57 protein-coding genes and 1 pseudogene (1 of these 58 only partly in view) are annotated in these 54,978 nt (G+C 67.1%); 30 read left to right on the plus strand and 28 right to left on the minus strand.

The annotated features are described in order from the left end of the window. Positions 1-384 precede the first annotated feature (384 nt). Both PUN71_RS07615 and PUN71_RS07620 read left to right on the plus strand, forming a co-directional pair. A complete protein-coding gene (locus tag PUN71_RS07615; protein WP_277797935.1) occupies positions 385-1,347 on the plus strand; it encodes a metallophosphoesterase family protein in 963 nt (320 codons plus the stop codon). A 133-nt stretch (positions 1,348-1,480) separates the two neighbouring features. Next, positions 1,481-1,807 carry a hypothetical protein gene (locus PUN71_RS07620; RefSeq protein WP_043452158.1) on the plus strand — a complete coding sequence of 109 codons (327 nt, stop codon included), beginning with the start codon at positions 1,481-1,483 and terminating at the stop codon, positions 1,805-1,807. 118 nt (positions 1,808-1,925) lie between these two features. On the opposite strand, the gene PUN71_RS07625 is transcribed toward PUN71_RS07620, so the two are convergent. Further along, positions 1,926-3,515: an alkaline phosphatase D family protein gene (locus PUN71_RS07625; protein WP_277797936.1), complete on the minus strand. Its 1,590-nt coding sequence runs from the start codon at positions 3,513-3,515 to the stop codon at positions 1,926-1,928. Between the two features lie 204 nt (positions 3,516-3,719). Between PUN71_RS07625 and PUN71_RS07630 the strand changes: the two genes are divergently transcribed. The 6 genes from PUN71_RS07630 to PUN71_RS07655 all read left to right on the plus strand — a co-directional run bounded on the left by PUN71_RS07630 (position 3,720) and on the right by PUN71_RS07655 (position 11,335). Then, positions 3,720-4,502, plus strand: coding sequence for an SDR family oxidoreductase (locus tag PUN71_RS07630; RefSeq protein WP_277797937.1), 783 nt, complete (start codon positions 3,720-3,722; stop codon positions 4,500-4,502). Between the two features lie 105 nt (positions 4,503-4,607). After that, positions 4,608-5,318, plus strand: a complete 711-nt coding sequence (locus tag PUN71_RS07635; protein ID WP_277797938.1) for a hypothetical protein — start codon at positions 4,608-4,610, stop codon at positions 5,316-5,318. 8 nt (positions 5,319-5,326) lie between these two features. Beyond that, positions 5,327-6,076: a CPBP family intramembrane glutamic endopeptidase gene (locus PUN71_RS07640; RefSeq protein WP_277797939.1), complete on the plus strand. Its 750-nt coding sequence runs from the start codon at positions 5,327-5,329 to the stop codon at positions 6,074-6,076. Positions 6,077-6,109: 33 nt separating this feature from the next. Further along, positions 6,110-6,787: a class I SAM-dependent methyltransferase gene (locus PUN71_RS07645; protein WP_349361807.1), complete on the plus strand. Its 678-nt coding sequence runs from the start codon at positions 6,110-6,112 to the stop codon at positions 6,785-6,787. Continuing rightward, positions 6,784-9,513 carry a magnesium-translocating P-type ATPase gene (gene mgtA / locus PUN71_RS07650; RefSeq protein WP_277797940.1) on the plus strand — a complete coding sequence of 910 codons (2,730 nt, stop codon included), beginning with the start codon at positions 6,784-6,786 and terminating at the stop codon, positions 9,511-9,513. Before PUN71_RS07645 ends, mgtA begins: the two co-directional genes overlap by 4 nt. Positions 9,514-9,643: 130 nt before the next feature. After that, on the plus strand, positions 9,644-11,335 hold the full coding sequence (locus PUN71_RS07655) for a GAF domain-containing sensor histidine kinase (protein ID WP_277797941.1): 1,692 nt from the start codon (positions 9,644-9,646) through the stop codon (positions 11,333-11,335). Here the strand turns inward: PUN71_RS07655 and PUN71_RS07660 are convergent. The 3 genes from PUN71_RS07660 to PUN71_RS07670 all read right to left on the minus strand — a co-directional run bounded on the left by PUN71_RS07660 (position 11,332) and on the right by PUN71_RS07670 (position 13,009). Beyond that, the gene (locus PUN71_RS07660) at positions 11,332-12,018 is read right to left on the minus strand and encodes a response regulator (protein ID WP_277797942.1); all 687 of its coding nucleotides are present in this window, start codon (positions 12,016-12,018) and stop codon (positions 11,332-11,334) included. The two genes, PUN71_RS07655 and PUN71_RS07660, sit on opposite strands and share 4 nt — an antisense overlap. A 104-nt stretch (positions 12,019-12,122) precedes the next feature. Next, positions 12,123-12,434, minus strand: coding sequence for a hypothetical protein (locus PUN71_RS07665; protein WP_043452249.1), 312 nt, complete (start codon positions 12,432-12,434; stop codon positions 12,123-12,125). Between the two features lie 23 nt (positions 12,435-12,457). Further along, a complete protein-coding gene (locus tag PUN71_RS07670) occupies positions 12,458-13,009 on the minus strand; it encodes a hypothetical protein (protein ID WP_277797943.1) in 552 nt (183 codons plus the stop codon). Between the two features lie 347 nt (positions 13,010-13,356). Here PUN71_RS07670 and PUN71_RS07675 point away from each other — a divergent pair, with 347 nt between their 5' ends. Continuing rightward, positions 13,357-14,061 carry a hypothetical protein gene (locus PUN71_RS07675; protein ID WP_043452251.1) on the plus strand — a complete coding sequence of 235 codons (705 nt, stop codon included), beginning with the start codon at positions 13,357-13,359 and terminating at the stop codon, positions 14,059-14,061. Positions 14,062-14,075: 14 nt separating this feature from the next. Here PUN71_RS07675 and PUN71_RS07680 read toward each other — a convergent pair whose 3' ends face one another. Together PUN71_RS07680 and PUN71_RS07685 are read right to left on the minus strand one after the other, a co-directional pair. Continuing rightward, the gene (locus PUN71_RS07680; RefSeq protein WP_043452178.1) at positions 14,076-14,846 is read right to left on the minus strand and encodes an alpha/beta fold hydrolase; all 771 of its coding nucleotides are present in this window, start codon (positions 14,844-14,846) and stop codon (positions 14,076-14,078) included. Next, on the minus strand, positions 14,843-15,232 hold the full coding sequence (locus tag PUN71_RS07685) for a TfoX/Sxy family protein (RefSeq protein WP_043452180.1): 390 nt from the start codon (positions 15,230-15,232) through the stop codon (positions 14,843-14,845). Before PUN71_RS07685 ends, PUN71_RS07680 begins: the two co-directional genes overlap by 4 nt. Before the next feature lie 225 nt (positions 15,233-15,457). Between PUN71_RS07685 and PUN71_RS07690 the strand changes: the two genes are divergently transcribed. The 6 genes from PUN71_RS07690 to PUN71_RS07715 all read left to right on the plus strand — a co-directional run bounded on the left by PUN71_RS07690 (position 15,458) and on the right by PUN71_RS07715 (position 19,667). Then, complete coding sequence (locus tag PUN71_RS07690; protein ID WP_277797944.1) at positions 15,458-15,940, plus strand: hypothetical protein; 483 nt, start codon at positions 15,458-15,460, stop codon at positions 15,938-15,940. Then, positions 15,937-17,163: an Nramp family divalent metal transporter gene (locus PUN71_RS07695; RefSeq protein ID WP_277797945.1), complete on the plus strand. Its 1,227-nt coding sequence runs from the start codon at positions 15,937-15,939 to the stop codon at positions 17,161-17,163. Before PUN71_RS07690 ends, PUN71_RS07695 begins: the two co-directional genes overlap by 4 nt. Beyond that, a complete protein-coding gene (locus tag PUN71_RS07700; RefSeq protein WP_277797946.1) occupies positions 17,160-17,570 on the plus strand; it encodes a hypothetical protein in 411 nt (136 codons plus the stop codon). Before PUN71_RS07695 ends, PUN71_RS07700 begins: the two co-directional genes overlap by 4 nt. Next, positions 17,557-17,904 (plus strand): PRC-barrel domain containing protein, encoded by a 348-nt coding sequence (locus PUN71_RS07705; RefSeq protein WP_043452189.1) that lies wholly within the window; start codon positions 17,557-17,559, stop codon positions 17,902-17,904. Before PUN71_RS07700 ends, PUN71_RS07705 begins: the two co-directional genes overlap by 14 nt. Before the next feature lie 192 nt (positions 17,905-18,096). Continuing rightward, complete coding sequence (locus PUN71_RS07710; RefSeq protein ID WP_015936345.1) at positions 18,097-18,300, plus strand: cold-shock protein; 204 nt, start codon at positions 18,097-18,099, stop codon at positions 18,298-18,300. Between the two features lie 155 nt (positions 18,301-18,455). Beyond that, positions 18,456-19,667 (plus strand): plastocyanin/azurin family copper-binding protein, encoded by a 1,212-nt coding sequence (locus PUN71_RS07715; RefSeq protein ID WP_277798075.1) that lies wholly within the window; start codon positions 18,456-18,458, stop codon positions 19,665-19,667. 78 nt (positions 19,668-19,745) lie between these two features. On the opposite strand, the gene PUN71_RS07720 is transcribed toward PUN71_RS07715, so the two are convergent. Next, positions 19,746-20,357, minus strand: coding sequence for a gluconokinase (locus tag PUN71_RS07720; protein ID WP_277797947.1), 612 nt, complete (start codon positions 20,355-20,357; stop codon positions 19,746-19,748). Beyond that, positions 20,357-21,763, minus strand: coding sequence for a GntT/GntP/DsdX family permease (locus PUN71_RS07725; protein WP_043452193.1), 1,407 nt, complete (start codon positions 21,761-21,763; stop codon positions 20,357-20,359). Before PUN71_RS07725 ends, PUN71_RS07720 begins: the two co-directional genes overlap by 1 nt. Before the next feature lie 268 nt (positions 21,764-22,031). Here PUN71_RS07725 and PUN71_RS07730 point away from each other — a divergent pair. Next, positions 22,032-22,354, plus strand: a pseudogene (locus PUN71_RS07730) (SDR family NAD(P)-dependent oxidoreductase); the annotation flags it as partial. Between the two features lie 456 nt (positions 22,355-22,810). On the opposite strand, the gene PUN71_RS07735 reads toward PUN71_RS07730, so the two are convergent. Both PUN71_RS07735 and PUN71_RS07740 read right to left on the minus strand, forming a co-directional pair. After that, positions 22,811-23,356 (minus strand): hypothetical protein, encoded by a 546-nt coding sequence (locus PUN71_RS07735; RefSeq protein ID WP_277797948.1) that lies wholly within the window; start codon positions 23,354-23,356, stop codon positions 22,811-22,813. Between the two features lie 139 nt (positions 23,357-23,495). Next, positions 23,496-23,675, minus strand: a complete 180-nt coding sequence (locus PUN71_RS07740) for a hypothetical protein (RefSeq protein WP_277797949.1) — start codon at positions 23,673-23,675, stop codon at positions 23,496-23,498. Between the two features lie 214 nt (positions 23,676-23,889). Here PUN71_RS07740 and PUN71_RS07745 point away from each other — a divergent pair, with 214 nt between their 5' ends. Next, a complete protein-coding gene (locus PUN71_RS07745) occupies positions 23,890-24,714 on the plus strand; it encodes an SDR family NAD(P)-dependent oxidoreductase (protein ID WP_277797950.1) in 825 nt (274 codons plus the stop codon). 3 nt (positions 24,715-24,717) lie between these two features. Here PUN71_RS07745 and PUN71_RS07750 read toward each other — a convergent pair whose 3' ends face one another. Further along, on the minus strand, positions 24,718-25,497 hold the full coding sequence (locus PUN71_RS07750) for a hypothetical protein (protein ID WP_277797951.1): 780 nt from the start codon (positions 25,495-25,497) through the stop codon (positions 24,718-24,720). Positions 25,498-25,652: 155 nt separating this feature from the next. After that, positions 25,653-27,086, minus strand: coding sequence for an aminotransferase-like domain-containing protein (locus tag PUN71_RS07755; protein ID WP_277797952.1), 1,434 nt, complete (start codon positions 27,084-27,086; stop codon positions 25,653-25,655). Here PUN71_RS07755 and PUN71_RS07760 point away from each other — a divergent pair. After that, positions 27,085-28,011, plus strand: a complete 927-nt coding sequence (locus tag PUN71_RS07760; protein ID WP_277797953.1) for a DMT family transporter — start codon at positions 27,085-27,087, stop codon at positions 28,009-28,011. The two genes, PUN71_RS07755 and PUN71_RS07760, sit on opposite strands and share 2 nt — an antisense overlap. A gap of 84 nt (positions 28,012-28,095) precedes the next feature. Continuing rightward, on the plus strand, positions 28,096-28,716 hold the full coding sequence (locus PUN71_RS07765; RefSeq protein ID WP_277798076.1) for an FMN-binding negative transcriptional regulator: 621 nt from the start codon (positions 28,096-28,098) through the stop codon (positions 28,714-28,716). Positions 28,717-28,728: 12 nt separating this feature from the next. Here the strand turns inward: PUN71_RS07765 and rlmC are convergent, their stop codons facing one another. Both rlmC and PUN71_RS07775 read right to left on the minus strand, forming a co-directional pair. After that, entirely contained in the window at positions 28,729-29,856 is a 1,128-nt protein-coding gene (gene rlmC / locus PUN71_RS07770) for a 23S rRNA (uracil(747)-C(5))-methyltransferase RlmC (protein WP_277797954.1), read from the minus strand. Positions 29,857-29,942: 86 nt separating this feature from the next. Beyond that, complete coding sequence (locus PUN71_RS07775) at positions 29,943-30,593, minus strand: HAD hydrolase-like protein (protein ID WP_502860258.1); 651 nt, start codon at positions 30,591-30,593, stop codon at positions 29,943-29,945. A gap of 127 nt (positions 30,594-30,720) precedes the next feature. Between PUN71_RS07775 and PUN71_RS07780 the strand changes: the two genes are divergently transcribed. Continuing rightward, positions 30,721-31,236: an Lrp/AsnC family transcriptional regulator gene (locus tag PUN71_RS07780; RefSeq protein WP_277797956.1), complete on the plus strand. Its 516-nt coding sequence runs from the start codon at positions 30,721-30,723 to the stop codon at positions 31,234-31,236. Here the strand turns inward: PUN71_RS07780 and PUN71_RS07785 are convergent. Together PUN71_RS07785 and PUN71_RS07790 are read right to left on the minus strand one after the other, a co-directional pair. Continuing rightward, the gene (locus PUN71_RS07785; protein ID WP_277797957.1) at positions 31,220-32,638 is read right to left on the minus strand and encodes an aldehyde dehydrogenase family protein; all 1,419 of its coding nucleotides are present in this window, start codon (positions 32,636-32,638) and stop codon (positions 31,220-31,222) included. The two genes, PUN71_RS07780 and PUN71_RS07785, sit on opposite strands and share 17 nt — an antisense overlap. Continuing rightward, positions 32,631-33,683 (minus strand): homoserine dehydrogenase, encoded by a 1,053-nt coding sequence (locus PUN71_RS07790; protein ID WP_277797958.1) that lies wholly within the window; start codon positions 33,681-33,683, stop codon positions 32,631-32,633. The genes PUN71_RS07785 and PUN71_RS07790 overlap by 8 nt, the downstream gene beginning before the upstream one ends. 285 nt (positions 33,684-33,968) lie before the next feature. On the opposite strand from PUN71_RS07790, the gene PUN71_RS07795 reads away from it, so the two are divergent. Next, positions 33,969-35,414 carry an amino acid permease gene (locus PUN71_RS07795; RefSeq protein ID WP_277797959.1) on the plus strand — a complete coding sequence of 482 codons (1,446 nt, stop codon included), beginning with the start codon at positions 33,969-33,971 and terminating at the stop codon, positions 35,412-35,414. Between the two features lie 153 nt (positions 35,415-35,567). Beyond that, the gene (locus PUN71_RS07800) at positions 35,568-36,341 is read left to right on the plus strand and encodes an IclR family transcriptional regulator (protein ID WP_277797960.1); all 774 of its coding nucleotides are present in this window, start codon (positions 35,568-35,570) and stop codon (positions 36,339-36,341) included. 7 nt (positions 36,342-36,348) lie between these two features. Here PUN71_RS07800 and PUN71_RS07805 read toward each other — a convergent pair whose 3' ends face one another. Genes PUN71_RS07805 through PUN71_RS07815 form a run of 3 tightly spaced genes read right to left on the minus strand, consistent with a single transcriptional unit; the run spans position 36,349 to position 38,348 of the window. Next, entirely contained in the window at positions 36,349-37,125 is a 777-nt protein-coding gene (locus PUN71_RS07805; protein ID WP_277797961.1) for an IclR family transcriptional regulator, read from the minus strand. Positions 37,126-37,155: 30 nt separating this feature from the next. Then, positions 37,156-37,905, minus strand: a complete 750-nt coding sequence (locus PUN71_RS07810; RefSeq protein WP_277797962.1) for a cyclase family protein — start codon at positions 37,903-37,905, stop codon at positions 37,156-37,158. Then, positions 37,902-38,348 carry a hypothetical protein gene (locus PUN71_RS07815; protein WP_277797963.1) on the minus strand — a complete coding sequence of 149 codons (447 nt, stop codon included), beginning with the start codon at positions 38,346-38,348 and terminating at the stop codon, positions 37,902-37,904. The genes PUN71_RS07810 and PUN71_RS07815 overlap by 4 nt, the downstream gene beginning before the upstream one ends. A gap of 117 nt (positions 38,349-38,465) precedes the next feature. Between PUN71_RS07815 and mmuM the strand changes: the two genes are divergently transcribed. Then, positions 38,466-39,419, plus strand: coding sequence for a homocysteine S-methyltransferase (gene mmuM / locus PUN71_RS07820; RefSeq protein WP_277797964.1), 954 nt, complete (start codon positions 38,466-38,468; stop codon positions 39,417-39,419). 54 nt (positions 39,420-39,473) lie between these two features. After that, positions 39,474-39,824, plus strand: coding sequence for a DUF3846 domain-containing protein (locus PUN71_RS07825; RefSeq protein WP_043452223.1), 351 nt, complete (start codon positions 39,474-39,476; stop codon positions 39,822-39,824). A gap of 2 nt (positions 39,825-39,826) precedes the next feature. On the opposite strand, the gene PUN71_RS07830 is transcribed toward PUN71_RS07825, so the two are convergent. Then, positions 39,827-40,378 (minus strand): dihydrofolate reductase family protein, encoded by a 552-nt coding sequence (locus tag PUN71_RS07830; protein WP_277797965.1) that lies wholly within the window; start codon positions 40,376-40,378, stop codon positions 39,827-39,829. 223 nt (positions 40,379-40,601) lie between these two features. Between PUN71_RS07830 and PUN71_RS07835 the strand changes: the two genes are divergently transcribed. Beyond that, positions 40,602-41,042, plus strand: coding sequence for a hypothetical protein (locus PUN71_RS07835; RefSeq protein WP_277797966.1), 441 nt, complete (start codon positions 40,602-40,604; stop codon positions 41,040-41,042). A gap of 13 nt (positions 41,043-41,055) precedes the next feature. On the opposite strand, the gene PUN71_RS07840 is transcribed toward PUN71_RS07835, so the two are convergent. Then, a complete protein-coding gene (locus PUN71_RS07840) occupies positions 41,056-43,161 on the minus strand; it encodes a putative bifunctional diguanylate cyclase/phosphodiesterase (protein ID WP_277798077.1) in 2,106 nt (701 codons plus the stop codon). 211 nt (positions 43,162-43,372) lie between these two features. Continuing rightward, entirely contained in the window at positions 43,373-43,642 is a 270-nt protein-coding gene (locus PUN71_RS07845) for a GlsB/YeaQ/YmgE family stress response membrane protein (protein WP_043452229.1), read from the minus strand. Positions 43,643-43,930: 288 nt separating this feature from the next. Here PUN71_RS07845 and PUN71_RS07850 point away from each other — a divergent pair, with 288 nt between their 5' ends. After that, complete coding sequence (locus tag PUN71_RS07850; protein ID WP_043452232.1) at positions 43,931-44,794, plus strand: HAD hydrolase family protein; 864 nt, start codon at positions 43,931-43,933, stop codon at positions 44,792-44,794. A 16-nt stretch (positions 44,795-44,810) separates the two neighbouring features. On the opposite strand, the gene PUN71_RS07855 is transcribed toward PUN71_RS07850, so the two are convergent. Together PUN71_RS07855 and PUN71_RS07860 are read right to left on the minus strand one after the other, a co-directional pair. Continuing rightward, positions 44,811-46,178, minus strand: a complete 1,368-nt coding sequence (locus PUN71_RS07855; RefSeq protein ID WP_277797967.1) for a UDP-glucose dehydrogenase family protein — start codon at positions 46,176-46,178, stop codon at positions 44,811-44,813. Beyond that, positions 46,175-47,332 carry a glycosyltransferase family 4 protein gene (locus PUN71_RS07860; protein WP_277797968.1) on the minus strand — a complete coding sequence of 386 codons (1,158 nt, stop codon included), beginning with the start codon at positions 47,330-47,332 and terminating at the stop codon, positions 46,175-46,177. Before PUN71_RS07860 ends, PUN71_RS07855 begins: the two co-directional genes overlap by 4 nt. 259 nt (positions 47,333-47,591) lie before the next feature. Between PUN71_RS07860 and PUN71_RS07865 the strand changes: the two genes are divergently transcribed. Further along, positions 47,592-48,449 carry a PRC and DUF2382 domain-containing protein gene (locus PUN71_RS07865; RefSeq protein ID WP_277797969.1) on the plus strand — a complete coding sequence of 286 codons (858 nt, stop codon included), beginning with the start codon at positions 47,592-47,594 and terminating at the stop codon, positions 48,447-48,449. Between the two features lie 433 nt (positions 48,450-48,882). Continuing rightward, entirely contained in the window at positions 48,883-50,199 is a 1,317-nt protein-coding gene (locus PUN71_RS07870) for a cell division protein PerM (protein ID WP_277797970.1), read from the plus strand. A gap of 42 nt (positions 50,200-50,241) precedes the next feature. Here PUN71_RS07870 and PUN71_RS07875 read toward each other — a convergent pair whose 3' ends face one another. Beyond that, entirely contained in the window at positions 50,242-50,673 is a 432-nt protein-coding gene (locus PUN71_RS07875; protein ID WP_043452241.1) for a hypothetical protein, read from the minus strand. A 39-nt stretch (positions 50,674-50,712) separates the two neighbouring features. Between PUN71_RS07875 and purN the strand changes: the two genes are divergently transcribed. Then, the gene (purN, locus tag PUN71_RS07880) at positions 50,713-51,294 is read left to right on the plus strand and encodes a phosphoribosylglycinamide formyltransferase (RefSeq protein WP_043452242.1); all 582 of its coding nucleotides are present in this window, start codon (positions 50,713-50,715) and stop codon (positions 51,292-51,294) included. A gap of 119 nt (positions 51,295-51,413) precedes the next feature. On the opposite strand, the gene PUN71_RS07885 is transcribed toward purN, so the two are convergent. Beyond that, positions 51,414-52,766 carry an MFS transporter gene (locus PUN71_RS07885; protein ID WP_277797971.1) on the minus strand — a complete coding sequence of 451 codons (1,353 nt, stop codon included), beginning with the start codon at positions 52,764-52,766 and terminating at the stop codon, positions 51,414-51,416. 141 nt (positions 52,767-52,907) lie between these two features. Here PUN71_RS07885 and purH point away from each other — a divergent pair, with 141 nt between their 5' ends. Beyond that, positions 52,908-54,593 carry a bifunctional phosphoribosylaminoimidazolecarboxamide formyltransferase/IMP cyclohydrolase gene (gene purH, locus PUN71_RS07890; protein ID WP_277797972.1) on the plus strand — a complete coding sequence of 562 codons (1,686 nt, stop codon included), beginning with the start codon at positions 52,908-52,910 and terminating at the stop codon, positions 54,591-54,593. A gap of 148 nt (positions 54,594-54,741) precedes the next feature. Here the strand turns inward: purH and PUN71_RS07895 are convergent, their stop codons facing one another. Then, entirely contained in the window at positions 54,742-54,927 is a 186-nt protein-coding gene (locus PUN71_RS07895; RefSeq protein WP_043452245.1) for a hypothetical protein, read from the minus strand. Next, positions 54,911-54,978, minus strand: partial view of a trypsin-like serine peptidase gene (locus PUN71_RS07900; protein WP_277797973.1) — the final stretch only. It continues 898 nt past the right edge of the window; the window shows 68 of its 966 coding nt (coding positions 899-966); the start codon falls outside the window, past its right edge; it ends in the stop codon at positions 54,911-54,913. The genes PUN71_RS07895 and PUN71_RS07900 overlap by 17 nt, the downstream gene beginning before the upstream one ends.

A 54,978-nucleotide genomic window follows, 5' to 3' on the forward strand; every position in this document is an offset into this window, starting at 1 on the left:
CCTATGACTCGTCCGGGGGCGGAGGAATGGGTAAAAAAAGAAAGAAACACGACAAGACCCCAAAGGACCGGGGGGGCCACAAATGGGGGGCGAACCCCGGGGGACAGGCCCGGGGCCCCGGGGACCCCGCCTCCCACCCCGGCTGCCAAAAGCGGCCCCCGGGGAGGCCCGAGGGGGGGGGGCGGGCTTCCCAGGCCGGCCTCCCGCCGTCGTTCCCTGCTCGGTTGCATTTCAGCCACACACCCTTGACAGCCGGTCCAGCCCTCAGGAGTATCAAGGTGCCGGCGCAGCGCGCTGCCTGCCGCCAACCGGCGTCCTGTTCTGCTTCTCGAAGGGGGATTTGGGATGCGGCCACCACTCCCTCGTTCCAGACCCTTCCGGCGTGTGGCAGCAGCATCCATACTCCTGCTGGCCCTCGTCGCCACGGGCTGCACGGATACTCCAAAGCCCCCGGACAAACGGTCACCCGCTCCCGACGTGCACATCGCTGCCGTGGGCGACATGAACCCCGAGCAGAACACGGACCCCGACAGCCCGTCCGGCCGGAACGGCGCGGCCATCACCCGGCTGGTCCAGGACAACGCGATCGACGCGTTCATGGGCCTTGGAGACTTCCAGTACAGCACTGCGCACTGCGCCGACTACGTGCACTACTGGACGCCGCTGTGGGGTGGCACCAAGCCCAAGCTGTACTGGGTGTCCGCCCCCAACCACGACTGGGAACCCGGCCGCAACGAAGACCTGGCCAAGTACATGAACGGCCAATGCGAGGGAGATGCGCAGAAGGCCGCGATCAACCGGGAACGCGGCTTCGTTCCCAATGGTCAGCCCTACTCAAAGGACTTCGGAAACTGGCATTTCGCCTTCCTGTCGTCCGCCCTCTGGCGTTACGACAAAGGTGACGCGGCAGCCGCAACGGACTGGCTGGACAAGGACCTTGGAGCCGCCAAGGCAGCCGGGAAGACCCTGGCGGTTGTGTACCACGAGCCCTATTTCACCTCCGACACGGAGGAACACGGGCGGGCCGGGGACCAGAAGCCGTGGATTGACCTGATGTGGAAGTACCGCGTCCGGCTGACCCTGTCCGCGTCGCAGCACAACTACGAACGGACCTGCCCGGTGAACAACGCGGACAAGTGCGTTGATGACGGAATGACGGCATTCCAGGTCTCCACCGGAGGCATCGATACCCGCCCGTTCACCAGCAGGCCGAAGTACATCGCCAAGCGGTTCAGCGATACCCGCGGCTTCCTCCGCCTGACGCTGCACGACGACGGCTCTTTCGACTGGACCTTCGTTCCGACCACCGGCGCAAGCACGGACTCGGGCACGCGCGCCGCTCCCTGACCCGTGCCCGCGGGGGCCCATCCCCGTCACTCCAACCCGCCGCGCAGCATCCCGGTGACCTTCGCCTCTACAAGCGTCGGCAGCTCCCGGGAAGGCTGGTGGCAGGAGCAATCGGATCACGGAGGTGACGGACATGCCTGGGTGGGATCTGGGAATCGCCGGTGCGGGAGTGCTTGCGGCGATGTCGCTGGTCTTCGGGCTGGTGGTCCAGCTGATCGTGGGCAAACCCGGAGGCCGCCGGCTGTGGTTCTACGCCGCGCTGGGCTACTTCCTCGCCGGAATCCTGGTCAGCGAAGTCTGGTTCGGCTGGGCCACGGAGGCGGAACTCCAGCCCAATATCGACGGGCTTTCCTTCGACGAGGTGCAGCTGGTGACGCTCGCCGGGCTCATCGGAGCCGTTATCGCCAGGTTCATGCTTCGGCGAAAAGGGCATCCCGGCCGGCTGCGGGGCAGTCTGTGAAGTAACCGGACGCGTTTGCGTAACTTATGGCAGCCGGAGGCGCAGGAACCCGCGCCCCGGCACGGGGCGCCCCCAGCTGATCCTTCATAAGTCACACAAACGCGTCCCGCGCTGTGGCTCAGGCGCGCGCCTGCAGGCCCGGCACCCCGTCACGGATCTCGAAGGAGGCCTTGGTGGAGACGGGTGCGCCCGGCGTGGTGACGTGGTCCAGCACCCGGAAGTCGGCGGTCATGGCGTCCCTGCTGATGCGGGTGTTCACGTAGCCCCGGTTGTCGTTGTAGAACTTCAGGTGCGGGTTCCAGGCCATGGTGGCGTCCGTGGTGGAGCCGGTTCCGTCGCCGGTGGATGTGATGGAGGTGCACACCAGCTCCGAGCCCACCACGGGGGAGGCCGGGTCCTTGTAGTCCACCTTGACGTCGTTGGCCCAGTGCCGGTGCACGTCGCCGGTGAGGACGACGGCGTTGCGCACCTTGGCGTCGATCCAGCCCTGGGTGATGCGGCGGCGGGAAGCGGCGTACCCGTCCCAGCCGTCCATGGAGACGTCGTCGATCTCCGGGGCCTGGGCGCGGTCGCGCTCGGCGAAGAAGACCTGCTGGCCCAGGATGTCCCAGCGTTGCGTGGAGTTGCGGAAGCCGTCCAGCAGCCACTGTTCCTGCTCGGCGCCGGTGATGGTCCGGTTCTCCGCCAGCCGCTCGGTGACGTTCTTCTTCCAGCCGTCCCCTGCCAGCTGGTCGTCGCGGTACTGGCGCGTATCCATCATGTGGAAGTTGGCCAGTTGGCCCCACTGGATCTTCCGGTAGATTTTCATGTCCGGGCCGGCCGGCAGGGATGACGGACGCAGCGGCATGTTCTCGTAGTACGCCTGGAAGGCGGCGGCGCGGCGCCGGCGGAAGTGCTCCACGCTGTCGTTCAGCTGGCCTGGATCCTGGTTCTCCGGAACGTCGTCCGCCCAGTTGTTGTCCACCTCGTGGTCGTCCCAGACCACTGCCCACGGTGCGATGGCGTGCGCGGCCTGCAGGTCGGCGTCGGCCTTGTACTGGGCGTGCCGCTGCCGGTAGGTCTCCAGCGTGACGGTCTCCGGGCCCTCGTGGTCGCGCGGGTTTCCGCCGCCGATCACATAGCTGCCCTTCTTGTACTCGTACAGGTAGTCGCCCAGGTGCAGCACCAGGTCCGGGTGGTCCTCCGCCAGGCGCCGGTAGGCGGTGAAGTAGCCGTGCTCGTACTGGGCGCAGCTGGCGAACGCCATGGCGAGGGCGGCAGGGGTCTCGTGCGGCGCCGGGCTGGTGAGCGTGCGGCCCACCGGGCTGAGGTGCCTGCCGGCGCGGAAGCGGTAGAAGTATTCGCGGCCGGCCTTCAGGCCGCGCAGCTCCACGTGCACCGAGTGGGCGGACTCGGGACGGGCCTGCTCCACGCCCCGGGCCACCACATTGCGCATGCCCTGGTCCTCGGCCACCTCCCACTGCACGGCGACGGGCCGCGACGGCATGCCGCCCAGCCCGTCCTCGGCCACCGGGTTCAAGGCCAGGCGGGTCCAGAGGACGAAGCCGTCCGGCCACGGCTCGCCCGATGCGATGCCGAGCAGGAAGGGATCGGTGCGGAGGCCGGCGTCGTCGGCAGTGGAAACAGCGACGGCGGCACCCGGCAGGGCGGCGACCAGGCCTGCTCCGATGCCGGCGGAAATGAGGGTTCTGCGGGAGATGTTGTCCATGGCTCCCACGCTATTTACAGCTGTTGGACAGGTTTTGAGGAGGATATGAATGGCTGGTTAACGGCGCGACAAAAGCAGTCATTCACGGCCCGGCTGGGAAAGGGCTTTGGACTCTGGCGGCGACCGATGACGCGCGGCAAAGTGGAATCCGGCCCAGGCCCGTGGAGGCCGCCCGACCCATCCAGCCCAAGGGAGACAGACGCCATGCCCCGTACCTCCGTCATTACCGGCGCCGCATCCGGCATCGGCAAGGCAACCCTGGACCTGCTCGAGCGGCGCGGCGAACGCGTGATCGGCGTGGACCTCCACGACGCCGAGGTGGTGGCCGACCTCTCCACGGCAGAAGGACGCGGCGCCCTGGTGGACGCGGTGCGGAAGATCAGCGGCGGCCGGATCGACGCGATCTACGCCGTGGCCGGCCTCGCCGTTCCGGCCCCCGCCACGGTGGCCGTGAACTTCTTCGGCACGGTGGCCACGGTGGACGGTCTTCGGCCCCTGCTGGCGGATTCGGACGCGCCCCGGGCCGTGGTGGTCTCGTCGATGGCTGCGCTCATGTCAAGCGACGAGGAACTTGTTTCGCTGCTGGCGTCGGGAGATGAACCGGGTGCCATGGCCCGCGCCAAGGTCCTGGCCAAGGAACCCGCCACCACCGGCGGCCTGATCTACGCCTCCACCAAGCTGGCCCTCTCGCGCTGGGTCCGCCGGCACGCCGCCACAGCCGAATGGGCCGGGGCCCGCATCCCGCTCAACGCCGTGTCGCCCGGCATCATTGCCACACCCATGACCGCCGACCTCATCGACACCGAAGAGGAGCGCAAAGCCCTGCTGAACATGGTCCCGATGCCCCTGAACGGCATCGCCGAACCCATCGTGGTGGCCCGCCTGCTCGCCTGGCTCAACAGCGAGGAAAACACCCACCTGTGCGGACAGATCGTCTATGTGGACGGCGGCAGCGACGCCGTCCTGCGCGGCGATTCAGTATGGTGAGCCCGGACCGGCGGCCTCGGACTTAAGTCCCTGTTCCCCGGTAACCCTCAGGCGTAGCTTGAAAGTGGCACCCGCATCCGCGGTGTCCATCTTTTAGGGGGCATTATGGCCAGGCCCAGGTTCTCGGCACTCACCGTCTTCGGGCTCGGCAGCCTGATCGTCCTCACCGGCTGCTTCGGCCCGCCGGCCCCGGCCCCCTCCAGCAGTTCCGCAGCACCCGCTCCTACCGCCAGCAGCGCAAGCCCAAGTACGACGGCGAGCCCCACCGCCACGGCCACCCCCACCAGCCCGGCCAGCACCTCAGCCGCGCCCACCACGCCACCCGCCGCGCCGCCGTCGTCCGCGCCCGCCGGTCCGCCGGCCACCCAGGAACCAACGCAGGAGCCGGCGCCGCCGGGCCTGCCGGAGCAGGTGGCCCCGCTGACCATCTACTACGTGGCGGTGGGCGACAACGGCGTCTCGGGACCGAAGATCGGGTGCGGCGACAGCCTGGTGGCCACCACCACGGCCCCGGTCAGGTTCACCGACCAGGTGGGCCCCAGCGTCGGGACCCTGCTGGCCAATAAGAGCCGGGATGTGGGCCTGTCCGGGCTGATCAACGTCCTGTACCAGTCGAACCTGACCTACCTCGGCGGCGAGCTGAACGGCAGCACCATCACCATCTGGCTCTCCGGCCAGTTCATGCTGGGGGGTGTGTGCGACATTCCCCGGGCCAAGGCACAGCTGGAGTACACGGCCATGGCCGCCTCCGGCGCAACCAGCGCCCAGGTCTTCGTCAACGGCCGCCCCATCGACGAAGTGCTCAGCCTCAAGTAGGAGCCGCGATGAGCCAACCGGCCGGCTGGCGTGAAACCGCGGCCACCATCATGCCGGCGGCGGTGCCTGCGGTGATGCTGCCGGTCTTCCGGTACGCCGTCCGCCGCTTCGGCGGGCGGCGCGGCTACCAGGCCGGATTCGCCGCCTACTGGGCGCTCTGCTGGACATTCGCCCTGACCGTGGCAGGGCGCCGCCGGCTGGTGGAACTCTGGCAGGTCCCCGGTACTGCGGAGCCGGGACACCGGCCCCTGTACCGGGGCGTCCTGCTCCTGCCGCCGGCAGGTGCCATCGCCACCGAGCTGATTCCCAATGCCAGGAAGGCGGGGACGGCGGCGGCCCTCGCCGCCGTCGGCATCGGTGTCACCAACGCCCTGGCTGAGGAAGCATTGTGGCGGGGAGTGCCGCTGGCCGTCTTCCCCGACCGGAAACTCCGGGGCTGGCTCTGGCCGTCGCTCGGGTTCATCGCCTGGCATCTGGTCCCGCTGTCCGTCCGGCCCCACCCGCGCGGGCGCTGGCCCGTGCTGCTGGGGGCGGGCCTGATCGGGCTCGGCTACGGGTGGGCGGCACAGGAGACCGGCTCGCTCCTGGCCGTGTCCATTGCCCACGCGGCCACCGACTCCTGCGGTGTCCGGGCCGCCCGGACCACCTGGCTGGCCACGGATTCGGGCCAAAAGCCCCGTCCCTTCCCGGCAGGGCGGGGGAATAATCGGGCAGGAGACCGAGGAGCCGCCACGCGGCACGACAACGGCGGGGGATGAGGCAGCGATGAGCACTGTGGACTCGGGGCAGGGGTGACGGGCAAGGAAGGGGTGGACTGCCCGCAGCACCCGTTCTTCGCCCGTGCGTTCGCCCGCGCCGTCGGCGGGATGGACCGGCGCGGGGCCGCGGAGCACCGCCGCACCATCCTGGCCGGCCTGCACGGGTCGGTGGTCGAAATCGGAGCTGGCACCGGGTCCTCCTTTCCCCTGTACCCGCCTGCCGTCACCCACGTGCTGGCGCTGGAACCGGATGACTACCTCCGTGGCGTGGCGCAGGACCAGGCCGCATCCGCCTCCGTCCCGGTGACGGTGGCCGCCGGCACCGCCGAGGACATCCCGGCCGCAACCGGCAGCGCCGATGCCGTGGTGGCCAGCCTTGTCTTATGCAGCGTCCGGGACCAGGCCGCCGTCCTTGCCGAGATCCGCCGCGTCCTGCGGCCCGGCGGGACCCTGGCCTATTACGAACACGTCCGGTCCCGCCACCCACTGCTGGCCAGGGCGGAAGACCTCCTGACCCCTGCCTGGGGCCGGCTCATGGGCGGCTGCCACCTCAACCGCGACACCCTTGGAGCCATCACTGCAGCGGGGTTCGGGATCGCCAGCAACCGCCGCTTCACCTTTTCCGTGCAGCGGCTGAACCCTCCCATGGCCCACATCCTGGGAACTGCCACCAGTCCCGGGCCGCCGGCAGCAGGACCGGAGCCCGCATGACAGACCTGACCGTCCGGGAACACAGTTCCCTGCAGCTGCCCATCACCGACGCCGCGGCACTGACGGCGGAGCAGGTCCTGGCCCGCCTGGGCTCCGGGCCAGGAGGCCTGGCGGAGGAGGAAGCAACCGCCCGGCTGCAGCAGCTTGGTCCCAACGCCGTCCGCACCCACCGTGCCAACGCCTGGGCCGTGCTGGGCCGGCAGTTCGCCAGCCCCATCCTCATCCTGCTCATCATCACCGCCGGACTGTCCCTGTTCCTGGGCGACGCCACCAACTCCATCGTCATCGGCGTGATCCTGCTGGCCAGTGTGGGCCTCGGCTTCACCAACGAGTACCGCGCGGAGCGCGCGTCCGAGGCCCTGCATTCGCGCGTGACCCACCAGGCCGCCGTCCAGCGCAGCGGAACCACCAGGGAGGTGGACGTCACCGCCCTGGTGCCGGGCGACGTCGTCCACCTCTCCCTGGGCGCCATCGTCCCGGCCGACATCCGGCTCCTGACCACCACCAACCTCCTCTGCGACGAAAGCATCCTCACCGGTGAGTCCCAGCCTGCCGCCAAGGACCCCGCCCCCGTACCCGCCGGCTCAGCGCTCGCGGACCTCTCCTCCTGCGTTTTCATGGGCACGGTGGTGCAGTCCGGCGGCTGCAGCGGCGTGGTGGTGGCCACCGGCGGCAACGCGGAGTTTGGCCGGATCGCCCTGGGCCTGGGCGAACGGCAGCCGCAGACCGAGTTCCAGCTGGGCCTGAAACGCTTCTCGTTCCTGCTGCTGCAGGTGGCAGTGGTGCTCACCTCGCTGATCTTCGTGGCCAACCTGCTGCTGCAGCGCCCGCTCATCGAGTCCCTGCTGTTCTCGTTGGCCATCGCCGTGGGCATCACCCCGCAGCTGCTGCCCGCCGTCGTCAGCACCAGCCTGGCCACCGGCACGCGCCAACTGGCCAAGCGGAAAGTCCTGGTCAAGCGGCTGGTGTGCATCGAGGACCTGGGGGACATGGACATCCTGGTCACGGACAAGACCGGCACGCTTACCGAAGGAAAAATCAGCTTCACCCGCGCGCTCCCGGCCACCGAGGGGATGTCCGACGCCGGCCTCCTCACCCTGGGCCTGCTGGCCACCGAGGCAAACTATGCGGGAGCGAAGGTGTCCTCCGCCGGCCAGAACCCGCTGGACGCGGCCCTGTGGGACAGTCCCGGCGCTTCCGTTTTCGATCCGGGGCGCTTCGAGCGGGTGGACTTGATCGGCTTTGACCACGAACGCCGCCGCACCAGCGTGCTGGTCCGCGAAGCCGGCGGTCCCGCGCAGCTGGTTACCAAGGGCGCACCCGAAGACGTCCTGGCCCTGTGCGGGCCAACCCCGGCTGCCGTGCAGGCACTGCTGGAGGAACAGTTCGACGCCGGGTCCCGGGTCGTGGCCGTAGCCTTCCGCCCCGCCGCCGGGCTGGAAAAGCTGGTTCCGGCGGACGAGCGGGACCTCACCCTGGCCGGCTTCCTGGTGTTCCTTGACCGGCCCAAGGCCAACGCGCGGCAGTCCCTGGACCTGCTGGAGGCGCTGGGGATCTCGGTGAAGATCGCCACGGGGGACAACGCCAAAGTGGCTGAAAAAGTCTGTGCGGACCTGGACGTGATCTCCGGCGGCACCCTCACCGGCGCCCAGGTTGAGGCCATGTCCGACGCCGACCTCGCTGCCGCCGCCCGGACGGCCACCATCTTCGCGCGCGTGTCACCGGAACAAAAGGCGCGCATCATCGCCCTGCTGCGCCTCAGCGGCGGATCGGTGGGCTTCATGGGCGACGGCGTCAACGACGCCCTGGCACTGCATAAGGCGGACATCGGCATTTCCGTCGATACTGCAACGGACGTTGCCAAAGACGCGGCCGACGTCGTCCTCCTGGACAAGGACCTCGGCGTCCTGGCCGACGGCGTGATGGAAGGCCGGCGGATCTTCGCCAACACCATCAAGTACGTCCTGATGGGGACGTCGAGCAACTTCGGCAACATGTTCAGCGCAGCCGTGGCCTCCGTAGTGCTGAGCTTCCTGCCCATGCTGCCCGGCCAGATCCTGCTGAACAACCTGCTCTATGACTCCGGGCAGCTGGCCATCCCCGGGGACCGCGTGGACAAAGAACAGCTGCGGGCGCCGTCGCACTGGGACATCGCCTTCATCCGGCGGTTCATGCTGCTCTTCGGTCCCATCAGTTCGCTGTTCGACTTCGCCACGTTCGCCCTGATGCTGTTCGTCTTTAGCGCGGCACCGGGGGAGTTCCGGGCCGGCTGGTTCATCGAATCCATCGCCACCCAGACGCTGATCATTTTTGCCATCCGCACCCGCCGTGTGCCCTTCCTGCGAAGCCGGCCTTCCGCGGGCCTGATTGCGGCGTCCCTGGGCGTGGTGGCCCTGGGTATTTTCCTGCCGCTGTCACCGCTGGCCGGCGTGCTGGGCTTCGACCCCCTGCCGGTGCCGTTCTTCCTGGCCCTGCTGGGCATGGTGGTGGTGTACCTGGTGCTGGTGGAGGCCGCCAAGCAATGGTTCTTTGCCCGTGACGCCCAGCAGCTGCCGGCCCCGCCGCCGCCCGTCCGGCGCCGCCAGGCCACCCACCACATCTCCCGCCGGGCGTTCCGGTTCAGTATCCCCGTCAAGGTCCCCCCGCTCCGGGTGCCGGCACCCGGAGTACCTGCCCGCAAGGGGCGCCGCCACGGACGCCGGCATGAGGGTACAGCCAGGCCGTAACTTTAGGGGTCCCAACGAAGCGCGTTGGTAGCATGATGGTGGGAGACACTGGGGGCTGTCATAAAGATGGTGAATACAGGGTGATGCAGGCCGCCTTGGATCATCCTGGTCGATAGTTGGGGTGTTTCTCATGTGGCGTGAACCGATCAGGCGGCGGACCCGCGAACTTTTGCGGGAATTTGTGGACCGGGCAGACGAACTTGTCCGCACCCAAGAACATGTCGAGGGCCTGCTGGGTGCGGTGGTGTCCCTTTCCGCGGACTTGAGCCTGGAAGCGGTGCTGGACCGCGTGGTCCAGTCGGCGTGCGAACTTGTGGGCGCGCGGTACGGGGCGCTGGGCGTCATTGGTGACGACCAGCAGCTCAGCCATTTCATTACGGTGGGTGTGGACGAGGAAGGTGCCCGCCTCATCGGCGACCTGCCCACCGGACATGGGGTCCTGGGCGACCTGATCCGCGAACCCAGACCCGTACGGCTGCACGATCTGGGCGAACATCCCATCGCTGTCGGCTTTCCCGCCAACCATCCGCCGATGAAGACCTTCCTGGGCGTCCCCGTCAGGGTCCGGGACGAGGTCTTCGGCAACCTGTACCTGACGGAGAAAATCGACGGCCACGACTTCACCGCCGAGGACGAGGACCTCGCGGTGGCGCTTGCCTCAGCCGCCGGCGTCGCCATCCAGAACGCGCGCCTGTACGAGGACAGCAACAGCCGGCAGCGGTGGCTCGAAGCGGGCATGGAGGTCAGCGACAGGCTCAAGGCCCATCCGCGGTCCGATACCGACAACCTGGACATGATCGCCGACCGCGCCCTGCATGCCTCAGCCTCGGCGTTGTCCGTCATCGCCTCGGTGGCTGACGACCAGACCCTGCGCTGCCGGACCTCCGTGGGTGTCCAGTCGCTTCCGGCCGGGCAGGAACTGGCCGCTGGTCCCGTCCTGGCCCAGGTCATCGCCACCGGTGAATCCAGGGCACTGGCGGAGCCGCACCAGGTTTTCGACCCTGCGTCGGCCGAAAAGCTGGGGCCGGTCCTGGTCGCCGCCCTGGGAAGCAACAGCGACGGCCACCGGAACAGCGTGCTGATCCTTGCCCGTTCTTCAGGAGGAGCCCGCTACACGGACGTGGATGTTGAGCAAAGCGCGGTCTTCGCCTCGAGGATTGGCCTGACGCTGGACCTGCTCAAGGCAAACCAGCTGCGGGAAGAGCACGCCCTGTTTATCGACCGGGAACGCATCGCCGCGGACCTGCATGACCTGGTGATCCAGCGGCTGTTCGCCGCGGGACTGAGTATCCAGGGCCTTCGCCGCTACACGGCCGACCCGCTCGCGCATGAGCGGCGCGTTGCGGCCATCACCACCGAACTCGACGACTGCATCCACCAGCTCCGGGACACCATCTACTCCCTCCAGGCCAGGCAGCCGGACCAGGAACTCCTGAGCGGCCGGGTCCTGCGCGCTGTCCAGGAAGCCGCCAACGCTGCCGGCTTCCTGCCGAGGGTCCAGCTCTCCGGACCGGTTGACGACGCCGTCGGGGACGAGGTTGCCGAACAACTGCTGCGGGTCCTGTACGAAAGCGTCAGCAACGCCGTCAGGCATTCCGGATCGGCGGAGATCTACGTCCATCTCGCTGTCCAGGATGGCGAGGTGGTCCTTACCGTCCGGGATAACGGCTGTGGCTTCGAGGACCCCGAGCGGATCAGCGGGCTGGAGAACATGAAGAACCGGGCGGAGCACCTGGGCGGCACCTGCCTGGTGGAAAGCGCGCCCGGCAAGGGAACCAGTGTGACCTGGACGGTGCCGCTCAGCTCGGTGCCGCTCAGCTAACCGCCCAGCAACTCCCACGCGCGGGGGATCGGAACCGGAATCTGGGGGGTCCGGCGCCGGAAGCCGAGCTTCAGGAGCACCGAGGACACATACCCGGCAACGGCGTCCTCCGCCAACGCCATTTCCCCGCCGATCTGCCGGTTGGTCAGGCCCTTTGCCATCAGGGCCAGCACCGCGCGCTCGCTCTGGGTCATGGCGTCCAGCCAGGACGCGGAGGCCGTCGCATGCAGGTTCGCGGCTACCCGGTCCCTGACCGTGGAACCGATCAGCGGATATCCTGCAGCGGCGCTACGGATGTTGTTGACCAGCTCCCGGGTATCGCCCACCTGCTTCAGCAGGTAGCCTGACGCTCCGGCCAGGACCGCTGCCCGCACGGCGTGCTGTTGATCCCAGCTGGTGAGGATCAAGCTTTCAACCCCTGGAGTCGTGGAACGCAGTCCACGGCAGACTTCGATGCCTGTACCGTCCGGCAGCCGGTCATCCAGCAGCGCGAGGTCCGGGTGCAGGACGGGGATCAGGCAGGTGGCCTCCGTGGCTGATCCGCTTTCCCCCACCACTTCGAACCCATGGTGTTCCAGAAGATCCTTCAGTCCCTGCCGGACCATGCTGTGGTCACTCAGAATGAAGACCCGCATGGGACGGGGAGGAAGGATGGCCTCATCCGGGGCTGCTGTTGTGTCCATAAGGCGCTCTCGTCGGCTCGATTGCCCTCCCCAGCCGCCTGGTCAATGCGGCCGCCCCGTTGGAAGGAACCTCAGTAGTAAATCATCCCGTACCCACGGCCGGCCTACATATCCAGCCTGGAGGTAAGGGCACCGGGAGGACGACGGATGAGGTTGCACGCTGTGCATGTGCTGCTCGAATCCTTGCCGTCGACCCAGGTGTGCGATTCTTCCAGCCGGTACTCAAATCCGCTCCCGAGTTTCTGGAGCCGGTTGAGTGCCCGGCTTGCCATTTCCCACGAACTCCACCGTCCAATCACGCCTCCCGTGTCCTTCCGGATGATGTTGCAGCCGCCGTCACCGAGGCCGTCGCCCCCGTCCGGCACCAAGGGTTCGCGGCCGCCATACACGGCTTTGTACTCGTCAAGGCTGACCATGGTTTCCACTTCGCGCTCCCGGTTCAGGCCGCTGTCCGTTGCCGGTTGTTGAGGAAGGCCTCCAGCGACTGCAAAGTGGCCACTGCTTCCTGGAAGGCAGGGTTGCGGTGCGGGTGCAGCCGGTGCAGCAGGCCGCCGTTGTACTGAAGGCGGCGGCGGGCGGTGCTGACGGTGCGGGCTGCGTAGTCGAGGTCGCCGGGGTGGCGGGGCAGGGCGCGGGTCATGCACTGGATTGAGGCAAGGGCGACGGCGACAACGTTGGCGTCGATCTGCTCGCCGGCCGCCCGGTGCCGGCGCAGCCGTAAGGCGAAGCCATCCCAAATGTCACGTGCAGCCGTGCGGGCCACCTCGGTCAAGGCCTCCCGGGCCGGCAGCCCACGGTTGAGCATTTCCTGGTGGAGTCCGTCGAAGCGGGCGGCAAGTTCTTCGGCTTGCCTCGCGGAGCCAGGCTCCTGCAGGGAACTGTCTGAGGCACGGGGCGTGACATTGGAGGGATGCAGGAGCATGGCCCGCCTGCGGGCAGCCTCGGACGGGGGGAGCGGAGCGGGATGGAGCGTGAGGATGTCAGCGGGCATGACGGTCCTTTCGAAATCCGGCAGCATGCAGGACGCACCTGCCTACTGGCGGCATCCTTGCGGTGCCTCCGGCGCATATCACTGGGGTTCAGGGGAGAGCCGTTCCGGCCTCGCAATCCTGAGGACCCGGACGGTGCCTCTTCAAGGATGCCAAGCGTCCGGGACGTTGCTATAGGGCTGAAGGTCCCGTCCTCGGAATGCCGCCCGTCAATCCCGTCCTTCGGGCCAATGAAGCCATTCCGGGCTGACGGGCCGGGGCTTTGTGCCCTGTTTCCGGCCCCCGGGCAGTCCTAGCCTGAACTGGAGAGCGCGGCGTGCAGCCGCCCACCGGAACCAGGAGGCACACGGTGAAATCAGCACATGCAAGCATCATCGCAGGCGTCGTCCTCATTGCGCTGGGCGGGCTCCTGCTGCTGGACCGGATGGGCGTCATGGACACGGCAGCCGTCGTCGCACCACTGATCTTTGCGTCCGTCGGGGTCCTTTTCCTCTCGCTCTTCTTCCGGCGGCGGGAGAACTGGTGGGCCGCTATTCCCGGTTCCGTCTTCCTGGGGCTGGCCGCGGTGATCATCACCACGCAGCTCACCGGCGCTGCCTGGGGAGCCGCCTTCCTGTTCCTCTTCATGGGGGCCGGGTTCGGCGCCGTGTTCGTCCGCGAAGGCAGCAACTGGTGGTCCCTGATTCCCGCCGGGGTGATGTTGACCCTGGCGGTCATTGTGGCGCTTCCCCAGGAACTGCAGGGCACACCCACCGCCGCCGTCCTGTTCCTGGGCCTGGCCACCACCTTCGGTGTGCTGTCCCTGGTTCCGGTCCGCACCGCAGGCCCTGCCGCCGACAGGGTTCAGCGCATGCGGTGGCCGTTGATCCCGGCCGCTGTCCTGGCGGTCATGGGCCTGATCTTTGCCCTCCAGGCCACCGTGGTGTTCATGACCCTGGACTTCGCCTTCCCCGCCGTGATGATCCTGGCCGGCATCGCCCTCATGGTCTACGCCTACCTCGCCCACCGCGACGGACGGCAGAAAGCGCACGGCCCGGGACCCACGGCAAGCTGAGCACGGACCCGCTGCTAGGCAGCCGGGCGTCCTTCCGCCCGCGCCCAGTGCTCCTGCAGCAGCCCCGCGACCCGTTCCGGCTCGATCCGGTGCGGCGGATCGAAATGATGGCGGTCCGGAAACACTTCAAGCCGGAAGTCGGGGAAAACCCTGCTCAGGCGGCGTGCGTTGTCGGCATAGTCGTCCGGGTTGCTCCTGCCGCCAAGAATGAACAGCACCGGCCGGTCAAAGGCGGCAAGCCGGCCGCGGTCCAGGTTGTATGAGGTGAAGGCCTTGAGGAACGCACCGATCCCCGCCGGCCTCTTGGCCATCCACGGAGGGGGCGGACCGGGCGGAGGAGGCGGCAGGACGACGTCGTCCCGGACGCCCAGCCGCGTGAAGGCGGCCATGAACTCGCCGGGCGGGAGGCCATTCAACTGCTCATACTTTGTCCAAAGTTCGGCGTGCTCCGGACTCCAATCCCAGGTGCCGGCCCATGCAGGCTCCAGCAGCGCCAGGCTGCGGAGCCGCTCCGGATGCGCTGCCGCCAGCGCCAGGCTGGCTGAGCCGCCCCCGGAATAGCCCACCAGATGGAAGGTGTCCCAGCCGCGGGCATCGGCCTCACGGAGCACCGCATCGCCCTCAGTGTCCAGGGTCCAGTCCGCCGGCGGGGCATCAGCGGCGTAGAGTTCCAGGTCCTTGGCCACGGAGTCCACAGCTGGTCCCAGGGCCTCCAGCAGTCCGCCGTACGCCGGCCCGGCCGGGAGGACGCTCCCGGGGAGCAGGATGACGCGGTACGGGGTCATGGCTGGACCTTGCCCGCCTTCGGCCGCTCCTTGGGCTCCTTCGGCGGCAGGGACGCGACGTACGCCAATGCCTTCCCGGCCCACGCACGCGCCCGGGTGTCATCGCCGTCGCCCTCTTCATTCCACACGTCCGGCAGCCCGGTGTAGCCGCCCATGGGCCGCTCCGCCGGGCCGAACGGCACGGTGCGCTCGGAGGACTCCAGCAGTTCCCTGTCCTCCCGGGACAGTTTCACCCCGATCGTGGAGCCAAACAGCCCGGCGAACATGTTGCCGTTCACGAACGCTCCCAGGTTGCCGAACATGGGCTTCACCACCACGCCGGGATGGTCCGGGACCACGCGCCGGAACCGTTCTTTGTCTTCCTCGGTTGCCTTGGGCATCTCCATGGCGTCTTCTCCCGGTGGCAGGTGGTCGGGCAGGATGTGGATGCAGGATATGCCTCTTTGGTGCCGTGGTCGAGAGGTCCGGCGTGCCCCTGTGCGTCCCGCATAAAATCCCTCCTGAACAGGTCAAACTTTCCGGGGGAGTGCTATATATAGCTCTAGGCAACTATTTCTTGGCTGCCTTGCCAGGGACACGGATCCGGGGCTTCCCGGGGACTGGAGGCCACGGTGTGGAACAAGCCAGCCTCAGCCCCGGCCGCAAGGCCCCGGCCCCGGGCCTTCGGCAGGCTGGCAATGCCGCTCACCGCGCTCGCCGTCCTGGCAGCCTGCAGCGGCGGCACCACCGAATCCGTGTCCACGGCCGTCAAGGACAGCAGCTCAGCCGTCGCCACCGCACGCATCGCCCTCCGCCAGGACATGGACGGCAAGCTGACCCGCGCCGCCACCTCAACGACCCTGGATGATGAGCTCAAGGAAATCCAGACCAGCCGGAGCAGCGTCCTGAAACTCTCGCCGGCCACCCCGGAGGACCGCGATACACAGAAGCAGGCGCTGGACGTCCTGGACCAGTGCGCCGCCGGCTTTGCCACCGCCCGCGCCGCACTTTCGGCGGACGACGGCGGCACCCCCTCGCTTGCGGACGGTGACAAGGCGCTGGCCGGCGCGCAGGACGCCCTGAAGCAGCTCGAAGACAAGGTAGGATCCAAGTGAAGCGGATCCTCGGCGTCGCGCTTGGCATCCTCACCGCGATCGGCGGGTTCGTGGACATCGGTGACCTGGTGACCAACGCCGTCGTGGGGTCCCGCTTCGGCCTGTCCCTGGTATGGGTCGTGGCCGTCGGTGTGGTGGGGATTTGCCTGTTCGCCAACATGTCCGGACGGGTGGCGGCGGCGTCCGGCCGGGCCACCTTCGAGGTGATCCGTGAACGGCTGGGGCCGCGGGCCGGGCTGGCCAACCTGTCGGCGTCGTTCCTCATCAACCTCATGACCGTCACTGCGGAGATCGGCGGTGTGGCCCTGGCCCTGCAGTTGGCCAGCAGCGTGTACTACCTGCTGTGGATCCCCGTGGCGGCGCTGGCGGTGTGGCTTGTGATCTGGCGGGTACGGTTCTCCATCATGGAGAACGTCACCGGGCTGGTGGGTCTGACCCTGATCGTTTTCGCGGTGGCGCTGTTCCTGCTCAAACCGGACTGGGGCGCGCTGGCCGGGCAATTGATGCCCACCGTGCCCGGGCAGGAAACAATTTGGACGTACAGCTATTACGCCATCGCCCTGTTCGGTGCGGCCATGACCCCTTATGAAGTGTTCTTCTTCTCCTCAGGCGCGGTCGAGGAAGGGTGGACAGTGAAGGACCTCCTCCAGGAACGCACCAACGTCCTGGTGGGCTTTCCGCTGGGCGGCCTGCTGTCCGTGGCCATCGCCGCGTGCGCGGCCGTTGTCCTGCTGCCCGCCGGGATCTCGGTGACCTCGCTGTCGCAGGTGGTCCTGCCGGTGGCCGAAGGGGCGGGGAAGCTGGGGCTGGCGGTGGTCCTGGTGGGCATTGTGGCGGCCACGTTCGGCGCCGCCCTGGAAACCACCCTGTCCAGCGGCTACACCCTGGCGCAGTTCTTTGGCTGGTCCTGGGGTAAATTCCGCCGGCCGGCCGAGGCCGCGCGTTTCCACTTGTCCATGATCGTCTGCCTCCTGGTGGGCCTTGCCGTGCTGGCCACGGGTGTTGATCCCGTCCTGGTGACCGAATACTCGGTGGTGTTCTCCGCGATCGCCCTGCCGCTGACCTACCTGCCCATCCTCATCGTGGCCAATGATCCGCAGTACATGCGGGAGCACGTCAACGGACGCGTGGTGAACGTGCTGGGCATGGTCTACCTGGTGATCATCCTGGTCGCTTCCCTCGCCGCCATACCCCTCATGATCGTGACAGGAGCCGGCTCATGACGTCCCCCCAGCGGCCGCTCCCGCCCGCCCCGCCGGTCTCCGGCAGGGTCCTGGATGCGCAGCTGCACCTGATGGACCGCCAGGTGCTGGACCACGACGGCGTCCCGGTCACCACCGTGGACGATCTTGAACTAAGCGGGCCCGCCTTGGACACGGAGATCCCGCCCGGTACACCCGCCCCGGTCATCACTGCCCTCCTGACCGGGGCGGTGCTGGGGACGCGCATCTTTGGCGGCAGGCCGCCGTCGTCCCGGCTGATCCGCATCCCCTGGAAGGACGTGGCGGACGTTGACGTGGTGCTGCGCCTGGGCATCAGCGGTGAGTCGCTGGATGCCGGCTGGGTGGAGCGGTGGATGCGGGACAAGATCATCGCCAGGATTCCGGGAGGCCGCCATGATCCTCGGTGACCTGCTGGGGACCCCTGTCTTTGATGCCGACGGCGGGCGGCTGGGCCGCGTGGCCGACGCCCGGTTCGTGCTGGACGGCACCCCGCACCAGCTGATGGCGGAGCCTCGGCTACTGGGGCTGGTGGTGGGCCCACACAGCGCGTCCTCCTTCATGGGCTACGAGCGGAACGGCCTCACCCGGCCCCGCACAATTGCCCGGATCCTCCGGTGGCGGCACCGCGGATCATTCCTGGTGCTGTGGGAGGACATCGCCGTGATCGGTGAACGCTCCGTGCGGCTTCGCCCCGGCTTCACCCGCTACAGCACTGCCCTGGATGACGGCGGCCGGGGATAGCCCGGGGGTTAATTAGGCGTGGGCTGAATCTCCTGTAGTCTTGAACCTGTTGTTGTGTTTATGCAGTTGGTAGTTCAGGCAGTACGCGCGGTCGAAAGTCCGTGTTCTTCTGAAGTAGCGGTTTTTGAACACCCCACGCCGGAGGGCCCGAAAGTCGGGACTTTCCCTCCACCTTCACGAAGGACAAAAATAATGGCTACTGGTACCGTCAAATGGTTTAACGCTGAAAAGGGCTTCGGCTTCATTTCCCCGGACGACTCCTCGCAGGACGTTTTCGCGCACTACTCCGCGATCAACTCCTCCGGCTTCCGCTCCCTCGAAGAGAACCAGAAGGTTTCCTTCGACACCGAGCAGGGCCCCAAGGGTCCCCAGGCCACCAACATCCAGGCTCTCTAATCTCTTAGGGTTCCGGGACCGTTAGGTTTCCAAGCAGGGCTTGCCGTGATTCACGGCAGGCCCTACTTTTGTTAACCCGGCTGCGCGGATGCACGGGTATCCGACCACAATTAATCCCTTCTCGACAAACCCCGCGTGCAGGAGCACTCTTGAAGGTGCGTACGGATGCAGCGTGGACAACCCACGCGGGCGGCGGCGCCTTGAGGAATATTCCAAGCAGTTCGGCACCAGATGGGGTGGTGCATGTCCGGCCCAATCGCTGGCCGGCACCGGCCGCCCGCGCTCCCCGGCATCGGCAGCCGGCACCTTCACTCCAAAAACCCGCGGCCGGTTCGGCCCTTCTTGCAATGCACCCGGATCGGCTGCAGCTGCCCACCGGCCCTGGGCCGATGGCAGTCCGAGAAAGCGTTGTCATGAAGCAATATCGGGGAATTACATCGAGATCCAATAAATTGGCATTCATTCTCGCATTCGCTGTAGCACTGCTCGCATCACTTGCTGCAGCAGGCCCGGCAGCCGCCGACGGATGGGGACACCGCACCTGGCAGGTGCAAGTGGGCTCTGAGTCCCGCGACCAGGAGATCCAGGGCATGGCGTTCCTTCCGTCGGAGATCTTTATCAATGAGCGGGACACCATCACCTGGCAGGCAAACTCCGCAGAAATCCACACTGTGACGTTCCTGGCGACCGGCCAGGCACTGCAGGATTTCAATCCGTTCAGCGCCGATGAGCTGCAAAAGCGAGGGAATGATTACTACGACGGGAAGTCCTATTACAACTCCGGGATCATGGCGAATGTGGACGTGCCCGGCTTCCCAAGTGTTAGGAGCTACAGCCTGTCGTTCCCACGGGAAGGCGACTTCACCTACTACTGCCTGGTCCACGGCAAGATGATGAAGGGAACCGTGCACGTGCGCGAGCAGGGCACGGATTATCCCTACAACCAGGGTGACTACAACAGGCAATCACGGGAACAGGCGCGGTCCATCATCCGCGATGGGCAGCGACTCGACGCCTCGCTGGCCGAACAAGCCAGCAACCACAAGGTCATGGCGGGCGGTGACGACGGCGTGGCCATGGTCATGCGCTTCGTGCAGCCAAGCGTGACGGTGCATGTTGGTGAAAAGGTAGATTTCGTCAATAACGGTATGGGTGCTCCACACACCGTGACCTTCGGCAACGAACCGGCGAATATTTTCGCCCCGTCCGGCGACCCGTGGCATTTCTCGGGCGGCGACCTCAGCTCGGGAATCCTCCTTCCCGGCCACACCTTCACGGTGAAGTTCCAGGCAACCGGAACGTTCAAGTACATCTGCGCACTCCATGACTACATGGGCATGGTGGGCGAGGTGCACGTCGTCGATTAATGAATCAGGTTACGTGCCCGGCCGGGGCAGTTGCCCCGGCCGGGCACCGTGGCGCTGCGGCCCCCGACGTGGACGGGCTTATGCGCCGGCAGAGTCTTCGGGCTGGCCGGCGGCGGAGGACGTGCCCGGGTGGGGGTGCCCCAGTGCGGATGAACCGGACGCCGGAGAGAGCCCGAGGCGCCTGACCACCTCTGCGGCTTCTTCAGCGGGGGTCCGCCCCACGTCCACCACGATGGTGTTCTCATCCGGTCCTGGCGGCTCGAGGGTGGCGATCTGCGAATCAAGCAGGGACGGGGGCATGTAGTGGTCCATCCGCGCCGTCAGCCGGCGACCGATCTGTTCCTTGGACCCTGACAGGTGCACGAAGACGACGTTCTTCTCGCGAAGCCGGTCCCGGTAGGTCTTCTTCAGCGCCGAGCAGGTGATGATCCCGGGTATACCCGCCATGGTGTGCTCGATGATCCACGAGGCAATCGTGTCCAGCCAAGGCCAACGGTCCTCGTCGGTCAAGGGAATGCCGGACGCCATCTTTTCCACGTTTTCGGCCGGGTGCAGGTCGTCGCCTTCCTCCAAGTCCCAGCCGAGCTGGCCGGCAAGGATCCCTGCCACCGTGGACTTTCCGGAGCCGGACACGCCCATGATGACCAGGACCGGCTGCTGAACGGACTCGGGGGTGCGTGCAGCGGCCATCAGGGGATCACCACTGAGAGGACCATGACCAGCGCGAAACCTACCACGGAGATGAGGGTCTCCATGACTGACCAGGTTTTGAACGTTTGGCCTACGGTCAGACCAAAGAGCTCCTTGACCAGCCAGAAGCCGGCATCGTTCACGTGGGAGAGGAACAATGAACCGGCGCCCACGGCGAGAACCAGCAGGCCGGCGTGTCCGGGGGAGAGGCTGGCCGCCAGCGGAGCGACGATGCCTGCCGCCGTCACCGTGGCCACGGTGGCCGAACCGGTTGCGAGCCTGATGGCAACCGCAATGAGGAAGCCAAGGACCAGGACCGAAATGTTGGCTCCGGTGGCCCACTTGGCAACGGCATCACCGACGCCGGCTCCGATCAGGGTCTGCTTGAAGCCCCCGCCCGCGCCCACGATCAGGATCACGGCGGCAATGGGGCCCACGGATGCACCGATCTTGGTGCCGATTTTGGTACCGGTGAAGCCGACGGCGTAGCCGAAGGTCACGAGGGCAAGCAGGACTGCGAGGGTCATTGCCACAAGCGGTTCACCGATGAAGTCAAAGAAGACGCGCGCTGCGCTTGGGTTCTTGGAGTTGGGATCGACGATATCCACTACGGCCTTGAGGAGCATCAGGACCACAGGGAAGACGATGGTCAGCAGGGTCACGAGGAAAGTGGGCTGGCGCTTGACGTCAGGATCGGCCTGGGTGTGTTCGGTGTCGATGCCGCCGGCTACCTTCGGCGCGTCCACCGGGACCCAGCGCGCAGCGTAGATGGCGAACAGCGGGCCGCAGACGATGACGGTGGGAATGGCGATCAGGAGTCCGAGGGCCAAGGTGATGCCCAGCGGCGCGTTAAGGCTGGAGATGGCGACAAGCGGACCGGGGTGCGGCGGGACCAGTCCATGCAGGACTGAGAGGCCTGCGAGAGCGGGAATGGCTACCCGCATCAGCTTCCGGCCGGACCGCTGGGACACCAACACGATGACGGGCAGCAGCAGCACGAGGCCGATCTCGAAAAACATCGGCAATCCGATGATGACGGCGACCAGCGCCATGGCCCACGGCAGGACTTTCGGGGAGACCTTGCCCAGCAGGGTGTCGACCACCCGGTTTGCGCCCCCGGAATCAGCCAGGAGCTTGCCCAGCATGGCGCCGAGCGCGATCAGCAGGCCGACTTCTTTCAGGGTGCCACCGACACCATCTTCGAAGTTGCTGATGACCTTGCCAAGTTCAACCCCGGAGGCGAGGCCTACAAACGCGGACCCGAGTACCAGCGATAGGAACGGGTGGAGCTTGAGTTTGACGATCAGGAAAACGATCAGCGCAATGCCGATGGCGGCGACGACGACCAACTGCGTGTCGTGTCCGTTCCAGGGCTCTGCGGCGGCGGGAAGGAGAAGGGATTGCATGAGGCTTCCTCGGTTGGAGTGCAACCGCCAACGGTGCTGGTGGCGGGCTTCAATAAGTATGACGTATGACACCAAGATAGTTAATAAGTAGGACTTTATTAACATCGTGGAAACCGCGGGTGCACAAGGCACGCTCGGGGAACGTACATGCGCCGCAACCTGTGTCCTTGCCGGGAACCGCGGGTGCCGGGCCTTCGTTATTCCCTCAACGTGCTACTCTGCGCGGCCCGGCACCCCAAATAAAGGACACCCCTTAACTCCTCGCACCATCGTTATCACCGGCGCCAGCGACGGCATCGGCGCGGCAGCGGCCCGGACGCTGGCCAAGGCAGGGGAGCAGGTGGTCGTCGTTGGCCGTTCCGCTGAGAAGACCCGCGCACTGGCCACCGAGATCGGCGCTGACCACTCCCTGGCCGACTTTTCCGATCTGGCGCAGGTCCGCGACCTTGCCGGGAAGCTGAACGCCGCCTGACCGCGCATCGATGTCCTGGCCACCAACGCGGGCGGCATGATGGGCAAGCGCAGCTCACGGTGGACGGAAACGAACTGACGTTCCAGGTCAACCACGTGGCGCCGCTCCTGCTCACCAACAACGGCACCCCGGCATGGACTGGATCTCCGGGGCCTACTGCGCCAAGCGCGCCAAGCGGGTCCTGGCCAAGGCCAGCCGGAAGCCCTACGGCGCCGGACTGACCAGCCGGCTCCGGGAGAAGAACTGAGTAGCGCCAACTGCCGTTCTGAACCTCCGGAACGGCAGTTGGCGCTTTTTTGCTTTGCTAGTGTCAGGGAGCATGGGTGGGCCCCGAAACCCACGAGGGGCTCCGGGGCCGTGTAGTCCGCAGACCCGAGGGAGAAGCTGCGGGCTTTCGGATGGCTGAAGGGACGTCCCCGCTATCTCAGTGGGAACCGACCAGGGCGTGTCCTAAAGCAGTGAGCCGGATGGTGATTGCTGGGTTTCGGTGGATTGCTAGATCGCGCCGTCGACGGCAGAGAGCCGGGGCCTGGCCCCGGCTCTCTGCCTTGCGCGAAACTATGGGACTGCGATAGTTACGGCCCGGTGATCGTGATGTAGTCGCCGGTGAATCCAGCGAAGTGCAGCGTGTAGGTGAAGCTGCTGAGCGTGATGGTTCCTCCGAGCAGTTCCTTGGTCCAGTTGCCGTTGGGGCAGGTCGCAAGGGCCTCAAACTGTGCCGCCGTCGGGACGGGCGATGAGCTCAGAGCCGTGACAGTGAGCCTGCCATTCTTGGGCGCGAGGTTTCCGGTGGTCGCCGGCACAGTCTTTACCTGAGACTTTACCTCGACGATCTGGCCACCGTGGTTGCGGCATTGGACCGTGGCGGTGTAAGTCGTGGACAAAGTTCCAACGGCGTTGGTGTTTCCGACGCCCGCCAATTCGAACGAAGTGCAGCTGACGAGCTGAGTTGTCGGGTCGACGCTACAGCTAATAGTTCCCGTCTGAAGATGCGTGCCCGTCGGGGCGGCAGCGGGATTGATGTCGGTTGTGATGGCCGCTTGCGCCACCGACATGCCCGTCGCTAGGGCGAAAAACAGTGCCGCGAACAAGATTAAGACGCGGCGGAGTGATAGCTTCATTTTTGGTCTTTCTGCAAATGCCTGGGGTTTCGACGCCGAAGGCAGGAATTAGGGATTCGCGGATACGGCTTTCGCCTCTTCCGTGCAAGCTTCGGAGGCCCTTTCAAGCACCCAATGCCACCCGGCCGCAGCACCAAATTCAAGCTGCGCCTTTCAAGTCCGACGGGTGCCCAGCAGTGCCACTGCCCGTGCTGTCACCGCCGATGAAGAGACTAAAATTGAGTCCGACTAATTTGCCTGACTGATATTCGGATTCTTTCAATGCATTGACGCAAATATGAATCCACCAATCCCAGCTACTGGCGGTGTGTGCGGTCATCGCTAAACCTAAGGGAGGTCCTTTTATGTGCACCTCCCGGCATGAACATTTTACGTCTCGAAGGGCGTCCTAACAGGCAACGGTCGTAAATAGGGGAGGGGCTATAGGGAAACTGGGTAGGGAGGGGAACACCTGCCGCCCCGCCGTCGTTGTGCCAGAGTCACCCCTTCCGGCAGTACCCCCCTCCGGAAGTACACCGATCAAAGGACACCCCTTGACTCCTCGCACCATCGTGATCACCGGCGCCAGCGACGGCATCGGCGCGGCAGCCGCCCGGACGCTGGCCAAGGCAGGGGAGCAGGTGGTCGTCGTCGGCCGTTCCGCTGGGAAGACCCGCGCACTGGCCACCGACATCGGCGCCGACCACTACCTGGCCGACTTTTCCGACCTGGCGCAGGTCCGCGGACTAGCGGAGAAGCTGAAAGCCAACTACCCGCGTATCGATGTCCTGGCCAACAACGCCGGCGGCATGATGGGCAAGCGCACCCTCACCGTCGACGGAAACGAACTGACGTTCCAGGTCAACCACCTGGCGCCGTTCCTGCTCACCAACCTGCTGATGGACACCCTGACCGCCAGCGGGGCAAAGGTCATCAACACCGCCAGTGCCGCAAACTTCTCCGGCAAGCTGGACCTGTTCGACCTCAACGCCGAGCACGGGTACCGCACCTACCGCGCCTACGGCACGGGCAAGCTCGCCAACATCCTGTTCACATCGGAGCTGCACCGCCGCTTCCACGACCAGGGAATTTCGACGGCGGCGTTTCACCCGGGCGTGGTCCGGACGAACTTCGCGGCGGACTCCACCAGCCCCTTCCGGCACGCTTACAAGACACTGTTGAACCGCTTCATGCTCAGCCCGGACCAGGGCGCCGACACCATGCTGTGGCTGATCAACGGCACCCCCGGCACGGACTGGATCTCCGGCGCCTACTACGCCAAGCGCGCCCTGGCCAAGGCCAACCGGCAGGCCTACGACGCCGAACTGGCCCGCGGGCTCTGGGAGAAGAGCGAAGAACTGGTCAAGAAGTTCGTCTAGTCCCTACCGCTCGCAGCCGACGCCGTCATGATCGGCGTCGAGGCCATAGATGTCCCGGCCAATGACCTGGACGGGACCGCTGACGTACGCCGGTCCGTTTCCGCTGCCGCCGGCGCAGTCCACATCGGACGCAATGGGGACGCAGCCTGAGTAGTTCGGATCGCAGCCAGGATTGGTCGCGGGAACGGCAGGGGCAACGGGAGCCGGAGGCGCGGCTGCCTTGGCGGCCGCTTCCGCTGCGGCCTGTGCCGCCGCAGCCTCCTGGGCTGCCCTCACTTCGGCGGCTTGCCTGGCGGCTGCCTCGGCTGCTGCGGCTGCGTCTGCCGCTGCTTTGTCTGCGGCCGCTTTGTCCGCCGCTGCTTTGTCTGCGGCCGCTTTGTCTTCCGCAGCCTTGTCCGCTGCCGCCTTCGCCGCCGCAGCAGCTGCCGCCAGCTTCTCGGTGACGCGCCTCGATTCTGCCGCTTCCAGCCAAACGAGCCTGCCCGATTCGTCCTTGGTGCAGATATAGGTGCTGCCTGCCGCCGTCTGCTCCGCGTTCGCCGTGGTGCAGGGCGTATGTGCAAGGGGCGTCGCCGTGGGGGTTGCGGTGGCGGATTCACTGGCCGGCCCTGCGGCTGCCGTCAATGACGCCTGGGATCCGCCGCAGCCGCTCAACAGAAGTACGACGGCGGCGGCCCCTGCAGCCAATGCCGGCGTCCGGCCCTTCCGCAGGGAGGCTCCGGCGGGGGGCGCATCTTCCTGGTGGGAGGTGCGGGGCGCTGAAGAACGGGAAGGTGCAGGCATGGATCCCCCAAGTGCGTGTGCTGGATGCGAAGTGCACGGCCAGCGTAGTCCGGGCCCCGCGGGCGGAACGGGTTAAGCGCAAATCTTGATGGTTTCCTTGGCTGATCTTGAATTGTCCCCGGCAGCCTGGGCAGCGCCGCGCAGCAGGCGTGGAGTCACGTATTGCCGGCGCCGGAGAGGTGGGACTGCAACGCCAGTGCTTCACCGATGCGGCGTGCCCCTTCCGGGTAGGCGCCCGGGTTGGGCCCGGAGTAGTTGAGGCGGATGAAGGCCCCGGCCGGCTCGGCCGGGAACCACTCCGTTCCGGCGGCGATGATCACCCCCGCGTCCTCGCAGTCCCGGACCAGGCGTGGCAGATCGGTGGCATCCGGCAGGCGGAGCCACAGGTTCAGTCCGCCCCTGGGCAGGGCGTCGAGATGGGCCTGGGGAACGTGGTCTCGGATGCTCGTGACCAGCAGGTCCCGGCGGGCCTGGAGCTGCTGGCGGAGGCTGCGCAGGTGCGTCTGCCAGCCGGGTTGGGTCACCACGTCCAGGGCGGCGGCCTGCAGGAGTCCGCTCACGTACATTGATTCGGCGGCGCGCTGGGCGAGGATGCGCTCCCGGGCCGGACCGCGGGCAGTCACTGCCGCAATGCGGATGGCTGTGGAGACGCTCTTGGTCAGGGACCGGATGTAGACCACATGTCCGGCGTCATCGCGGGTAGCGAGCGGGACCGGATCCGAGGTGATTCCGAAGTCGTGGGCCCAGTCGTCCTCCACCAGGAAGGCGCCATGCCGGCGGGCCACGTCCAGGATCTGGTCTCCGCGTTCCGGCGTCCACTGCCCCCCTCTGGGGTTGGCGAAGTTGGGCTGCACGTAGAAGGCCCGCGCGCCGGTCTCGGCGAAGGCGCGGTCCACGTCGGCAGGATCGGGTCCGTCCGGACCTGTGGGCACCGGAACCACGCGCACGCCGGTCTGGGCGGCGGCCAGGATGGCGCCCCAGTAGGACGGTGATTCGATCAGCAGCGGCTGCCCGGCGCCCACCAGGGCGCGGAAGATGGAGCTCAGGCCGCTTTGGCTTCCCGGCAGCACGATGACGTCGTTCGGCGTGGGAGGTGTAACGCCCACCGGGGTTGCCTGCCCCAGCTCCTGGGCGAACCACTGCTGCAGGTTCGGCATTCCCGCTGCAGGTGGCCGTGACAGCGCGGCGTCCCCGCGGGCGGCCCGGGCCAGGGCTGACCTGACCAGCCGCTCCGGCAGGAGCTCCCGGTCCGGGTAGCCGGAGTGGAACCAGATGGCCTCCCCGGACACGTTGCGCATGGTGCCCGACGACGACGGCAGCGTCGACGACGGCGACCGCAGCGCCGCCGTTTGCCAGCCGTAGTCCAACGGGCGGGCCGTCCGGACCGCACGGACGAACGTCCCGACGCCGGGCCGGCTTTCGATCAGGCCCTGCGCCGTCAGTACCTGCAGTGCCTTCTGCACCGTGACCGGGCTGGCCTGGTGCTTGGCCACCAACTGCCGGGTGGACGGCAGTTTCGCCCCCGGAGCGGCCGCAGCCACCCAAAGCCTGAGTGCCGCAACAATCCGCGAGCTGCTATCGTTGTTCATGAAAGAACATAGTAGCGCTACTGTCCTGGCTGGCGCAGTGATACTCCCACGCAGGGCCACCGGCATCTGGTGGGGCCTCGTGGGCATCGCAGCCTTTTCCTTTACGGTGCCCTTCACCCGGGTGGCGGTCGCAGGCATCCCGCCGCTGTTTATCGGTTCCGGCCGGGCTGTGGTGGCAGCCGTTCTTGCCGCCGCCGCACTCGCACTGACCCGGCAGCGGCTGCCGCGGCCGCGCATGTGGCTGCGCCTCGCGCTGGTGGCCGGCGGCGTCGTCGCCGGCTTTCCGCTGCTTACCTCCTATGCCCTCACCGCCGTTCCCGCAGCCCATGGTGCCGTGGTCATCGCCCTTCTGCCGGCCGCCACCGCAACCGTGGCCATCTTTCGGACCGGCGAACGGCCGCCCGCGGCCTTCTGGACCGTGATGGTGCTGGGCTCCCTGGCGGCGGTTTCCTTCGCATTCCTGCAGTCCGGGGGTGTAGGCCAGCTGCACTGGGCGGACCTCCTCCTGCTCGGCGCCGTGGTATGCGCGGCCGTCGGCTACGCCGAGGGCGGCCTCCTGGCCCGCGAACTGGGCGCGTGGCAAACCATCGCCTGGGCGCTGCTCCTCGCCGCCCCGGCCATGCTGGTACTGGCCGTAGGCTCCGCCCTCACCCAGCCGCCGTCGGCCACTCCCGCACAGTGGGCCGCGTTCGGCTACCTGGCCGTGGTCAGCATGTTCCTTGGCTTCTTCGCCTGGTACCACGGCCTGGCCATCGGCCCCATGGCGCAGGTCAGCCAGATCCAGCTGGTCCAGCCCGTCCTGAGCATCGGCTGGGCCGCCCTCTTCCTGGGCGAGGCGCTCACCTGGACCACCGTGATCGGCGCCCTCTCCGTGATCCTGTGCGCCGCCGCGGCCGTCCGTTTCCGGCTCAAGCCATCCTCCTGAGCGGCCAAACCAAAGCCACCCAACCAAACCCGCCCAAGCAAGCCAGCCCAACCAAGTCAATCCAACCGACGGAAAGGACCTCCCATTTACATCCCCGCCCATTTCTCGGCCCGCCCGGAATCCCTCCGGAACCTCCTCGCCGCCCCCGGAGCCGCCAACCTGGTCACCGTGACGGACCAGGGCCTGCTGGCAACGCTGCTGCCCTTCGCCTACAACCCCGCGGTGGGGGAGCACGGTGCGCTGCAGGCCCACATGGCCCGGAACAACCCGCAGTGGTCACGTGTGCCCACCGGCGAAGCGCTCGCCATCATCCAGGGACCGGACGACTACATCTCGCCGTCGTGGTACGCCTCCAAGGCCGAGCATGGCCGCGTGGTCCCCACCTGGAACTACAGCACCGCGCACGTGTACGGCGAGCTGGTGGTCCATGACGACGCCGGCTGGCTGGCACGGCACGTCCGGCACCTGACGGCCCTGCACGAGGACGGCCGGGAGGAACCCTGGGCCGTGGACGATGCCCCGGAGAAGTTCATCGCCGGGCAGCTGCGCGCCATCGTGGGCGTGGAACTGGTGATCTCCCGGATCGAGGCGAAGGAGAAACTGAGCCAGAACCGCTCCGAAGCGGACGCCGAAGGGGTGGCGGCAGGCCTGCGGGCCAGCGGGCGGGAAGCCAGCGCGGCCGCCGTCGAACGCGCGCGCCCCTGAGCGGTGCCTGTGTCAGCCGGCGCGTTCCAGCAGCACCATCACCTCGTAGTGGGTGGTCTGTGGGAACATGTCCAGCACCCGTGCCCGGCGGGCGGTGTAGGAGGGGAGGGCAGCCAGGTCCCGTGCCAGCGACTGGGCGTTGCAGCTGGAGTACACCACGTGCTGCACGTCCGAGGATTCCAGCCAGCCGCACAGCTCCTTGCCGATGCCGCGCCGCGGCGGGTTCACGATCACCAGTTCCGGCGACTCCGCCGCCGCCAGGGCGAAGGCGGTGGCGTCGCCGGCCTGGAAGTCCATCCCCGCCAGGCCTGCCTCGGCGCTGCTGAGCCGGGCGGACACGATCGCTTCGCTGCTGGTTTCAATGCCGGTGACGGTGCGGGAGGGGGCGGCGCTGTGCAGGGCGAACCCGCCCACGCCGCAGTACAGGTCCCACACGGAGGCCGGCGCCAGTTCGTTGACCCACTCGCGGCCCTGCCGGTACAGGGCGGCCGCCATCGCGGTGTTGGTCTGGAAGAAGCTCTGCGGGCGGAGGTGCAGGTTGATGTCGTTAACCCGCATGTTAAGGGTGGACTGAGCGGTCAGCAGGATCTCCTGCTCACCCTCCAGCACGGCCTTGTGCTCCGGGAGCAGGTTGACCGAGACCACTTTGACCTGCGGCAGGGCGGCCAAGAGGTCCGGAAGGTGTTTCCGGATGCGGGGCACCGTCTGGTCCGAGCGGAGGACCAGGCGGAGCATCACCTCGCCGTCCGGGGACTCGGTGATGATGACGTGCTTGAGTTCTCCCGAACGGCGCGGAACATCGTACGGCGTCAGCCTCAGCCGGCGGATGAAGGTGGCCAGTACCGGGAAGCAGGCGAGCAGGCCGGGGGAGCAGACGCCGCACTTGCGCAGGTCCACGCCGTGGCCGTTCGCGTCGAGGATGCCGATGGTGGGGTTCTGGGCCGTCCCGCCGATCACCATCTTGGCTTTGTTGCGGAAGCCGGACTCCCGGCTGGCAACGGGCGGCAGCCACTCGATCGCGGTATGCCCGGACAGGAGGCCCTGGCAGTGCTGCTGCTTGCCGGCCAGCTGTTCGCCGTAGGGCCTGCCCATCTGGGTGCAGGAGCGGCAGGTGCCGGCATCAAAGTAGGAACAGCGCATGACTGGTCAAGTTTACCCGCTCGCCCTCCCGGCCACGACGCGAAGGCACGACGCCGGCACCCGGCGGAGTGCCGGCGTCGTACCTTTCAGCGCGATACCGCCAGGGCAAGGCAGACCGGCAGCACCGCAGCCGGTGAGGGGGCAACGGCCGCGGCTCCTGCTTCTTCCCCTGCCGAGCCGTAGCCCCAACCGGCGAAGACCGTGGGAATGCCGTGGACGGCTGCACCGGCCACGTCGTGGCTGCGGTCACCCACCATGAGCGGGGCGGAGACGTCCACCTTCGCTGCCCTCAGCCTGTCCAGCACTTCGGCAATCACATCTGCCTTGCTCCACCTGGCTTCCTGGTCCGAAGCACCGCAGACGGCGGAGAAATACTGGTCCATGCCAAACCGGCGGGCCATCCGGAGCGCCTGGTCTTCGGCCTTCGAGGTGGCAACCGCCATGGCTACGCCCGCACCATGGAGGTGTTCCAGCAGTTCGGTGATCCCGGCGTACGGAACCGACTGGTGTGCCCCGTGCTCCGCGTAAGCCTTCCGGTAATGCCGCAGCGCCCGCCGGGCGAGGAGCTCGTCGTGTCCCAGGTACTCGCGGAAGGACTCAAGCATGGGCGGCCCCACCAGCCGGACCAAGTCCCCGGCCGGTGGAACAGGCGCCCCCACGGCGGCAAGAGCCCGGGCCGCGCTCGCCGTCACCCCCGCCGCCGAATCCAACAGGGTCCCGTCCATGTCCAACAGCACGCAACTGAAGGCTCTGCGCTGGCTCTGGAGCGGCTGCTGCCGAAGTATCATCTCTGGTGTGCTTTCGTTCTGGAGCCGGGGCCGACTCGTGTCTGCTGTTGTGACGTCATGCGGTGAAGGGTGAAACATGGATCGGGCGAGTCTTGACCGGATCGACCAGGGCATCCTGGCGGAGCTGACCCGCAATGCCCGGATCAGCCACGCGGAGCTGGCCGCAAAGGTGATGCTGTCCCGCAATGCGGTCCGGCAGCGCATCGACAGGATGGAACGGCAGGGATACATCCAGGGCTACACGGTGGTGACCGGCGCCCCGGGGCACGGCACAGTTTCTGCCTTCCTGATGGTCTACCGGAAGGACAGGGTGCGCGGAGCGGACGTCATCGCCGTGCTGCAATCGATCCCGGAGGTGGTCCTGTGCGATGTGGTCAGCGGTGACTTTGACCTGCTGGTCCGGGTGGAAGCGCGGTCGCTTGAACGCATCCAGGAGATCTGGGAGCAGATAGCGGCCACGCCCGGCGTGACGGACACCGTGACGGCCATGACCCTGTCCAACTACATCCGGCGGGATGCGGCAGCGAAGCCGGACCAGCCGGGAAACGCTCCCGGCCAGGCTTCGCTTCCGGTGGTCAGCCCAGGCGCTTGATGCACACCACTTTGGGCTGGGTCATCTCCTCATAGGCGAACCGGACTCCTTCCCGGCCAAGGCCGCCGTACTTGGAGCCTCCGAACGGCATGCCGTCGAAGCGGTAGTCCGATGAGTCGTTGACCATGACGCCGCCTGCGTCAATGCGGCCCGCGGCGTCCAGGGCAGTGTCCAGCGATCCGGTGAAGATCCCGGCGTGGAGGCTGAAGTCGATGGCGTTGGCGGTCCCCACGGCTTCGTCGAAGGTTGTGAAGGGTTGCAGCATGACGACCGGTCCGAACACCTCCTCCGTCCACAGCCTGCTGCCGGCGGGCACTTTCTCCAGGACCGTCGGATGCAGCACGTTGTTGTCCCTGGTGTTGCCGGCGAGGACTGCGGCGCCGGAGGCAACCGCCGCCCGGATCCTGGCCTGGAGCTGATCCACGGCGGCGGAACTGATCATGGGACCGACGTCGGTCGCTTCCTCGGCGGGGTCGCCCGCGACCAGCCGTGACGTCTCCTGCAGGAAGCGCCGACGGAACTCGTGGTACCGGGAGGAGGCAACGAGGATGCGCTGAACCCCCACACAATTCTGGCCCGCTGCCCAGAAGGCGCCGGAGACGCAGGCTGGAACGGCAGCATCCAGGTCGGCGTCATCCATGACGATGACCGGGGCGTTCCCGCCAAGGTCCATCGACAGCTTCTTCAGGCCTGCGGTCCCGGCGATGGCCTCGCCGGCCGCGAACCCGCCGGTGAAGGACACCATGCGGACCTCCCGGCTCCGTACGATCGCCTCCGCCACGTCCCTGTCCCCGTGGACCACCGTGAGGATGCCGGCGGGCAGGCCGGCTTCGGCGAAGACTTCGCCGAGCAGTTGCGCGGACAGGGGCGTCAGCGCGGATGGCTTGAGGATGACGGCGTTGCCTCCGGCGATTGCCGGGCCCACCTTGTGTGCCACCAGATTAAGGGGGTCGTTGTAGGGGGTGATGGCCGCAATGATGCCCAGCGGTTCCCGTGAGTACCACCCCATGCGGTCCTCGGAGCCTTCATAGGAGTCAAAGGGAATGAGTTCGCCGGCGTTCCGGCGTGCCTCCACGGCGGACAGGCGCAGGGTGTTGACTGCCCGCAGCACCTCCTTGTGTGCCTGGCGGATGGTTTTGCCGCTCTCTGCTGTGATGGTCTGGGCGAATTCGGCCCGCCGCGCGTCCATCAGTGCGGCAGCCGCGTCCAGCAGCTTTCCCCGGTCATGGCGGGACAGGGCGCGTGCCTGCTCCGCCCCGGACCTGGCAGCCCGGACAATCGCGTCCACGGACTCCGCCGGGGTCAGGGCCACTGCTCCCACCACCCGGCCGTCGTAGGGGCTGAGCACTTCCCGGAACCCGGCCGATGCGTGATCCAGCGGCGAAAGGGTTGATTCACGCATCTGCAGCCACCGGCTTCCGTGCGGAATGCATGGCGATGATGTCGGACAGCAGGGCGTACGCTGTCTCCAACCGCCCGGCCCCCGGTCCGGACACCGTCACCGGGCCGAGGAGATCGGTATTAAAGGACACTGCATTGTTGGCACCCGAAACCCCGGCGAGGCCGTGGGCCAGGGGGAGCGCCACGGGGGCAACTCCGGCGGTGATGCTTCCGTCCAGGTTCCGCCGCGCGGAGCCCACCAGTTTCCACCGCCGCCCCTCGTTCCTGGCGCGACTGATGTCCTCGGGCGACAGTGTTGAGATTCCTTGGCGCTGCACATCCGCCAGCGTGATGTCCGCACCCAGCAGCTCATTGGCGAGGATCAGGACTTTCAGCTGGACGTCGTGGCCGTCGATGTCGGCCGTGGGATCCGCCTCGGCGTATCCCCGGGCCTGGGCTTCGAGGACCGATTCCTCGAAACTGAGGCCCTCTTCCATCCTGCCCAGGACATAGTTGCTGGTGCCATTGAGGATGCCCTCAAAGCTATGGAGCACCAGTCCGGGGAACAGTTGTTTGGCCAACCGGATGACGGGTGTCCCGCTCATCACCGCGCCCTCGAATTCGAAATGCAGCCCTTTGAGTTTCGCGAGCCGGCTCAATTCCTGGCCGTGCAGGGCGACCGGGCCTTTGTTGGTGGTGCAAACGCTCTTTCCCGACTCCAGGGCCCAGCGGACGTGTGAAGCCGCAGGCTCGCCGTCTGCAGGGTTGGTGAAGGTTGCTTCGCAAATGATCCCGGCGGAGCAGGTGCGGATCACGCGCTCGTTGTCCGGGTCCGCTGACCCGCCGTGTGCTGCAAACGTCGCGGCGGCGGGATCCAGGCCCAGGGCCATGTCAAGATCGATTCCCCCGTCCTGGACCAGGGAACCCAGCCGGAGGTCCGTAATGGCAACCACCCTCAGGTCAAAGCCGAGGGTGCGGCCGAGCGCATCCCCTCTAGTGGCGATCAGTTCGGCGAGGGTCCGGTTGACGCCGCCGAACCCGATCAGCGCGATGTCGTAGGTGGTCATTGCTGCTCCCTTGATGTGGTTGTTGGTGCTCCCATCCTGTGCCCGCCGGGTGTCTGTTGAGGCATGTCCATCCGCTCTGCCGGGGAGGCGAAACGACCATCTGAAGGGCAAATCGACATACGGGGTAACAGCAATAAACGTGCAACATTCGCATTTGAATATGATTTTGATGACTAAAACTGCCGGTTTGTGTTACTTTCGTCACTGTCGACGCGCTTAGAGCTTCATGGACCGGCACCCGAACCGCGGCCGTCCTTCCGACCATCCCCCCACTGGAGGCACCTCTTGGAATCTTCGACCCCCCTCACCCTCAAGCCGGAGCCGGACGCACCGCCGTCAACGGAATCAGGGCTCCGCCGCTCCATGGGGCCCCGGCACCTTGTCATGATCGCCATGGGCGGCGTCATTGGTTCCGGTCTTTTCCTCAGCTCGGGTTACACCATTTCCCAGGCCGGCCCCCTGGGCGCCGTTCTCGCCTACCTCGTCGGTGCCTTCGTGGTTTACCTGGTCATGGCCTGCTTGGGGGAGCTCGCCATCGCCTACCCCGTCTCCGGTGCATTCCACATCTACGCTGCCCGGTCCATTGGTCCCGCCACGGGATTCGCCACCGCCTGGCTCTACTGGCTGTGCTGGGCGGTCGCCATCGGATCGGAGTTCACAGCCTCGGGCCTGCTGATGCAGCGCTGGTTCCCGGGCGTTGACGTCTGGGTCTGGTGCCTGGTCTTCGCCGCAACGTTGTTCGGCCTCAACGCTGTGTCATCCAAGTTCTTCGGCGAGTCGGAATTCTGGTTCGCCATCATCAAAGTGGGCGCCATCATCGGGCTCATCGTCCTGGGCGGGGCAGCCCTCATGGGCTTCCACCCGCTCAGCGGATCGGGCAACCATCCCTTCCTGTTCGAAAACTTCACCACAGACGGAGGGCTCTTCCCCAACGGTTTCACCGGCGTCCTGGTGACGGCGCTCGCAGTCTTCTACGCCTTCTCAGGCTCTGAACTGATCGGCGTCGCCGCAGGGGAGACGAAGGATCCCGCCACCAGCATTCCCAAAGCGATGCGCAGTACGGTCATCCGCCTCCTGGTGTTCTTCGTCGGAGCGATCGCCGTCATCGCCGCCACAATCCCGTACCAGGAAGTTGGGCTCGACGAGAGCCCGTTCGTGACGGTGTTCACGGCAACGGGTGTTCCCTTTGCCGCCGACGTGATGAATTTCGTCATCATCACGGCCCTGCTCTCTGCAGGCAACAGTGGCTTGTTCTCCTGCGCAAGGATGCTGTACTCCCTGGCCGACGAAGGCCACGCACCCCGGGCGCTTAAGAAGCTGACCAGCCGCGGCATCCCCCTGATCGCGCTCTCTGTGAGCATGCTCGGAGGGCTGGCCTCACTCATCAGCAGCGTGGTTGCCCCGGAGACCGTGTATCTGGTGCTGGTATCGGTAGCGGGCTTCGCAGTGGTGGGAGTCTGGATGTCCATCACCGCCTCGCATTTCTTCCACCGGCGGGCTTTTGTCCGGAACGGCGGGGACGTGGCCACGTTGTCCTACCGCGCGCCGCTCTTCCCCCTGGTGCCGGTCCTGGCGTTCACTCTCTGCACCGTCTCCCTGGTCGGCATCGCCCTGGACCCGGCCCAGGTGGCAGCACTGTATTTTGGCATTCCTTTCGTCGCCGCCTGCTACGGCTACTTCCACATCAGGTACGGGCGCCGGGCCGCAGCTGGGAAGACGGCGCAGGGCTAACCGTTTCCATGGCCTGGCGCGGACGGCCCAACGTCCGCGCCAGGCCATCGCCGTGCCCGGGACCGGGTTGCTTCCACCTGATTGCTGTATGGCGGTGGGCAGGGCTGAGCACGTGTGAGGATAGGCTGGTTGCCGGTCGGAAGGAGCAGCAGGGTGGATAACTCCCCGGAGGCGTCGTCACTGGCGCAGGGACTGCGGATAGTGCGCCTGGTCATTGACCGGGAAAAGGCGGGGAAGCAGCTCATGGGTGTCTCCCAACTGGCCGCGGAGCTGGACATGGACCAAAGCCGCGTCTCCCGTTTGACCCAGGAGCTTTGTGAGCTTGGCCTGCTGGAGCGCCGCGAACGCGGCCCGTTCCGCGTCGGGACCGGCTTCTTCGGCCTTGCCGCCACCCTCAATACGGGGTGGATCCGGCATGCGGCGGCGGAACTGGAGGCACTGGTGGCCACTACCGGGCTGCGCGCCCGGGTCTCGGTCCGCGACGGTTACCGGGTCATCCTCCTCCTGGCATCCAGCAACGATTCGCAGGCGGGCAGCTTCGTCCAGCCCGGCATGGTGACGCCCGTCTGGTGTACCGGATCGGGCAGGGCGCTGTTGTGGGACCATAAGCGGCGGGGGTTTGAAGCTTTGCTTTCCGACGTGAACTTTGTTGGCGTCGGTGGTCCCGGCGCCCCGCATTCCTGCGCGGAGGCCTGGGAACTCATGGCCAAAGACAGGCCCCATGGCTTCGTTGTTGCCAACGAGGAATTCGAACACGGCGTCGTCGAGGTGGCCGTGCCTGTCCGGGATCCGGGCGGTGGGATCGTCGCTTCGCTGAGTGTGCTGGGCGGACAGCCGGACGTGGGTCCCCGCGCAGCGGATTTGGCGGATGTGCTCGCGGAGGCCGCGGCGAGGCTCGGTTCGGTCCATCCCGGACCGGAGGGGTAGGCGGCCCTTAGGCGTGGCTGTCCGGAGACCGCCATCCCAGCATGCCTTCCAGCCAGCGGCCCTGGCGGACGAGCGCTTCGGCGTGCCGGGACCGGCTGGGTTCAAGGCGGCCCTTCAGGCCCACCACCTGCAGGGCCGCCACCACGTCGCCCCTGAAATCCCTGATGGGTACGGCCAGCGAGTAGAGCCCGGGCTCCGCTTCCTCGTCGACGATGGAGTAGCCGCGGACCCGTGCGTTCCTGAGCCGTGCCAGGAAGTCCTCGACGTCCGCGGGGGTGTTCGGGCCGTGCTGCTGGAACTGGACGCCCGCGAAGATTTTGCGGACATCATCGTCCGGAGTCTCCCACAAGAGTGCCTGCCCGGCATCGCTGCAGTAGGCGGGGTAGGGCCGGCCCAGCCACGAGCCCACCAGCCGGCTGCTCGCCGGGACGCATTCGCCCACCGTTACGGTGCTCCTGCCGCTGAGGACACCCAGGAAGCACCCCTCATCAGTCTCCCTCGAGAGGCCTTCCAGGGCAGCGGTCCCGTCGGTTGCCAGCCGGCGCCGGGTCAGCAGGAGGGCGTCGGTCAGGACGCTCCAGTCCAGGGCGAAGGTCCGTTCGGGGGTTCTTCGCAGGAAACCTTCCTGTTCTGCTGTCCGCAGACTCCGGGAAACCTGGCTTCGGTCCCTGCCCAGGTCCGCAGCGATCTCTGCCACCGTGCCGCCGGGGAGGCCACGCAGGTGGCGTTCCCCGGCCGCCAGGACGGCTTTGACGCCCCGACCCATGCTTGAAGTCCTCGACATGGTCCGAGTCTAGAGGACCGTCCGCCCGGGTCAGGAGATGGCGAAGACGCGGGCCGGGAAGCCGCTTCCTTCGGAGGGCTTGGCCCAGCTGGCCACGATTGCGGCACCCGATTCAGGGAGGCCGGACAAATCAGCCATCAGTTCTATCTGCCAGCGGTCCTTCGCCAGGACGTAGGTTTCCAGGCCAAAGTCCCCGCGCGAGGTTGCCAGCCCCGGATCGGTGTCCGTTTGCTCGTGCCCGATGGCCGAAACCGAACGTTCCTCCACCAGGAAGGACAGCACCTCACGGGACCACCCGGGAGTGTGGCTGACTCCGTCCGCATCCTTGTTGGCCATGGCATCTCCGTCCGGCCACCGCGAGCTCCAGCCGGTCCGCAGGGCAACGAAGCATCCAGCGGGGATTCTTCCATTCCGGTCTTCCCATCCGTGCACGTCCCGCAGGGTGGGGGTTGCATCCGGATCCCGTTCCACCCGCCGGGTGATGTCCAGGACCACAAGGGGAAGGATCATGTCCTGGACTGGAATCCGGTCAAGGGTGCGTCCACCCCGGATGAAGTGGGATGGCGGGTCCACATGCGTGCCCCACTGGCCAACGATCGAATACCGGTGGGCCGTAAAACCGTCGCCCCTTTCAAGGTCGAAAAGCGCCTCCCGGTTTTCGTCCGGAAAGGCGGCGAAACGGGGCTGGCCCGGGTGGAAGGCGTGCGTGAGGTCCGTGAACGTCCTTCCTGCCAGGGCGGATTGAAGCACGGGCCAGGCGGCAGTGGTGGTGAGCGTCATGATGCTGCCGCCGAGGGGGTCTTGCGGCGCAGGCTGCCGGCCACGCGCACGGGACCGGTCACCTCGATGACGGGCAGTTCCCACGGGTGGATGGCCACCAATTCCTGCATGGCCCGTTCCAGGACCGCCTCATCCAGGGCGGCATCAAAATAGGTGGTGAACACGAACGTGGGGGAGAGGGTCTGTTCGCCCACCCTGCCGAGTGTGGGTGACGCCCCTTCGCCGCACGAGAATCCTTCGAATCCGATGCCGGATTCGAAGACGTGCTTGTAGTTCCCGAAATCACCGAGGTCCGGGTGCTGCTCAACGGTGTGCAGGAGTTCAGCCAGCCCCGGATCCTGCTGGACGGCGTTGGCATCTCCGGCTGCTATCCGGCCGAAGGTTTCCGCACTGATGGGCCAGTGGACCCGTAGCTTGCGGACACTGTTCAGGTGCACACTCACGAATATTCCTCCTGTGATGGTCGTTGCTGCAGTCATCGTGGCACACGGTGATATGCATTAAAAGCATGGAAACTTGTCTATAATGAATAAAACAGCCCCCAAGCAACCGGAGTTGCGATGCCTACCCGCCGTTCCCTGTCCACCCTGCTTGAAGCCGGCGCAGGCCTGGTAGCCGACGGCGCCCTGGCCACCGAGCTCGAGCGCCGCGGCTGCGACCTGAACGATCCCCTGTGGTCCGCCAAGGTCCTCCTGGAGCAGCCCGGCCTGATCAGGGATGTCCACCGCGACTACTTTGCTGCGGGGGCAAACATCGCCACCACCGCCAGCTACCAGGCCACCCCCCAGGGTTTCGCGGCGCGTGGCATCAGTGCAGAGGCTGCGCTGGAGCTGGTTGCCCTCTCGGTCCGGCTGGCGGATGAAGCACGGCGGCAGCATCTGGCGGATCACCCCGGCTCCGCGGCGCTGCTGGTTGCCGGTTCCGTAGGGCCATACGGCGCCTACCTTGCGGACGGCTCCGAATACCGGGGGGACTACGTCCTGACCGCCCAGGAGTTCCAGGACTTCCATGCTCCGCGCGTCGCCGCCCTGGTCAACGCCGGCGTGGACGTCCTGGCGTTTGAAACGCTGCCCTCCTTCGCCGAAGCGGAGGCCCTCCTGGCACTTGCCCGGGAACACGGCGTCGACAGCTGGTTTTCCTTCTCCCTGCGCGACGGCGGCCACATCAGCGACGGAACCCCGCTCGGCGACGTTGCCCGGCTCCTCAACGGGCAGCCGCATGTTGCCGCCCTGGGGGTCAACTGCGTGCCGCTCGGCCTGGTCAGTCCGGCGCTCGCGGCATTGCGCCTGCACACGGACAAGCCGCTGGTGGCCTACCCGAACTCCGGGGAAACCTATGATCCCGGTACCAAAACGTGGAACCAGGGGGAGAGCAAGGGCGATTCCGCAGGGGGATCAGCGCCGGCAAGCCTCGCCGCCGGTGCCGCCGGCTGGCGGGAACGGGGTGCCCGGATCCTGGGCGGCTGCTGCCGCACCACGCCCGCTGACATCGCCAGGCTCGCCGGGAAGGCATAGCCGCCGGGAACACGGCAGTCTCCGCAGGTGTTAAGACCTATGGAGAAACGAACGATGGACAACAGAACTTACACAGCACTTGTAGTACCGGCCAGCAATTCCGAACCCATCCGGATCGAGCAGGTCGCAGCGGACCTCCAGGCTCTGGAGGCCCTGGTGGGCGGGCCGCTGGAATCGGTGATCCGCGGGGACTGGCACGTCTACCTCAACGCGGAAAGCGTCACCACGCTCCTGCCCGTCAACGTCCGCGCCGGCCAGCTCATGCACGAATGTGGCCTGGACCTGAACGGGATCCGCGGCACCGCCGTCTTCCTGGGCCGCGGCGACCACGGAGCCGAAGCGGATATCCCGGACCACCTGGCCAGGCTGGCAGAAGAGCTCTTCGGCGCCCCGCTGGCTGCCTGAGGCTAGTCCTTGCGCACACCATAGGTGCTGAGGACGTTGCCCTTGCTGGTGGTCGACTGGTCCTGCAGCACCAGGCGCGTCAGCGGGTCGCCGTCCTCGAACAGCCTGCGGCCGCTGCCCGCGATGACCGGGTGCGTCATCAATGTCAGTGAATCCAGCAGCCCGGCGAACAGCAGTTCCCGGGTCACGGAAATGCTCCCGCAGACGGCAATCTCACCGCCGTCGCGCTCTTTCAACCCGGCGATGAACTCCTCAAGCGGCGCGTCCATCAGCTGCGAGTTCTGCCACTCCAGCGGCCCCGTCAGCGTCCGCGAAGCCACGAACTTTTCCACGGGGTTGATGAACGCAGCGAAGTCCTGGTCCTGCGGGGCGGTGGGCCAGTAACCGGCCCACTCCTGGTAGCTGACGCGGCCCAGGACAACCGTGTCCACCTCGTTCATCATCCTGGTCATGCCCTGGCCGAGCTCATCGTCGAAGCTGTCGAACTGGAACTTGAAAGGCTCGGACACCACCCCGTCCACGGAGTGGAACAGGCCGGCAGTGACTTTGCGCATGGGAACCTCCAAAGGTGTGGGCAAGACAGGCTTTACGGTATTCGCCGGATCGCCTTCCGGGAAGGGTTTCGGCCCGCTTTCCGGCCCGGGATTCCGGACGACGGCGGGTGGCCGCGTTAGCTTGATCACTCGCCGTGTCGTCTTGCGCGGTTTCGTGCCGGCCCGGCCCCATACTTGTCTTGAACGGTTGTTGCCGTCCCCCCGGCCAGGCAGGAGGAAGTGCATGGAAACCCTGAAAAAAGTCGTGACCAACCAGTATTTCCCTGCCGGCGCCGTGCTGACCGCCGTGCTGCTGTTCTGGGTTGTGGGCATGCTGGGCGGCCTGTCGCTGCTGAACAACAACCAGCCGCCGCTGACCACCCTGACGTGGATGCTCTTCGTCTACGCCGCCGCCGTACTGACCCCCCTCGCGGGGCTGCTGGCCGGCGCCGACCTGGTCCGCCGCTGGCGCCGCAACCGCGCCGCCGCCCCGGCAAAGGCAACCAGTGCCGGACCTGCCGCTGGCTCCCTCAGCGAGCAAGCGCCGTCGGCCCCCCATGACCAGGCTGCCCAGGGTGTCCCGGCATCTTCCCCCGCAGCCGCTGCATCCTCCACGCCAACCCCCGCTGAGCCGCCGGCCACCCAGCCGAAGCCGCAGCGCCCGGGCCGCAAGGAAGCTGCCTAAGTCCTAGCTCCTGCTAGCGGTCCTTGAGGGCGTGCAGTGCCTCTTCCGCGTGCTGCAGGGCCTGGCCAAGCCGGTCACCGGGCTCCGGCAGCGAGAACAAAAACCCCTGCAGCGAATCGCACTCCAGCGCCGTCAGGTAGTCCGCCTGCGCCGCCGTCTCAATCCCTTCCGCGGTGACGGTCAGGCCCAGGCTGTGCGCCATGTTGATCATGGAACTGAGGATGGGCAGCCGCTCGTTGCCGGTCCTGACCATGGACACGAAGGTCCGGTCGATCTTGACCGTATCCACCGGCAGGTCCTGCAGCCTTCCCAGCGATGAATAGCCGGTGCCGAAATCATCCAACGCCACCCGGGCGCCGGCGTCCCGCAACCTGCTGAGCTGCTGGATCAGGCTGCAGTCGGCGTCGAAAAATACACTCTCGGTCACTTCCAGGACCAGCTGGTAGGGAGCCACGCCGCTGGCTTCGGCCAGCCGCAGGACTGTCTCGGCGAAGTCCGGTTCCTGCAGCTGCACGCCGGAGACGTTCACGGCCAGGGACCGCGACGGGTCCCCGCTGAGCCACCGGGCCAGCTGCACCATGCCGGAGGCCATGACCTCGGCCCCGATTTCGCCGATCAGCCCGGTGCGCTCGGCGAGCGGAATGAAGATCGACGGCGGCACGCGTTCGCCGTCCCGGTCCCACCGGGCCAGCGCTTCCAGCTGGACCACCTGACCCCGGCGGTGGGACACTATCGGCTGGAAGTCCACGGTGATCTCACCGCGGGACACTGCCAGCTGCAGTCCGCTTTCCATGTGTGTGCGCTGCACCAGGGCCTGCATCATGTCCGGGTGGAACCGCAGGAACCGGTTCTTTCCCGCGGCCTTGGCGGCATACATGGCGATGTCGGCGTGCCGGAGCAGCTCGGACGGGCCAACGCTGTCCTGGCCCAGCGAGGCCACTCCAAGGCTCAGGCTGGGACGGAGGACCGTGCCGGCGATGGTCACCGGGACGTGCAGGCAGCGCACGATGCACGCGGCGATGGCGTCGGCGTCAGGGCACGCGGTCATGAGCACCACGAACTCGTCGCCGCCCAGCCGGGCCACCACATCGGCGGTGGGGACGCAGCCGCGGAGGCGGCGCGCCACTTCCACCAGCATGTCGTCGCCGGCCTGGTGGCCGAGGATGTCGTTGACTTCCTTGAAGTCGTCCAGGTCAAGGAGCAGGACATCCACCGTTTTGAGCCGGGGTGCCTGCAGGGCTTCCGCCAGGGCATCGTTGAACACGGCGCGGTTGGCGAGTCCGGTGAGCGGGTCCTGGAATGCCATGGCGCGCAGTTTCTCAGCCTGGATGGCCAGGTCCATCATGGCCCTGTGTGCCTGTTCCTGGGCTGTGCGCCGCAGCGTCACGTCACGGAAGCTCCACACCCGGCCCACAATCCTGTCGCCCACCCGCTGCGGCCGGGAATAGCGTTCCAGCGTGCGGCCGTCACGCAGCTCCACCACATCGTGGCTTTCGGCTGCCGCGTCCTCCTGCACTTCCCCCAGCCGCGCGGTGAAGGCCACAGGGTCTGCCACCTGCGCAATGACCAGGCGCAACGCGGGCTCATCGCTGTCAGCGTCCATGATCTCGGGCGGCAGGTTCCACATGGAGAGGAATTGTTCGTTGAATCCGGCCACGCGGCCGTCATTGCCCATGACCAGGATTCCGTCGGCGGTGGATTCCAGCGTTGCCGTCAGGAGCGACATGGCCTCGCGCAGGCTGGCATCCGCTGCCTTGCGGTGCGCCGTCCCCCTGGCCGAGAGCATCAGCCGCGCAGCGGTTCCCTCAGCGCCCGCGTCAGGAGTGGCAGCGTCTTCCGGGTGGGGGAGGAGTGCCGCGGCCAGTTCCACCGGGAACCCGGTCCCGTCGCCGCGCAACCCGGTGACCTCCAGCGGCTGCGGGTACTCATCCGGCCGGCGGAGCAGCTGGTGGAGCAGGGCTGCCACCTCATCGCGGAAGCCCTCTGCGATCAGCAGCCGGTGATCCAGCCCGGCGAACTTATCCTGGTCCAACCCAAAAAGCCGTGCCGCCGCAGCGTTGGCCGCCTGGACAGTGCCGTCCGCCGCCAGGGCGAGCAGAGCATCGGGACTTGCATCCATCGCCACGCCAAAAGAATGTAATGCCACATTGTTGTCACGGCCGAAAAAACCGGTCATTACACCACCCCTTCGCCATCATAAAGGCCGTCCCCGGAAATTGGGCGGGAAAGGCGGACTTCAATTTGTCCGGGGACACCGTGGGGGGGAACATAAAAGACGCCGGACCCGATGTGGGTCCGGCGCCTCTTACTGATGAATTAGGCGAAAGCGGCTACACCCGGCGGCCACTGCGGTTGGTCACGGCACCGTAGATCAGCAGTACGATGATCGAGCCGAGGATTGCCAGCAGCCAAGTCCTGATGTCGAAGAACTCAGCCAGTCCACCGCCGAAGATCAGCGATCCGATCCAGCCGCCGAGGATGGCACCCACGACGCCGAGGACCATGGTGATTACCCAGCCGCCACCTTGGCGGCCCGGCAGGATGGCCTTTGCAATGGCTCCAGCAATCAGGCCCAAAATGAGAAATCCGATAATGCCCATGTTGCCACTCCTTGTCAGTCAGTTGTGCCGGGCCCCCATTTCCGGTTCCATCATTCAATCAGCAGGCTTACTACTCTGCAAGACTTTGATTATCACAGGATGACTGTCAGTTTTAGCCGGGAATGCCGGCCTTTTATCCGGGCAGGCACCGGAATGACCCGGCTTTGCGCTTTCGGCCGGGTGTTCGCCGCCTTTAATGTGCCCCTTGGGGCGAAACAGCCAGGCACGCGGGATTGCTGCCACCGCCGATAGGATGGCTAGTCCCGAAACAGATCAAGGAGCACAGCCATGCGCCGTCAGACTGCCAGGCCGCGTGCCATCTTCCTCGACATCGACGGCACCTATGCCGACCATGGGTTGGCCCCCGAGGCGCACGTGGAAGCCGTGCGCACCGCCCGGAACCTGGGCCACCGCGTCTTCGTGTGCACCGGCCGGCCGCTGTCCATGGTTCCCGGCCATATCCTGGACACCGGGTTCGACGGCACCATCACCGGGGCCGGCGCCCGGGTGGAGGTCAACGGCGAAGTGCTCAAGGATGCCCGGTTCGAGCCGGCCCTTGGCGCACGCATCGTGGAGACCCTCGACGCGCACGGCGCCGCCTACATCCTGGAAGCGCCCGAAGCGCTGCACGGCCGGACCGGGGTGGACCGGCGGCTGAGGGAAGTCCTGGGCCCCATCTTCGCGGGCCGCCCGCAGCATGACGGCGTCCTCAGCACCGACGTGGACCCGCTGGAGGACATCCTCGGTCCGATGCAGTACAGCGATGACCTGCGCGGGACCTCCTACGCCAAAATCTCCTGCTTCGACTCACCGGTGCCGCTGGGCCGCCTGCTGGAGACGTTCGGCCCGGAGGTGGGGCTGATCCCGAGCTCGCTGTCGGCGCTCGGTGAGCGCGCCGGGGAGATCTTCATGGCGGGCATCCACAAAGCAGTGGGCATCCAGGTGGTGGAGGCCCATCTGGGGCTGGACCGGGCAGACATCGTGGCCATCGGCGACAGCGCCAACGACATCGAGATGCTTGAGTACGCCGCGGTGGGCATCGCCGTGGAAGGCGGCCATCCCGCCGTTCTCGCGGTGGCGGACAGGGTCACTGCCGCCCCGGCCGGCAACGGCGTTGCCCTGGCCTTCGCCGAACTGGGGCTCCTGCAGTAGGCGTCCAGGCTGGACGTCAGCGTGCGGCCACCGCTGCCAATGCCCCGGCACGGCTGCCAAGGCCGCGCACCAGCCAGCCTTCCTCCTGCCATGCCGCCGCGTCCAGTGCGTTCCGCGCGTCCAGGACCACCCGCCGTCGTACGAGCGCCCCCGCGGTGGCGGGACAAAGCTGCCGGTATTCGTCCCACTCGGTGAGGAGCAGCACCAGTTCGGCGTCCTCGAGTGCCCGCCGGGTGGATGCCTCGAAGCGGAGGCGGGGGTAGCGCCGCCACGCCTGGTTCACTGCCTTGGGGTCGGTGACGGTGACGTGCGCGCCGGCAGCGGCCAGCCGGTCCGCCACGTCGAGCGCGGGGGAGTCCCGGATGTCGTCGGTGTCGGGTTTGAAGGAGGCGCCAAGGACCGTGACGGAACGGCCCGCCAGGATGCCGCCGCACAGCTCCGCGGCGAGGCTCACGGTCCGTTCCCGCTGGCCGAGGTTGACCGAATCGACCAGGCGCATCCAGTCCTCCACCGCGGGTACCCCCAGCGCGGCCGCCTGGGTGCGGAAGCTGCGGATGTCCTTGGGCAGGCACCCGCCGCCGAAACCCAGCCCCGCATGCAGGTAGCGGCCGCCGATCCTCGGGTCCAGCCCCATCGCTTCGCCCAGTTCCGTCACGTCCGCGCCGGCAGCATCGCACAGCCCGGCCACGGCGTTGATGAAGCTGACTTTGGTGGCCAGGTACGCGTTGGCAGCCGACTTGATGAGCTCCGCCGTGGCGAAGTTGCACACCAACCGGGGGATCCCGGCCGCCAGCAGCGGCTCATACACCGCATCCAGGGCGGCCGTCACGCCCAGCGGCGCGCCGGTTGCCGGGTGAAAGGCGGCGGCCCGGCCGCCGGGCACGCCGTAGACCAACCGGTCCGGCACCAGTGAGTCCTTCACCGCCGTGCCCTGCCGCAGGAACTCGGGATTCCAGCCCAGCAGCACGTCGGCCCGGGGCGCCAGGATGCCGCGCAGCAGGTCCACCGTCCCCACGGGGACGGTGGATTTGCCCACGACGACGGCGCCCGCGGCCAGGTGCGGCAGCAGCGCTTCCATGGCGGAGACAAGGAAGGTGAGGTCGGCGGCGTCGGATGTTTTGTCCTGCGGCGTTCCCACGCAGAGGAAGTGCACCTGGGCGCCCCTGGCGTCCGCCGGGTCCGTGGAGAACCGGAGCCGGCCTGTCTGGTGCCCGTCGCGGAGGAGTTCGTCCAGCCCAGGTTCGTGGAAAGGCGCCACACCCGAGGCCAGCTGCCGCACCTTGGCGGCATCGACGTCGATGCCCACCACGCTGTGGCCCATGGACGCCAGGGTGGCGGCGTGGACCGCGCCCAGGTAGCCGCAGCCGATCACGGAAATCTTCATAGTTGCGCCCCCCTGGCGTCGGTTGCGGGCTGCGGCAGGGAAGCCGAAGCCGTCACCTCGTCGTAGTGCTGGACAAGTTCCGTGCACAGCGCCGGCCAGGTCCTGTCCTGGACTGAGGCGTGTGCCGCCGCAGCGAATGCCCGGCGCTTGGCGTCGTCGCCCACCAGGTCCTGCACCCGGGCGCGCATGGCGGACAGGTCACCCGGTTCATAAAGCCAGCCGGTCTGCGAATTCCGTACCAGGTCCAGCGGGCCGCCCCGCCCGGTAGCCACCACGGGAACGCCCGACGCCATGGCCTCCTGGATGGTCTGGCAAAACGTTTCGAATTCGCCGGGATGGACGAACAAATCGAAGGAGGCAACCGCCCGGGCCAGGTCGTCCCCGTCCAGGAACCCGGTGAACACGGCGTCCGGGAGCGCCGCCTCCAGTGCACCGCGCTGCGGACCGTCGCCCACCACCACCAGCCGGGTGCCCGGCATGCCGCTGAGGGCGGCCAGGTCCTCAACCTGTTTCTCCACCGCGAGCCGGCCCACGTAGCCGATGATCCGTTCGCCGTTGGGGGCCACCGAGGCCCGCCAGCCGTCGTCGCGCTTTCCGGGCGAGAACCGCGCCGTGTCCACCCCGCGGCGCCACATGCGCACCCGCGGGATGCCCCGGCCGCGCAACTGGTTCAGCGCGAACGTGGAGGGCACCAGGGTGCGCGTTGCCAGCAGGTGGATGTTCTCCACCCGGCTCCAGGCCCAGTTTTCCAGGAAGGGCACGCCGTAGCGTCCGGCGTAGCTGGGAACCTCGGTCTGGTAGACCGCAACGGTGGGAATGCCCAGCTGGCCCGCTGCCTGCGCGGCCCGCCATCCCAGCACGAACGGCGAGGCCAGATGCACCACGTCGGGCGCGTAGTCGGCAAGGATTCGCTTGACCCGGTACACACCCCCCAGTGCCACCCGCACGTTCGTGTAGCCGGCTAGCGGAACCGCGGGAAGCCGGTGGACCACCGCTCCCTTGACGCGGCCGGGCTCCTCGCCGTCATGCGAGGAGGGTGCGATGACCAAAACCTCGTCGCCACGCTCTTGGAGATGATCCAGGACACGCAGGATGGAGTGCGTGACGCCATTCATCAGCGGCAAAAATGATTCGGCAACGATTGCGATCCTCACCCCTCAACCGTGGGCGTCTTCCTTGAAATGGCGGGGGAGGAAGCATGACCCGCAGGAAAAGGCCGGGTGAACAACTGGCCCCGGCCGCCAAAGAAAATTACTAAGTAGGCTTGGCATTCGATGCTAAGCATGCTTACGGTAGTAGGGCAGTCAGCGCAGAGCCTCAAGCAGCCGGGGCGTAAGCCGGGCACCCGTCCAAGCCGTGTCCGGGACATCCAGAGCTGGCAGGCCCAGTGCAACGACATATCCAAGGAGAGTCATGCTCAACAGGGAAAATCTTGAAGACCTGCTCAACCGCAGCGGCAACGTGGTGGGATCCGACGGCGCCAAGATCGGCTCGATCGGACAGCTGTACGCAGACGATGACACCGGTGAGCCTACGTGGGTCACGGTCAAGACCGGTCTCTTCGGCACCTCCGAGTCCTTCGTGCCTGTCGAGGGTGCGCACAGCCAGGGTGACGACCTGGTTGTTCCGTACACGAAGGAGCACGTCAAGGACGCCCCCCGGGTCGATGCGGATGGACACCTCACCCCGGAGGAAGAGGACAGGCTGTACACCCACTACGACCGCGGCGCCCGGACCTACACCGAGGCGACCTCCGACAGGGACCGCGACGTTGACCTGCAGGGCGACGCCGACCTGAACGCCGGAACCCCTACGGCCGGCATCGGCGCGGACCGCGACACCTACGACCGCAACGAGGCTGCCCGCGGAACCGTTGGCCGCGACACCTCCGGCCCCACCACGGACGACGCCATGACGCGCTCCGAGGAACAGCTGCACGTGGGCAAGGAACGGGAAACCACCGGCCGTGCACGGCTGCGGAAGTACGTCACCACGGAGAACGTCACCAGGACCATCCCGGTGGAGCGCGAGGAAGTCCGGGTCGAGCGCGAACCGATCACGGATGCCAACCGCGGTGCCGCCCTGGATGGACCCGCCATCAGCGAAGAAGAGCACGAGGTGGTCCTTCACGAGGAGCGCCCGGTGGTGGAGAAGGAAGCCGTCCCGGTGGAGCGGGTCCGGCTGGACAAGGACGTGGTCCGCGATGACGTGACCGTCAACGAGGAAGTCCGCAAGGAAAACATCGAAACGGACGGCGGCGGCCGCCGCTGACCCGGGCGGGGCTTCGGCCCTGGCCCGCGGGCAGCTGGTTGATCCAGCGCCCCTGACACGGTGAACGGCGCCGGGATCCCCTTGGGGCTCCCGGCGCCGCGGTCGTTTAAGGTGCTGGTGCAGCCGCGCCCAGGGCAGTGGCTGCACCAGCCAGTAGGACGAATATCTTCAGAACTTACGGTTCATCTCTCATTCGCGGCTCCTGTTTTCCCGGCTTACGGAATCCGGGCCGTTCGCCGGGGCCCGCCACATCCGGCGGCCCAGCGGAAAGCGCAGTACGTCCTCGGCGGACGCTGGGTGCTGGTTTCCCACAATTTTACGTCCGTGCCCGGGAAAAAGCGCCTCGGGGCAGGGCATTTGATTGATGTCCAATACCGCCCCTGAGCCTGTCGTTCGCGGGCAGCCGGCAGCCGGCGTGACACCATGGAAGACGATGAAACTGCGCGCTGATCAGACCGGAGACCGTGGCCTTCCCATGCCGTTGTGGCTGCAGGGTGCCCTCGAAACGGCGCAGGCGGCCATCATCTCCGCGCTGGTGGTGGTGGCGCCCATCGTTGCGGTCTGGGCCACCGCCGGTTTCCAGAACGGCCAGTTCGAGGTCCTGGCCCGGCTGGCGGGACAGTCCTGGCTCCTGGTCCACGGTGTTCCGCTGGAGCTTTCAGGCGCTGGATCCGGCGCGGCCACCCACGGCGGTTCCGACGTCCTGAGCCTGATTCCCCTTGGCCTGACGCTCATCCCATTCCTCCTTGCCTGGCGTGCCGGCCGCCGCCTCGCCCGGGCGTCCTATACTGACCAGCTCTGGCAGGCCCTGTTGGGCTCGTGGGCTGTCTACGCCGCATTCGGCATGGCCACCGGGTTCGTCTGCCGCACGGCCGACGTCGGAATCAATCTTTGGTACGCCATGCTGGTTCCGCTCGTGCCGTACGGGCTCGGCATGGTGGTCGGGGCCCGGAGGGAGGCAGGTTCCTGGAGCCGGCTTATCGGCGTCGACGCCGTGGACTGGATTTCCCGGACCAGCCAGCATTCCCGCTGGGCCGGATCGTATTTCGCCTCAGCGGCGAAGGCGGGTTACGTGGCGGTGGTTTCCGCGCTCACGCTGGCGGCGGTCCTGCTCGCGGCCGACCTGTTCATCCACTGGAACCTGGTGGTTTCCGTCTATGAAGCGCTCGACGCCGGCCCGGTGGGAGGTGCCGCCCTCACCATCGCGCAGCTTGGCTTCCTGCCCAACCTGGTGGTTTTCGCCCTCGCCTGGACGTCCGGGGCCGGCTTTGCCATGGGAGCGGGCTCCCAAGTGGGTCCGCTGGGCACGGCGGTCGGCCCGCTTCCATCCATCCCCGTCCTCGCCGCCATCCCGTCGGGACCGCTGGACTACGCCTTCGTGGCCATGATCGTCCCCGTGCTGGCAGGGGCCATGGCCGGATGGTGGTTTCTCCGGGAGGGCGAAAACCACTTCGACGAATGGCTCGCCATCAAGGTCCACGTCCGCTGGTTTACGGCGGCTGCCTCCACCCTGGTGCTCGGCCTGCTCGTCGGCGCGGCAGCCGGCCTGCTGACCATGTGCCTGGCGTGGCTTGCCCGCGGATCGGCCGGGCTGGGCCGCCTGACAGCCATCGGACCCGACCCGCTGTGGACGGCAGTGTGGGTGGCCGCCGAGGTGGGTGCCGGCGTCGTGATCGGGTACGCAGCAGGTCCCTGGCTCGAGCGGGAGAAACCCGCCGCCGCGGAACGCGAAGCGGAACTGGTCCACTAGGACGGCAAGGGTCAGAGTCCCTTGGGGCTGGAGGCAGCGTGGCTAGCGCACGCCGGTGGGCAGGACCTGCTGGAACTGCACCATGCACTCATGGGTGGCCCGGTCGGTCAGCGCCCTGCCCATGCAGGCCTGGTACTCGCGCACCTGATCGAACAGGACCATGGTGGTGACGATCAGCAGCACCATGACGGCTGCGACCACCAGTCCCGAAATGGTGCCGAAGAGAATCAGCCTGGATTCCTTCAGGCGCACGGCCCGCACCAGCAGGACGACGCCGAGGACCAGGGCGGCAGCCGTCAACACCGTGGCCAGCCACAGATAACCGACGTCCAGTTGGTACACGAAGAACGAACCGAGCACCGTGACGACGAACATGCGGAACAGGGTGTGGGTCGTGGCGAGCGAGGCCCTGGCTGCGTCGCTGAGCGGGGGCTTAACCCGTTGCGGCCCGCTGCGGCCCGGTTCGCTGTTCATGTTTTCCAGCGTACGCGAGCCTGCACCTAAGCTGGACCAATGCGTATCGTCGTCCTCGTTTCCGGCACCGGGTCCAATCTCCAGGCAGTCATCGACGCCGTCAAGGCAGGGGAGCTCGACGTGGACATCGCAGCGGTGGGCGCCGATCGTGAAGGAACGTATGGCGTGGAACGCTCGGCGGCGGCCGGCATCCCCACCTTCGTGGTGGACTTCAAGGCATACCCTGAGCGGGCCGACTGGAATGCTGCGCTGACCGAGGCGGTGGCAGCATACAAGCCCGACGTGGTGGTGTCCTCGGGGTTCATGCGGATCGTCAGCCCGGAGTTCATAGACACCTTCAACGGCCGCTACCTCAACACCCACCCGGCCCTGCTGCCCGCGTTCCCCGGCGCCCACGGCGTGCGTGACGCGATGGCTTACGGCGTGAAGGTCACCGGCTGCACCGTGCACTGGGCCGATGCCGGGGTGGATACAGGCCCCATCATTGCCCAGGAAGCCGTGGCGATTCAGGACTCCGATACCGAGGAGACCCTGCACGAACGCATCAAGGTGGTGGAGCGCCGCCTCCTGGTCTCCACCCTGGCCGCCCTCGCCGCCGACCCCTCCTACTCCGCCGCCTAGCGCCCTTCCGCGACGCGCATCCTCACTTCCGGGGCGCGTATTACTTTGCGCGCCCTAGATACGGTGCGCGAAAGGGAACGTGCGCGTCGAAAATGGGTAAGCGTGTCGCCAGGCAGCGGCTACTGCAGCCGGCGCTGGCGGGTTTCGGGGGAGAAGAAGCCCATCCACAGCACGGACGCCAGCACCAGGGCACCGGCCAGGGCAAAGGATGTGGCCAGCCCCAGTTCGGGCCAGAAGTAGTTGGCGAAAACCAGCGGCCCAAACCCTGCCCCCAGCCGCGAGAACGTCGACGCCCAGCCGAAACCGGTACCGCGCAGTTCGGTGGGGTAGAGCTCGGACACGTAGGCGTACAGCACGGGAATGGCCACCTGCACCACGAACCCGAACACCAGCAGCCAGAACACTGCAGCCGTGGGGATGTCCACCACGATAGCCACGATCACCAGGGTCAGCGCAGACAGCGGTCCGGTCACCGCAAGAATCGATTTGCGGCCCACCCGTTCCACCAGGAGGGCTGCCACCACCACGCCCAGGAACCCGACGGCGGCCATCGAAGCCGTGGTGACGAACGCCTTGTACTCGGCGAACCCGGCGCCAATGAGGATCCTGGGCATCCAGGTCAGGGACAGGTAGTACACCAGCAGGATGCTGAAGAACAGGGACCATGCCGCAGCGGTGATCTTCCAGTTGAACTGCCACACCGAGCGCAGCTGCGTCCAGGCACTGCCGGCGGAGAGCCGAGGAACTGCCCTGGCGTCGGGGAGGCTGTACGCCCGGGGTTCCGCCCCGGTGGCCTCCACCAGCCCGTCAATAATCTTCGCCGCTTCCTCGCGCCGGCCTTTCCGGATGAGGAACAGCGGCGACTCCGGGACGCTGCGCCGGACCCAGAACACCAGCAGGGCGGGCAGGACCATCACCAGCATGGTCAGGCGCCAGTCGCCGTAGAGGGCCACCAGCCCGGCGGACACGAACCCGGCCAGCGCCGCACCCACCGGCCACCAACCGTCCATGGCGGTAAGCACCTTTCCGCGCTGCTTTCGCGGGGTGAATTCACCCACCAGCGCGTAGTCCACCGGGATGCAGCCGCCCAGGCCGAAGCCGGCCAGGAACCGGAAGGCGCAGAACCAGATGAAGTCGGGAGCAAAGGCACCCAGCACGGTGAAGACCGAGAACAGCAGGAGGGTGGCCGTGAAAGCCTTCCTGCGCCCCACCGTGTCGGCGATGGTGCCCCAGATGAAGGCGCCAAGGGCCATGCCGATCAGGTTGGCCGTTCCCACCCAGGCCGCCTCGCCGGCCGAGAGCGACCAGTGCTTGGACAGCAAGGGGATGAGGATGCCGTTCAGGGTCACATCCCAGGCATCAAACATGAACCCGAGACCCCCGATCAGGAAGATCCTGCCCTGGACTTTCCATCGCCAGGGCAGTTCCTGGACCACCTGTTCGCCGCTGGGCACAGTGGTGTAAGTATTCATCGCCGCCTCCTGTCCAAAACTTTAGCCCGCCCCGGGACGTTCACACTCCGGAGCGCACGGCGGGCAACCGTGGCCTTCGCGATAAACTGGCCCTATCCCCACCAACCGCGGCCTGTGTCGCGAGATAAGACGGAGACATTTGTGAGCTTCACGCAGCATGAGCGCGTATCCATTGACCGTGTACCCATCCGCCGGGCCCTGATCTCGGTTTACGACAAAACCGGTCTGGAGGAGCTCGCCCAGGGCCTGCATGCAGCGGGCGTGAAGCTTGTCTCCACCGGTTCGACGGCGAAGAAAATCGCCGCCGCCGGCATTCCCGTGCAGGAGGTCGAAGAGGTCACCGGTTCCCCCGAGATGCTGGACGGCCGCGTGAAGACGCTCCACCCGCGCGTCCACGGCGGAATCCTGGCCGACCGCCGCGTCCCGGCCCACATGGAAACCCTCGCCAGCATGGACATCGAGGCCTTCGACCTGGTGGTGGTGAACCTCTACCCGTTCGTCGAGACCGTCAAGTCCGGCGCCGCCCAGGACGACGTCGTGGAGCAGATCGACATCGGCGGCCCCGCAATGGTCCGGTCGGCAGCCAAGAACCATGCCGCCGTCGCCATCGTGGTGGACCCGTCCTTCTACGGCCAGGTGGTGGAGGCCGCAGCAGCCGGCGGCTTCGACCTGAAGACCCGCCGCCGCCTCGCTGCCAAGGCCTTTGCGCACACCGCCTCCTACGACAACGCGGTGGCCACCTGGACTGCGAGCCAGTTCCTCGACGAGGACGGCGACGGCGTCATCGACTGGCCCGCCTACGCCGGGCTGTCCCTGGAACGCTCAGAGGTCCTGCGCTACGGCGAGAACCCGCACCAGCAGGCGGCGCTCTATGTGGACAAGGCTGCCCCCGCCGGCATCGCCCAGGCGGACCAGCTGCACGGCAAGGCCATGAGCTACAACAACTTCGTGGATGCCGACGCCGCCCTGCGCGCCGCCTTCGACTTCGCTGAGCCGGCGGTCGCCGTCGTCAAGCACGCCAACCCCTGCGGCGTGGCCGTTGGATCCGCCGACGCCGCCGATCCCATCGCCGATGCCCACGCCAAGGCGCACGCCTGCGATCCCGTTTCCGCGTTCGGCGGCGTCATCGCCGCCAACCGCACCGTCACCGCCGGGATGGCCAACACCGTCAAGGACATCTTCACCGAAGTGGTCATCGCGCCCGGCTTCGAGCCGGAGGCCGTGGAGATCCTCGCCAAGAAGAAGAACATCCGCCTGCTCGCCCTGCCCGAGGGCTACGGCCGCTACCCCACGGAGTTCCGCCAGGTTTCCGGAGGCATGCTGGTCCAGGCCACGGACAAGGTGGACGCCGACGGCGACAACCCCGCCAACTGGACCCTCGCCGCCGGCGAAGCCGCAGACGAGAAGACCCTCGCGGACCTCGCGTTCGCCTGGACCGCCTGCCGGGCAGCCAAGTCCAACGCCATCCTGCTCGCCCAGGACGGCGCCGCAGTGGGGATCGGCATGGGCCAGGTCAACCGGCTTGATTCCTGCCGGCTGGCCGTGGAGCGGGCCAACACCCTGGGCGTGACGGTGGAGTCCGACGTCGAAGGTGCCGGCGGTGCCTCAAACACCAGCGGTTCGAACGCCCCTGAGCGTGCCCGCGGTGCCGTGGCCGCTTCGGATGCGTTCTTCCCGTTCGCTGACGGCCTGCAGATCCTGATCGACGCCGGCGTCCGCGCCGTCGTCCAGCCCGGCGGATCCGTGCGGGACGAGGAAGTCATTGCGGCAGCGAACGCCGCCGGCATCACGATGTACTTCACCGGAGCGCGGCACTTCTTCCACTGACCGGCACCCTTCATCGACTGCTCCGTAATTGTCGTTTTCCCGCATGGTAACGAGAGTTAGGGAGCCGGTGGGGAGCAACGGATGGTTGTTAATCGACGACGGCGCCCGTCCCCGCGAAGGGGACGGGCGCCGTCGTCGTTGTGCCCGGTTAGTCCTGGTGGTCTTCCTGGTCAACCGGACCCGGCCCCGGCGCCGGAAGCTTGAGCTCCCGGGGCCGGGCCTGGTCCATCCGCTCCTTGGTCCAGTACTCGAGGATCTCCTCGGGCGTCTGGTCCAGGTCGGCGTGGCTGACAGGATCCTGGCCGGAGTCCGGCTCCTTAGGAGGCTGCTGCACTGGTGTAGGTGGCCTGGATGACGGAGCCCCAGTAGGGGCCGTACATGACCG

Source organism: Arthrobacter sp. NQ7, assembly GCF_029581595.2.
Taxonomy (GTDB): Bacteria; Actinomycetota; Actinomycetes; order Actinomycetales; family Micrococcaceae; genus Arthrobacter; species Arthrobacter phenanthrenivorans_B.

Bases quoted from the DNA above. Each gene is read 5' to 3' on its own strand.
- PUN71_RS07855 (WP_277797967.1), bottom strand. From the start codon at position 46,178: ATGAAGATTTCCGTGATCGGCTGCGGCTACCTGGGCGCGGTCCACGCC.
- PUN71_RS07810 (WP_277797962.1), bottom strand. From the start codon at position 37,905: ATGACGCTCACCACCACTGCCGCCTGGCCCGTGCTTCAATCCGCCCTG.
- rlmC (WP_277797954.1), bottom strand. From the start codon at position 29,856: ATGCGCTGTTCCTACTTTGATGCCGGCACCTGCCGCTCCTGCACCCAG.
- PUN71_RS07700 (WP_277797946.1), top strand. From the start codon at position 17,160: ATGACGTCCCCCCAGCGGCCGCTCCCGCCCGCCCCGCCGGTCTCCGGC.
- PUN71_RS07680 (WP_043452178.1), bottom strand. From the start codon at position 14,846: ATGACCCCGTACCGCGTCATCCTGCTCCCCGGGAGCGTCCTCCCGGCC.
- PUN71_RS07850 (WP_043452232.1), top strand. From the start codon at position 43,931: ATGCGCCGTCAGACTGCCAGGCCGCGTGCCATCTTCCTCGACATCGAC.
- PUN71_RS07885 (WP_277797971.1), bottom strand. From the start codon at position 52,766: ATGAATACTTACACCACTGTGCCCAGCGGCGAACAGGTGGTCCAGGAA.
- PUN71_RS07805 (WP_277797961.1), bottom strand. From the start codon at position 37,125: ATGTCGAGGACTTCAAGCATGGGTCGGGGCGTCAAAGCCGTCCTGGCG.
- PUN71_RS07780 (WP_277797956.1), top strand. From the start codon at position 30,721: ATGGATCGGGCGAGTCTTGACCGGATCGACCAGGGCATCCTGGCGGAG.
- PUN71_RS07875 (WP_043452241.1), bottom strand. From the start codon at position 50,673: ATGAACAGCGAACCGGGCCGCAGCGGGCCGCAACGGGTTAAGCCCCCG.
- PUN71_RS07655 (WP_277797941.1), top strand. From the start codon at position 9,644: ATGTGGCGTGAACCGATCAGGCGGCGGACCCGCGAACTTTTGCGGGAA.
- PUN71_RS07670 (WP_277797943.1), bottom strand. From the start codon at position 13,009: ATGCCCGCTGACATCCTCACGCTCCATCCCGCTCCGCTCCCCCCGTCC.
- PUN71_RS07870 (WP_277797970.1), top strand. From the start codon at position 48,883: ATGAAACTGCGCGCTGATCAGACCGGAGACCGTGGCCTTCCCATGCCG.
- PUN71_RS07750 (WP_277797951.1), bottom strand. From the start codon at position 25,497: ATGCCTGCACCTTCCCGTTCTTCAGCGCCCCGCACCTCCCACCAGGAA.
- PUN71_RS07635 (WP_277797938.1), top strand. From the start codon at position 4,608: ATGGCCAGGCCCAGGTTCTCGGCACTCACCGTCTTCGGGCTCGGCAGC.
- PUN71_RS07845 (WP_043452229.1), bottom strand. From the start codon at position 43,642: ATGGGCATTATCGGATTTCTCATTTTGGGCCTGATTGCTGGAGCCATT.
- mgtA (WP_277797940.1), top strand. From the start codon at position 6,784: ATGACAGACCTGACCGTCCGGGAACACAGTTCCCTGCAGCTGCCCATC.
- mmuM (WP_277797964.1), top strand. From the start codon at position 38,466: ATGCCTACCCGCCGTTCCCTGTCCACCCTGCTTGAAGCCGGCGCAGGC.
- PUN71_RS07735 (WP_277797948.1), bottom strand. From the start codon at position 23,356: ATGAAGCTATCACTCCGCCGCGTCTTAATCTTGTTCGCGGCACTGTTT.
- PUN71_RS07830 (WP_277797965.1), bottom strand. From the start codon at position 40,378: ATGCGCAAAGTCACTGCCGGCCTGTTCCACTCCGTGGACGGGGTGGTG.
- PUN71_RS07705 (WP_043452189.1), top strand. From the start codon at position 17,557: ATGATCCTCGGTGACCTGCTGGGGACCCCTGTCTTTGATGCCGACGGC.
- PUN71_RS07790 (WP_277797958.1), bottom strand. From the start codon at position 33,683: ATGACCACCTACGACATCGCGCTGATCGGGTTCGGCGGCGTCAACCGG.
- PUN71_RS07685 (WP_043452180.1), bottom strand. From the start codon at position 15,232: ATGGAGATGCCCAAGGCAACCGAGGAAGACAAAGAACGGTTCCGGCGC.
- PUN71_RS07725 (WP_043452193.1), bottom strand. From the start codon at position 21,763: ATGCAATCCCTTCTCCTTCCCGCCGCCGCAGAGCCCTGGAACGGACAC.
- PUN71_RS07720 (WP_277797947.1), bottom strand. From the start codon at position 20,357: ATGGCCGCTGCACGCACCCCCGAGTCCGTTCAGCAGCCGGTCCTGGTC.
- purN (WP_043452242.1), top strand. From the start codon at position 50,713: ATGCGTATCGTCGTCCTCGTTTCCGGCACCGGGTCCAATCTCCAGGCA.
- PUN71_RS07620 (WP_043452158.1), top strand. From the start codon at position 1,481: ATGCCTGGGTGGGATCTGGGAATCGCCGGTGCGGGAGTGCTTGCGGCG.
- PUN71_RS07760 (WP_277797953.1), top strand. From the start codon at position 27,085: ATGAAAGAACATAGTAGCGCTACTGTCCTGGCTGGCGCAGTGATACTC.
- PUN71_RS07640 (WP_277797939.1), top strand. From the start codon at position 5,327: ATGAGCCAACCGGCCGGCTGGCGTGAAACCGCGGCCACCATCATGCCG.
- PUN71_RS07660 (WP_277797942.1), bottom strand. From the start codon at position 12,018: ATGGACACAACAGCAGCCCCGGATGAGGCCATCCTTCCTCCCCGTCCC.
- PUN71_RS07630 (WP_277797937.1), top strand. From the start codon at position 3,720: ATGCCCCGTACCTCCGTCATTACCGGCGCCGCATCCGGCATCGGCAAG.
- PUN71_RS07840 (WP_277798077.1), bottom strand. From the start codon at position 43,161: ATGGATGCAAGTCCCGATGCTCTGCTCGCCCTGGCGGCGGACGGCACT.
- PUN71_RS07785 (WP_277797957.1), bottom strand. From the start codon at position 32,638: ATGCGTGAATCAACCCTTTCGCCGCTGGATCACGCATCGGCCGGGTTC.
- PUN71_RS07755 (WP_277797952.1), bottom strand. From the start codon at position 27,086: ATGAACAACGATAGCAGCTCGCGGATTGTTGCGGCACTCAGGCTTTGG.
- PUN71_RS07825 (WP_043452223.1), top strand. From the start codon at position 39,474: ATGGACAACAGAACTTACACAGCACTTGTAGTACCGGCCAGCAATTCC.
- PUN71_RS07865 (WP_277797969.1), top strand. From the start codon at position 47,592: ATGCTCAACAGGGAAAATCTTGAAGACCTGCTCAACCGCAGCGGCAAC.
- PUN71_RS07835 (WP_277797966.1), top strand. From the start codon at position 40,602: ATGGAAACCCTGAAAAAAGTCGTGACCAACCAGTATTTCCCTGCCGGC.
- PUN71_RS07710 (WP_015936345.1), top strand. From the start codon at position 18,097: ATGGCTACTGGTACCGTCAAATGGTTTAACGCTGAAAAGGGCTTCGGC.
- PUN71_RS07665 (WP_043452249.1), bottom strand. From the start codon at position 12,434: ATGGTCAGCCTTGACGAGTACAAAGCCGTGTATGGCGGCCGCGAACCC.
- PUN71_RS07625 (WP_277797936.1), bottom strand. From the start codon at position 3,515: ATGGACAACATCTCCCGCAGAACCCTCATTTCCGCCGGCATCGGAGCA.
- PUN71_RS07740 (WP_277797949.1), bottom strand. From the start codon at position 23,675: ATGACCGCACACACCGCCAGTAGCTGGGATTGGTGGATTCATATTTGC.